Origin of the sequence: Williamsia sp. (genome assembly GCF_016462415.1) — a bacterium.
Classification (GTDB): domain Bacteria; phylum Actinomycetota; class Actinomycetes; order Mycobacteriales; family Mycobacteriaceae; genus Williamsia_A.
This window is the reverse complement of record NZ_JAEMTF010000002.1, coordinates 57,000-111,135: the sequence shown is the minus strand read 5'-3', so window position 1 is coordinate 111,135 and position 54,136 is coordinate 57,000. Positions and strand designations below refer to the sequence as shown.

Genomic DNA, 54,136 nt, shown 5'->3' with positions numbered 1-54,136 from the left:
GACGCGACCACCGAGGACGCGAAGCCGACCAGCTAGACGATCTGCGGCGGCGGACGAGCAATCGTTCCGCTGTCAGCGAATAGAGGCGGCGCCGCGACTGCGGCGGCGCCTCTATTCGTTAGGGTCGAGGACAGGAACATCGCACCGGGCCCTTCCAGGGGTCCTCGTAGAGAAGTCGAAGGTAGGAACTGTGACCGAGTCGAACATCCATACACCCGCGATGAGTTCGGGTGTCGCCGGGCTGAATCTGAGCGATTCGGTGTTCGAGCGGCTGCTCCGTGAGCGGATCATCTTCCTGGGCAGCCAGGTCGACGACGACATCGCCAACCGGCTCTGCGCGCAGATCCTGCTGCTGGCCGCCGAGGACAGCAGCAAGGACATCAGCCTCTACATCAACTCACCGGGTGGTTCGGTCACCGCGGGCATGGCCATCTTCGACACGATGCAGCTCGCGCCGTGCGACGTGGCCACCTACGCGATGGGCATGGCGGCCTCGATGGGCCAGTTCCTGCTCGCCGCGGGAGCGCCGGGCAAGCGCCACGCGCTGCCGCACGCGCGGATCATGATGCACCAGCCGTCGGCAGGCATCGGTGGCACCGCCGCCGACATCGCCATCCAGGCCGAGCAGTTCGCGCAGACCAAGAAAGAGATGAACCGGCTCAACGCCGAGTTCTCCGGCCAGCCGCTGGAGAAGATCGAGGCCGACGCCGATCGCGACAAGTGGTTCACGGCCGAGGAGGCCAAGGACTACGGCCTGGTCGACCACGTGATCGCCCGCGCCTGAGTCCTTCCGCCGATTCCCTCGATCCCATCCGCCGCACGGCGCACACTTTTCGGAGACATCACATGACGAACATGTTCGGATCCACCCCCGGCCCGTCCGGTCTGGCACCCGCCGGACCGCAGAGCCGCTACATCCTGCCGTCGTTCATCGAGCACACGCCCAACGGGATGCGCGAGTACAACCCGTACGCGAAGCTCTTCGAGGAGCGCATCGTCTTCCTCGGGACCCCGATCGACGAGACGGTCGCCAACGACATCATGGCGCAGCTGCTGGTGCTCGAGTCGCAGGATCCCGACCGCGACATCACCATCTACATCAACTCGCCCGGCGGCAGCGTCACCGCGATGCTGGCGATCTACGACACGATGCAGTACGTCCACTGCGACATCGCGACCATGTGCCCCGGTGAGGCCGCGTCGGCCGCCGCGATCCTGCTCGCCGGCGGTACCCCCGGCAAGCGTGGGGCCCTGCCGAACGCGTCGGTCCTGATCCACCAGCCCCGCACCGGTGGCGCCTACCAGGGTCAGGTCTCCGACCTCGAGATCCAGGCCGCCGAGATCGAGCGCATCCGGCGTCGTCTCGACGAGATCCTGTCGGTGCACACCGGTCAGGACCCGGAGAAGATCCGTCGCGACACCGATCGTGACAACATCCTCACCGCCGAGCAGGCGAAGGAATACGGGATCATCGACCAGGTCTTCGAGTACCGCAAGAAGTCGGCGCGCCGGAGCTGATCGGCAGCTCGCGACGGCCGTGATGCCGCGCGACACGCCGGGGTCGCGGAGATGATCGACGCGACGGTGCGCAGGGGTGATCCTGTAGCCCTGTGACCAGTGTGGGACGAGGGTTCCACGAGGTCTGACATTGCTTTTATCGGTCGAAGTTCGGCCTGCTCGCGGGTACGGTCAGTAATACTGGCGAGCAGGTCGGTCCGCCCGGTGTGAATCGTGAGTTCGCACAGGTGCACAAGGAAGAGGTACAGCACACGATGGCTCGAATCGGAGACGGCGGCGATCTGCTGAAGTGCTCTTTCTGCGGAAAGAGTCAGAAGCAGGTCAAGAAGCTCATCGCGGGCCCCGGCGTGTACATCTGCGACGAGTGCATCGACCTGTGCAACGAGATCATCGAGGAAGAACTCGCCGAATCGAGCGACGTCAAACTCGACGAGCTGCCCAAGCCGACCGAGATCCGGGACTTCCTGGAGAAGTACGTCATCGGTCAGGACACGGCCAAGCGCACCCTGGCCGTCGCCGTCTACAACCACTACAAGCGCATCCAGGCGGGCGACCGCAAGGACGCACGCGGTGGCGAGGTCGTCGAGTTGGCCAAGTCCAACATCCTCATGCTCGGCCCGACCGGCTGCGGCAAGACCTACCTCGCGCAGACCCTCGCCAAGATGCTGAACGTCCCGTTCGCCATCGCCGACGCGACTGCGCTGACCGAGGCCGGCTATGTCGGTGAGGACGTCGAGAACATCCTCCTCAAGCTCATCCAGGCCGCCGACTACGACGTCAAGCGCGCCGAGACCGGCATCATCTACATCGACGAGGTCGACAAGATCGCCCGCAAGAGCGAGAACCCGTCGATCACCCGCGACGTCAGCGGTGAAGGTGTGCAGCAGGCGCTGCTGAAGATCCTCGAGGGGACGCAGGCGTCGGTTCCCCCGCAGGGCGGACGCAAGCACCCACACCAGGAGTTCATCCAGATCGACACCACCAACGTGCTGTTCATCGTCGCGGGTGCGTTCGCCGGCCTGGAAAAGATCGTCTCCGACCGAATCGGTAAGCGCGGCATCGGTTTCGGCACCGAGGTCGCCAGCAAGAACGATGTCGACACCGTCGACCACTTCGCCGAGGTCATGCCCGAGGACCTCATCAAGTTCGGACTGATCCCGGAGTTCATCGGTCGCCTGCCGATGATCGCCTCGGTGACCAATCTGGACAAGGAGTCGCTGGTCTCCATCCTGTCGACCCCGAAGAACGCTCTGGTCAAGCAGTACATCCGCCTGTTCGACATGGACGGCGTCGAGTTGGAGTTCACCGAGGAAGCCCTCGAGGCGGTGGCCGATCAGGCCATCCACCGTGGCACGGGTGCCCGCGGTCTGCGCGCGATCATGGAGGAAGTGCTCCTCCCGGTGATGTACGACATCCCCAGCCGCGACGACGTCGCCAAGGTGGTCGTGACCGGAGAGACCGTGCGGGACAACGTCTTGCCGACGATCGTCCCGCGCAAGCCGCGTCGCGACGAACGACGCGACAAGACCGCGTAGTCTCGCGGCGTGACGCACGCCGAGAACACCGACTTCCACGACCTCGACCGCTACATCGCGACCTCTCGCGTCAGCGGGTTGGCAATGTCGCCGGACGGCAGCCGACTGGTCACCACGGTGGCCACGCTCGACGAGAAGTCCACCGGCCACACCACCGCGCTCTGGGAGATCGACCCGACCGGACAGCTCCCCGCCACCCGCCTCACCCAGGGACCCGACAGCGCGTCCGCGCCGACGTTCGACGGCACCGGCGCCCTGTGGTTCATCCGGAAGTCGACGCCCGGGCCCGACGAGGACCCGGCCGCCGCCGTTTGGCGTCTCCCGGACACCGGCGAGGCCGAGCGGATCGTCGCCCGCCCCGGCGGGGTGAACTCGCTCGCCGCCGCGCGGGCAGCCGACACCGTGCTCGCGCTCGCCGATGTGCTGGGCGGGTCGGCCGAGGCCGATCAGACGCTACGTGCGAAGCGGAAGACCGCGTCGGTCTCGGCGATCCTGCACGACCGTTATCCGGTGCGCCTGTGGGACACCGATCTCGGCCCCGGACACCCCTTCCTCTTCGATCTCGCGTCTTCGGGCGAATTGACCCCGCTGGTCGACAACCCCGGCCCGGCGTTGCGTGAGGCGGGTGTCGCGGTCGCGCCGGACGGTTCGTTCGCGGTCACGACGTGGCGCGTGGGTGCGCCGCAGGCCGCGACCCGCACGACGTTGGTGCGCATCGGATTCGACGACGCCGGTGGCGTGGGGGAGCGGGTCACCCTTCTGGCCGAACCCGACCACGACTTCTTCGCGCCCACCGTTTCGCCGGACGGGCGGCGGGTGGCCTTCCTGCGCGAGTCGGTGACCACTCCCACCGACGCCCCGGTGATCACCGCCCACACCTATGACCTCGCCGCCGGCACCGTCACCGACTGGGGGACCGGGTGGGACCGGTGGCCGATGTCCGTCGCATGGTCGGCAAGCGGTGCGGAGTTGATCGTCACCGCCGACGACGACGGCCGTGGACAGGTGTACGTGCTCGGTGACCCCACCGTCGGTGCGTCGACCGCCGTCCGGGCGGTGACCGCCACCGACCACTGCTACACCGACGTCGCGGTCCATCCGGACACCGAACACCTGCTCGCACTGCGCAGTTCGCCGGCCGAGCCCCCGCACGCCGTCCGGGTGGACCTGCGATCCGGTGAGGTCACCGTGTTGCGTGGACCGGTGGAGCTCCCGGAACTGCCGGGCACCCTGGAGGACCTGCGCACCGAGGCGATCGACGGCACGCCGTTGCGGGCGTGGTTGGCCCTGCCCCACGGTGCCTCCGACAGCGCGCCGGCACCGTTGCTGCTGTGGGTGCACGGAGGCCCGTTGGGGTCCTGGAACGCGTGGTCGTGGCGATGGAACCCGTGGATCGCGGTGGCGGCGGGATACGCCGTCCTGCTGCCCGATCCCGCGCTGTCGACCGGATACGGGCAGAACTTCATCCGACGGGGGTGGGGCAGCTGGGGTTTCGAGCCCTACACCGACCTGATGGCGGTGACCGACGCCGCCGAGGCGGACCGTCGCATCGAGTCCGGTCGCACCGCGATCATGGGCGGTTCGTTCGGCGGGTACATGGCCAACTGGATCGCCGGGCACACCGATCGGTTCCGAGCCGTGGTCACCCACGCGAGCCTGTGGGCCCTCGACCAGTTCGGCCCGACCACCGACGGCGCCGACTACTGGGCGCGAGAGATGTCGCCGGAGATGGCGGTGGAGAACTCACCACACCTCTACGTCGCCGACATCGTGACGCCGATGCTGGTCATCCACGGTGACAAGGACTATCGCGTGCCCATCGGCGAGGGACTGCGACTCTGGTACGAATTGCTCTCGGAGTCGGGACTGCCCGCGGCCGACGACGGGTCGACGGTGCACCGGTTCCTGTACTTCCCGGACGAGAACCACTGGGTCCTCAAACCGCAGAACGCGATCGTCTGGTATCGGGTTGTGCTCGCGTTCCTGTCGCAGCACGTGCTCGACCGACCGGCTGAGCTACCCGACATCCTCGGCGACGTGACGATCTCGGCCGCCGACGACTGACGGTTCCGCCGACCCGGTCGGGTGACCGACCACGCGTTGGGGGGCGGAGTAGATGTTCATCGACTCACCGCGTAGGAACCCGATGACAGTCAGTCCCGTCTCGTCGCCGAGCGAGGCGGCCAGCGACGAGGGCGCCGACACCGCCGCGAGGACGGGTATCCCGGCCATGACGGCCTTCTGGACGAGTTCGAACGACACCCGACTCGACACCATGAGGACGGTGTCGCGCAACGGGATCCGGTTCTCGCGGACCGCCCAGCCGATGACCTTGTCGACGGCGTTGTGTCGTCCGACGTCCTCGCGGACCACCAGCAGCGTGCCGTCGGTGGAGAACAACGCGGCACCGTGGGTGCCACCGGTGCCCGCGAATGTCTTCTGCTCGGCCCGCAGCCGGTCGGGGAGCGTGATGAGAACGTCGGTGGCCACCTGGGAGTGGTCCTCGCGCGGGTCGAACCGTGAGGTGGCACGCAACTCGTCGATCGACGACTTACCGCACACGCCGCACGCCGAGGTGGTGGTGAACGCCCGTGGCGGAGCGGTCAGGGTGACACCGGGCGCGGATGCCACGTCGAGGACGTTGTAGGTGTTCTGTCCGTCGGCGTCGACTCCGTCGCAGTAGCGGATGGTGTCGATGTCCTCGGCACCACCGATGAGCCCTTCGGACAACAGGAACCCGTGCACCAGGTCGATGTCGGCGCCGGGGGTGCGCATCGTCATCGTCAACGGCGCACCGGCGATGCGGATCTCGAGCGGCTCCTCCACCGCCAGGGTGTCCGGTCGCGTGGCATCGCCGTGGGTACGTATGCGTCGCACCGGGATCCGTGTGGTGACCCGTCCCATCAGGGCGTCGCGACCAATCGCACGGTGATCCCCTTCGACACCGGCGTGTTCGACTTCGTCGCCACGTGGTCGAGCGGGACGAGGGGATTGGTCTCCGGGTAGTAGGCCGCGGCGTTGCCGCGTGGGGTCGGATACGACACCACCCGGAAGCCGTCGACGCGGCGTTCCTCGAGCCCGCCGGCGCCCTCGAACTCCGAGACGATCGACACCGGCTGATCGTCGGTCAGGCCCAACTCGGTGAGATCGTCGGGGTTGACCATGATGATCCTGCGGTTGCCCTTGATGCCCCGGTAACGGTCGTCGTGCCCGTAGATCGTGGTGTTGTACTGGTCGTGGCTGCGCAGCGTCTGCAGGATCAGTCGCCCCTGCGGTGTCGGCAACCATTCGAGGTCGTTGACCGTCAGCACGGCTCTGCCGCTCTCGGTGGGGAACTCGCGGCTGTCGCGCGGCGGGTGCGGGAGCAGGAAGCCGTCGGGCTGACGCACCCGGTCGTTGAAGTTCTCGAATCCCGGCACGACGGCCGCGACGTGGTCGCGGATGCGGTCGTAGTCCGACGCGAGGCCCGACCAGTTCACGGCGTGGTCGGAGCCGAGCACCGTCTCGGCGAGCTCGCAGATGATGCCGACCTCACTGCGCATGCAGTCGCTCGACGGCGTCAGCGACCCACGGGACAGGTGCACCGAGCCCATCGAGTCCTCGACGGTGACGAGTTGCCGCTTGCCGTCCCGGATGTCGCGGTCGGTACGACCGAGGGTGGGCAGGATCAACGCCGTGCTGCCGGTCGCCAGATGCGACGCGTTGAGCTTGGTGCTGACCTGCACCGTCAGTCGGCACCTCGCGATGGCCGCCTTGGTGACCTCGGTGTCGGGAGTCGCCGAGACGAAATTGCCGCCCATCGACATGAAGATCCCGACCTTGCCGTCGCGCATCGCCCGCAGCGCGTCGACCACGTCGTAACCGACCTCCCGTGGGCTGGTGATGCCGAACTCGGAATCGATTGCGGCGAGGAAGGATTCGGGCATCTGCTCCCAGATGCCCATGGTGCGGTCACCCTGCACGTTGGAGTGTCCCCGCACGGGGCAGACGCCCGCGCCCGGCTTGCCGATCATGCCGCTGAGCAACAGGGTGTTGGTGACCTCCTCGATGGTGGCCACGGCGTGGCGGTGCTGCGTGAGTCCCATGGCCCAGCAGACGATGGTCTTGTCGGAGGAGATCCACAGCTGTGCCAACTTCTCGAGCTCGGCCAGGCGCAGACCGGTGGCCTCGCAGATCTCGTCCATGTCGGTGTCGGCGACCAGCGCGAGGTAGTCGTCGACACCCGAGCAGTAGGTCTCGAGGAACTCGTGATCGAACACGGTGCCGGGATTCGCGTTCTCGGCCCGCAACAGCAGCGCGGCGAGCCCCCGGAACAGGGCCATGTCACCGCCGAGCCGCACCTGGAGGAACTCGTCGGCCAGCGTCGTGCCCGCGCCGAGGATGTCGCCGGGACGCTGCGGATCGCGGAACCGCAGCAGCCCGGCCTCGGGCAGCGGGTTGATCGCGACGATCGTCGCGCCGTTGCGCTTCGCGTCGCCGAGGATCGAGAGCATGCGGGGATGGTTGGTCCCGGGGTTCTGGCCGGCGATCAGGATGAGGTCGGCGTTCTCCACGTCGAGGACGGACACCGAGCCCTTGCCGATGCCGATCGTGGTCGACAACGCGTGCCCGGACGACTCGTGGCACATGTTCGAACAGTCGGGCAGGTTGTTGGTGCCCAGGCTGCGCGCGAACAACTGGTAGACGAACGCGGCTTCGTTGCTGGTGCGGCCCGAGGTGTAGAACACCGCCTCGTCGGGTGAGTCGAGAGCGGCGAGTTCATCGGCGATCAGCCGGTAGGCGTCGGCCCAGTCCAGTGGCTCGTAGTGGGTCGCGCCGTCGCGCAACAGCATCGGATGGGTAATCCGGCCCTGCTGCGACAGCCAGTACTCCGACCGCTCGCGCAGCTCCGCCACGCTGTGCGTGGCGAAGAAGTCCGGGGTCACCCGTCGACGTGTCGCCTCCTCGGCGACCGCCTTCGCGCCGTTCTCGCAGAACTCCGCCGGCTTGCGGCCGCCGGGCTTCTCCGGCCAGGCGCACCCGGGGCAGTCGAAGCCGTGTCGCTGGTTGAGCTCGAGGAACGTCCTCGCGGTGCGCAGCGGACCCATCTGGGTGAAACCGCGCTTCATGGACACCGCGACCGCCGGGACTCCCGCCGCGTAGGTCTTGGGGTGGGAGGTGTCGGTCCGTGTCGGTTCGTCGACCGCGGTCTCGGACGCCTCGGGAGAACCGGCCCGCGAGGCGGACCGATCCGATTCGGTGGAAGTCATTCCTCCATAGTGGCCTCGCCGGAGCAGTCCGTCACGCGATACTGGCCCCATGACCGATGTGGTGGCGGATATGGCGTTGGCGGGCGTGGTTCTGGCGGGGGGCGCGTCGAGACGGATGGGCTCGGACAAAGCCGGACTGGACTGGAACGGTGAACCCATGCTGGCCCGCATCGTCGGGGTGGTGGGGCGGCGCTGCGACCCCGTCTCGGTGGTGGCGGCCGCGTCGTCGGCCGCCTATCGCACCCTGAAGGGCAGCGGCGGTCCGGAGGCCCACTGGGTCACCGACGAGAAGGCGGGCACCGGGCCGCTCGGGGCGCTCGCGGCGGGTCTGGCCGACGCGGCCGCAGCCGGTCGCGAGGTCGCCTTCGTCTGCGCCACCGACATGCCGTTGATCAGCACCGACCTCATCGACGAACTGCTGCTCGGACTCCGGGAGAACGACGACGCGGCCATCGCGGTCGACGCCAACCGCGCGCACCCGTTCGCGGCCCTGTACCGGACCGCCTGCGCGGGTCGGATCCGCGACCTCGCGGCCACCGGCGAGCGACGCATGTTGGCGGCCATCGACACCCTGGTGGTCAACCGCGTCTCGATCAGCAATGCCGACTGGCTGGTCAACGTCAACGCCCCCGAGGACCTGCATCGGCTCCGCATCACCGCCGGGGGCGTTCCCGGGCAACCCGGGGCGATCACCGTTCCCTAGAATCGAACGGTGACCGAACTCCCAGCACCTACCGTCTCGCTACCCAAGTCCTGGGAACCCGCCGCCCACGAATCCGCGATCTATCAGCGCTGGATCGACGGCGGGTACTTCACCGCCGACGCGGGCAGCGACAAGCCGCCGTTCTCCATCGTCATCCCGCCGCCCAACGTCAACGGTTCGTTGCACATGGGCCACGCGTTCGAGCACGTCCTGATGGACACGCTCTCCCGCCGCCGCCGGATGCAGGGCTACGAGGTGCTGTGGCTGCCCGGTATGGACCACGCCGCCATCGCGATGCAGGCAATGGTCGAGAAGCGCCTGGCCGCGCAGGGCATCTCCCGCGACTCGCTGGGCCGTGAGGCCTTCATCGACAAGGTGTGGGAGGCCAAGGCCGAGATCAGTGGCGACATCGGCGGCCAGATGCGCCGCCTCGGTGACAGCGTCGACTGGTCGCGCGAACGCTTCACGATGGACGAGGGTCTCTCGCGCGCCGTGCACACGGTGTTCAAGCGCATGTTCGACGACGGCCTGATCTACCGCGCCGAGCGGCTCGTCAACTGGTCGCCGACCCTGCAGACGGCGATCAGCGACATCGAGGTGTCCTACGACGACGTCGAGGGTGAGCTCGTCAGCTTCCGGTACGGGTCGATGGACGACGCCGAGCCCCATGTCGTCGTGGCCACCACGCGACTGGAGACGATGCTGGGTGACACCGCGATCGCGGTGCACCCCGACGACGAGCGCTACGCCCACCTGGTGGGCACCGAGCTCCCGCACCCCTTCCTCGACCGGTCGATCCCCGTTGTCGCCGACGACTATGTCGATCCCGAGTTCGGTACCGGCGCGGTCAAGATCACCCCGGCGCACGATCCCAACGACTTCGCCCTCGGTCAGCGTCACGGGTTGCCGATGCCCACGATCATGGACGCCGCGGCCCACATCTGCGACACCGGAACGCAGTTCGACGGACTCGACCGGTTCGCCGCCCGCGTCGCGGTGCGCGAGGCGCTCGCCGAGCAGGGCCGCATCGTCACGGAGGTCCGCCCGTACCTGCACAGCGTCGGGCACTCCGAGCGCAGCGGCGAGGCGATCGAGCCGCGGTTGAGCATGCAGTGGTGGGTGCGTGTCGAGACACTCGCGAAATCCGCCGGCGACGCGGTCCGCAACGGCGACACCGTGATCCACCCGGCGTCGATGGAGCCGCGCTGGTTCGGATGGGTCGACGACATGCACGACTGGTGCATCTCGCGGCAGCTGTGGTGGGGACACCGCATCCCGATCTGGTACGGCCCCGACGGCGATGTCGTCTGCGTCGGACCGGGGGAGGAGCCGCCCGCCGGGTACGAGCAGGACCCCGATGTCCTCGACACCTGGTTCTCGTCGGGACTGTGGCCGTTCTCGACGATGGGATGGCCGGACGAGACCGCCGATCTGGCGAAGTTCTATCCGACCAGCGTCCTCGTCACCGGCTACGACATCCTGTTCTTCTGGGTGGCCCGGATGATGATGTTCGGCACCTACGTGGGCGACACGATGGAGGGCGACAACGCCGTCCCGTTCCGGGATCTGTTCCTGCACGGACTGGTCCGCGACGAACACGGCCGCAAGATGTCGAAGTCCAAGGGCAACGGCATCGACCCGCTGGACTGGGTCGACCGGTTCGGGGCCGACGCGCTGCGGTTCACCCTGGCGCGCGGGGCCACCCCCGGCGGCGACCTGTCCGTCGGCGACGACCACGCCGAGGCGTCGCGCAACTTCGCCACCAAGATGTTCAACGCCACCAAGTTCGCGCTGATGAACGGTGCGCGTCTCGGCGAGCTGCCGGACCGCTCCGACCTGACCGACGCCGACCGGTGGATTCTCGGTCGTCTCGACGAAGTGCTCGCCGAGGCCGACGCCGGGTTCGAGTCCTACGAGTTCGCGAAGGCCTGTGAGGCGCTGTACCACTTCGCGCGTGACGAATTCTGTGACTGGTACGTCGAATTGGCGAAGGTGCAGGTCTACGCGGGTGCCGACGGCGTCGTCGACACCGACCGCGCCCAGGCCACGGCGATCGTGCTCGGTACCGTCCTGGACTCGATCCTGCGGATGCTGCATCCGGTGATGCCGTTCGTCACCGAGGTCCTGTGGACGACATTGACCGGTGTGGAGACCCTCGTCACCGCGTCGTGGCCCACGGCCATCGGCGGTACGGCCGATGCGCAGGCCGCCCAACGCATCTCCGACACCCAGCGACTCGTCACCGAGGTCCGCCGGTTCCGCGGCGATCAGGGGATCGCCGACAACAAGCGCGTCCCCACCCGCCTCGACGGGATCGACGCCGCCGGTCTGGGGTCGGTGCGGCCCTACGTCGACTCGTTGGCGAAGCTGACGGCCGCAGGCGACGACTTCTCCGCCACCGCGACCATCGATGTCCGGTTGAGCTCGGCGACCATCCGGGTCGAACTCGACACCTCCGAGTCCATCGACGTCGACGCCGAGAAGCGCCGTCTGGCCAAGGATCTCGCCGCGGCCGAGAAGGAGCTGGCGCAGACCACCGGCAAGCTCGGCAACGAACAGTTCCTGGCCAAGGCGCCGGAGCCGGTCGTGGAGAAGATCAGGAACCGTCAGCGCATCGCGACCGAGGAGGTCGAGCGCATCCGCGCCAAGCTCGACGAGCTGGGTGGGGCGTGAGCGCGCCGCAGGACGCCACCGGCATCCCGACCGCCGACGACCTCGCCGAGTTCGCGGAGGTCGAGGCCGAACTCGACGACCGCTGGCCGGAGACGAAGATCGAGCCGTCCCTGACCCGCATGGTCGCCCTGATGGACGTACTCGGATCACCGCAGAAGGGGTATGCGTCGATCCACATCGCCGGCACCAACGGCAAGACGTCGGTCACCCGGATGATCGACTCCCTGCTGACCGCACTGCACCGTCGGACCGGTCGGATCACCAGCCCGCACCTGCAGCTCGCGACCGAACGCATCTCGGTCGACGGTGCGCCGATCTCGCCGCGGCTCTACGTCGACACCTACCGCGAACTCGAACCGTTCATCACCATGGTCGACGACTCGTCGATCGCCCAGGGTGGGCCGCGGATGAGCAAGTTCGAGGTGCTCACCGCGATGGCGTACGCGGTGTTCGCCGAGGCGCCGGTCGACGTCGCCGTCGTCGAGACCGGTCTCGGCGGCACCTGGGATGCCACCAACGTCATCGAACCGTCGGTGGCGGTGATCACGCCGATCGCGATGGACCACGCCGACTATCTCGGGGACACCCTCACGGCCATCGCGGGGGAGAAGGCGGGGATCATCAAGCCCGCCAACGCCGACGACATCGTGCCGGTCGATCCCGTCACGATCCTCGCCGCCCAGGATCCCGAGGCCGCGAGCGTGCTGATGGCCCGCGTGGCCGAGGCCGAGACGCTCGTCGCCCGGCAGGACTCGGAGTTCCGGGTACTCGAGCGCCGTACCGCCGTCGGCGGTCAGATGCTCGAACTGCAGGGGCTCGGGGGCGTCTACTCCGAGATCTTCCTGCCGGTGCACGGCGGGCACCAGGCGAACAACGCGGTGCTCGCTCTCGCGGCGGTCGAGGCCTTCTTCGGTGCCGGCGCCGACCGACAACTCGACATCGACGCGGTACGTGCGGGATTCGCCGCCGTCACCACCCCCGGACGCCTTGAGCGCGTGCGCACGGCGCCGTCGGTCTTCCTCGACGCGGCCCACAATCCCCACGGTGCGGCGGCACTGGCCCGCAGCCTGGTCGAGGAGTTCGACTTCCGTCGCCTCATCGCGGTCGTCGGTGTCATGCGGGACAAGGACGCGGTCGGTCTGCTGACCGCGCTGGAACCGGTGGTGGACTCGGTGGTGCTCACCAACAACGGATCGCCGCGGGCGATGGACACCACCGACCTCGCCGACCTGGCGCTGCCGATCTTCGGCGAGGACCGCGTCGACGTGCGACCGTTCCTGCCCGAGGCGGTCGAGGCCGCGGTTGCCGCCGCCGAGGAGACCGGTGACGAGCTGGATCAGATGTCCGGCGCAGGCGTGGTGATCACCGGCTCGGTGGTCACCGCCGGTGCGGCCCGCACGTTGTTCGGAAAGGACCCCTCATGACACCCGGCACCGGGAGCGAAGCGAGCGGGCCGGGGGACACCCCGTCCGACGCGGTCGGGGGCCGGTTCACCCCACCGGTGAACGATCCGTGGAAGGGCCTGCGCGGGATCATGGCCGGAACGCTCATCCTCGAGTTCATCGTCGTCCTGCTGGCCCTGCCCATCGTGGCCAAGGTCGGCGGCGGTCTGACCTGGTTGTCGGGTGTCTACCTGGTCGTCCTCGCGCTGCTCATGGTCCTCGGCGCGGGAGTGCAGGGACGTCCTTGGGCCCTGCAGTTCGATCTCGCACTGCAGGTGCTGCTCATCATCGGCGTCATCTTCCACTGGTCGATCGCCGCGGTCGGCATCGTCTTCGGTCTGGTCTGGCTGTACATCGCCTACATCAAGCGCGACGTCCGACTACGGATGGAGCGGGGACTGTTGCCCGGTCAGGAGCCGATCGCGGACACCGGGGCCGATCCGGCCTGACCGGCGCACCGCCGGCCGTGTCCGATTCGTTATCGTCGCTGCCGCAATTCGGGATGACGTGAGCGCCACCGGCTGACACCATGCGAGGGTCGTCCGCGGGCGTCCGCCCGCGATCTCACCGTCGAAAGGCCCATCACCTCATGCGTCGTCTCAGCACCCGTTCCTCCGTGGCCGTGATCTCCTGCGCACTCGCGGCGGGTATCTCGACGATGGGCGTGGGTGCTGCCTCTGCGGTGGAACCCGACACGAGTGCGGTCGAGGTCCTGCCCGCAGGTGAGCCGGTGCCGGTGTCGCCGACGGAGTTCGGTTACACCGCCACACACGACCTCACCGTGCGTGCGTCGCGGATCGACCTCGCCCAGTTCGTCGCGTCGATCCCGGTGCCCGCGCAGTACCGTGCCGCGAATCTCGCGCTGGCCGCTCGGTTCGACGCGACCGTCGCCGAGGCTCTGAAGTCCCCGGGCGGATGTGTGCAGGTTGTCGTCGACCCCCGCGCCACCTCGGGGAACCTGTTCAACTACGGCTTCTTCGCCATCGAGGGCAAGTACTGCGACTGAGCCGTCCGCGGCTCGGCACGGGGGCATGGCTACTCTGTCGTCGTGACCGAACGCACCCTGATCCTGATCAAGCCCGACGGCGTAGCCCGGGCAGTGGTCGGCGAGATCATCAGCCGAATCGAACGCAAGGGCCTGTCCTTGGTGGCCCTCGAACTGCGGACCGTGAGCGACGACGTCGCACGTGGCCACTACGCCGAACACCAGGACAAGCCGTTCTTCGGGTCGCTGCTGGAGTTCATCACCTCCGGGCCACTGGTGGCCGCGGTCGTCGAGGGCCCACGGGCGATCGCCGCTTTCCGGCAACTCGCCGGCGGTACCGACCCGGTCGAGAAGGCGGTCCCCGGCACGATCCGCGGCGACCTCGCCCTGAACACGCAGAACAACCTGGTCCACGGATCCGACTCGCCCGAGTCGGCCGAGCGTGAGATCGCGCTCTGGTTCCCCGGCCTGTCCTGACCCACCTCGTCCATCAGCGCACCCGACCCCGGAAACGGCCGGTTCGCGCGCTCGGCGGCCCGTCCTGTGCGCTCGCGCACCGGGCGGGCCGCCGTCGTTGACGGCAACCGAACCGCGGGTGAACCGCAGTGGTGCGCCGTCGCGCGACACCCGTGTGGGATACTGCATGGGTCGTTGCCGACACCGTCGGTGATGACACCCGATGACCCACCGAATTCCCTCGGTCCCCGCTTGGCGTTGATCACAACAACGCGATGTGTCGATCACAACGACGCACGCGCGGTGTGGACCGCTCGGACTCCGGTGATGCCATCAGCCCAATGCGTTGCGCGGACACGGCACAACCGCTGTCCGCCGACGCGAGACCATACAAACTCGGACCGCTCGCGGTCCGACACACAGCACAGCCCTCGCGAGGCCGCGTCGAGACGATGCGCCCGGGGGCCGAGGAGAACACGTGGCCGACAATGGCTCGTCCGAAGACTTGAACAGCACCGACTCGAACGCCGACGCCACCCCGGCGCAGGAGTTCCCCCACAAGCTGAGGGTGCACGCGCTCGCCCGGATACTCGGTATCCCCAGCCGCGAGGTGCTCGTGCACCTCGCCGAGCTCGGCATCGTCGCCCGCAGCCCCCAGTCGAGCATCGACCGCAGCGCCGCGGTGCAGGTCCGCGACCGGCTGGCCGAGCCGGCCGCCGCTGACGTCGACACGGCGTCGAGCACCCCGGACACCCCTGCGCCGGTCGAGACCCCCGCACCCGAGGCGCCCGCCGAGTCGGCCCGCCCGACATCAGCACCGACCGACGTGGCCTCCGAGCCCACGACACCGTCGTTGTTCTCCGCGGTCGAGGCCGTCGAGCCCACCACGAAGGCGGACGCCGGCGATTCCTCACAGGGGCCGCTGTTCCTGCAGCCGCAGGCCCCGGAGCCGAGCACCCGTCGACGCACACAGCGTGCCGAGAAGCCCGCCGCGACCGTCGACGAGGCCACCCCGTCCGAGGACGCCACGGCGCCCCAGCCCGAGTCCTCGGCCACGAACACCGACGACTCGAACGACAACGACAACGACGGTGACGGATCCGCCTCGGGCTCGCGCCGCCGACGTCGCGGACGTCGTGGTCGCGGTCGTGGGCGCGGCGACCAGGTCGCCGGCGAGCAGAACTCCGACCTCGACGACTCCTCGGATGATGAGTCGGCCGGCTCGTCCGACGACTCCGGTACCGATGCCTCCACGTCCGACGACGCCGAGCAGTCCGACTCGACCACCACCGAACCGCGTTCGGGTCGCCGTGGCGGCGGACGTCGAGGGTCGGGCGCCAAGAACGCCGATGCCGACGCCGACAGCTCCGGTGGCGACGCGGCCGAGAAGCCCGACGAGCAGAAGTCCGGTCGGGACGCAGTGGCCGAGAAGTCGGACGGCGAGAAGTCCGACGGCGATCACTCGTCGACGAAGGACGCCGGGTCCGATGACGCCGATTCCCGCGATGACGACTCCGACGATTCCGGTGACGACGAATCGTCGGCGAACAACCGCCGCCGTCGCCGGCGTCGCCGCCGCAAGGGCGGCGCCGACGGGGACGACCAGCCGAGTGACGATCCGCCGAACACCGTCGTGCACGAGCGCGAGCCGCGGGCCAAGTCACGCTCGTCGTCGTCCTCCTCCTCGCGTGATCGCGACGAGGTGCAGGGCATCTCCGGGTCCACCCGTCTCGAGGCCAAGCGTCAACGTCGCCGGGACGGTCGCGACGCCGGTCGCCGTCGCCCGCCGATCCTCACCGAGTCCGAGTTCCTGGCCCGTCGCGAGGCGGTCGACCGGGTCATGGTGGTGCGGGAGCGTTCGGCCAACGTCGGTCTGTCCGACGACGCCGACGAGACGACCGCACCTACCGAGGACTACACGCAGGTCGCTGTCCTCGAGGACGGTGTCCTGGTCGAACACTTCGTCACCACGTCGACCTCGTCGTCGATGGTCGGCAACATCTTCCTCGGCCGGGTGCAGAACGTCCTGCCCGGCATGGAGGCGGCCTTCGTCGACATCGGTCGGGGACGCAACGGTGTGCTCTATGCAGGTGAGGTCAACTGGGACGCGGCCGGACTCGACGGCGGCAGCCGCAAGATCGAGCAGGCGCTGCGGCCCGGCGACCCGGTCGTCGTGCAGGTCAGCAAGGACCCCGTCGGACACAAGGGCGCGCGACTGACGACCCAGATCTCCCTCGCCGGCCGCTACCTGGTCTACGTGCCCGGCGGATCGTCGACCGGTATCAGCCGCAAGCTGCCCGACGTCGAACGCAAACGACTCAAGCAGATCCTGTCGAAGCTGGTCCCGCCCGAGGCCGGCGTGATCATCCGTACGGCGTCCGAGGGCGTCAGCGCCGAGGAACTGTCCGCCGACATCGACCGGCTCAAGGCCCAGTGGGCCCAGATCGAAGAGGCAACCGCGGGAGCGGGCAAGGCCAAGGGGGCGTCCCCGCAGGCGCTCTACGAAGAGCCGGATCTGCTCGTGAAGGTCGTCCGTGACCTGTTCAACGAGGACTTCAAGAAGCTCGTCGTCGACGGCGACTCGGCGTGGGAACACGTCCGCGGGTACGTCGAGTCGGTCGCACCCGACCTCGCCGACCGTCTCGTGAAGTTCACCAAGTCGCACGCGGACTCGCCCGATGCGTTCGTCGTGCACCGCATCGACGAGCAACTCGCCAAGGCCCTCGAGCGCAAGGTGTGGCTGCCGTCGGGCGGAACCCTGATCATCGAGCACACCGAGGCGATGACCGTCGTCGACGTCAACACCGGGAAGTTCACCGGCTCCGGTGGAAACCTCGAGGAGACGGTCACCCGTAACAACCTCGAGGCCGCCGAGGAGATCGTCCGTCAGATGCGTCTGCGCGACATCGGCGGGATGATCATCGTCGACTTCATCGACATGGTGCTCGAATCCAACCGCGACCTCGTGCTGCGACGTCTGACCGAGGCCCTGTCGCGGGACCGCACCCGGCACCAGGTGTCGGAGGTGACCTCCCTCGGGCTGGTCCAGATGACGCGCAAGCGACTGGGAACCGGCCTGCTGGAGGCGTTCTCGTCGACCTGCACCTGCTGCTCCGGTCGCGGGATCATCGTCCATGCCAATCCGGTCGAGGTGACCGGCGGAGGCGACGACGCACCGCGTCAGGAGAGTTCCAAGCGCTCCCGCCGTGGCGGCAAGAAGAAGGCGGACGCCCCGGCCGAGGCCAAGCCCGCCCACAACCCGTCCGAACACCCGATGTTCCGCGCGATGGCCTCGCACCCCGAGGGCGAGGAGCCGTCGGGGGACAACGACGGGGACTCGACGGCCGCCGACCCGACATCCCGCTCCGAGGGTGACCCCACCGCGCCCGACCGCGACAGCGATCCGGTGGAGGTCGCGACCGACGCGGTCGCCGCCGTCGTCCACACACCGGACGCCCCGTCCGAGGTCGTCGCCGATCCGACTCCCGAGGACTCGGTCAGCGAACCCGAAGCCGGTGGCGAGCCCGTCGTCGAGACCCCATCCGTCGAGACCCCGGCCGACGAGCCCGCACCGCCGCGCAAGCGTCGTCGCGCGGCCCGTCGCCCGGCTGCGGCGCCGGTGGCGGCCTCCGAACCCGTCTCGGGCACCGTCGGGTCACTGACCGTCGCCGCCGTCGCTCCCGCTGACACCGCACCGATCACCACGGTGGGTGCCGCGGCAGCGGTCGACGAACCGGTGGTGGCCGCCACGCGGCGACCTCGTCGGCGAGCGGCCGGACGACCGGCCGGTCCGCCCCAGGAGGACTGAGGCGCTCGACACCGCACCACGGCGCTGACCACGGTTTGACCCGGCGAGTGACACTCCCGTAACCTCGGTTAGTCGCCTTCAGGCGAGCAAGGTAGCGCTGTGTCCGAAACCAGCGCAGCGCGTCCCTCCACCGGAGACGACGCCCTCGTTCACCGCAGGCAGGTCGGACTCCCACGAGATCGACGTGAACACGACGTAAGACGGCCCCGCACACCCTGCGGGCGCACAGGACAACAGACAGTAAGAGGTAGTGCTCCGATGGCAACGTACGCGATCGTCAAGACCGGCGGTAAGCAGTACAAGGTCGCTGAAGGCGACCTGGTGAAGGTCGAGAAGATCGACGGACCGGTCGGCTCCACGGTGCCGCTGCCCGTCACCCTCGTCGTCGACGGCTCGACGCTGACCACCGACTCCGATGCGCTGGCCAAGGCCGCCGTCACCGGTGAGGTCGTCGAGCACGTCAAGGGCCCGAAGATCCGCATCCACAAGTTCAAGAACAAGACCGGGTACCACAAGCGCCAGGGCCACCGTCAGAAGCTGACGGTGCTCAAGGTCACCGGAATCAAGTAACGCGACGTCGAGAAGGAGTTAAGACATGGCACACAAGAAGGGTGCGTCCAGCTCGCGCAACGGTCGCGACTCGAACGCACAACGACTCGGCGTCAAGCGATTCGGTGGCCAGGTGGTCAGCGCAGGCGAGATCCTGGTCCGTCAGCGTGGAACCCACTTCCACCCGGGCGTGAATGTCGGACGCGGTGGCGATGACACCCTGTTCGCCCTGTCCGCAGGCGCGGTGGAGTTCGGCCAGAAGCGTGGACGCAAGACGATCAACATCGTCGTCGCCGACACCGCTGCGGTCTGACGCACGACGCCTCGATTTCTCGAGAGCTCCGCGAGGGGCGGGCCAGGGTCTTTCGACACCCGGCCCGCCCCTCGTCTCTTTTCGAACACTGTTCTCGTTTCACCCGTTCCACACCGCATCACCGGGCCGCCGCACCTGACGCGCCCATCACATCACCGAGAAAGGCTGGGAAATGTCGAGATTCGTCGACCGCGTGACCATTCACGCAACGGCGGGCAACGGCGGTCACGGCTGCTCGTCGGTGCATCGTGAGAAGTTCAAACCGCTCGGCGGACCCGATGGCGGCAACGGGGGCAACGGCGGCAGCGTCACCCTCGTGGTCGACCCGCAGGTGCACACGCTGCTCGATTTCCACTTCCGGCCGCACGCCAGCGCCCAGAACGGCCGACCGGGCGCGGGTTCCAACCGCGACGGCGCGGACGGCGACGATCTGATCCTCCCGGTGCCCGACGGCACGGTGGTGCTCGACGCCGACGGCAAGATCGTCGCCGACATGGTCGGGGCGGGAACGACATACGCCGCGGCGGCCGGTGGTCGCGGTGGGCTCGGCAACGCCTCGCTGGCGTCACGTGCCCGCAAGGCGCCCGGGTTCGCCCTCCTCGGCGAGGAAGGCGAGGTCAACGAGCTCGTCCTGGAACTGAAGTCGGTCGCCGACGTCGGTCTCGTGGGCTTTCCGTCGGCAGGCAAGTCCTCGCTGGTGTCGGTGCTCTCGGCGGCCAAGCCGAAGATCGCCGACTACCCGTTCACCACCCTGGTTCCCAACCTCGGTGTGGTGACCGCCGGTTCGGACATCTTCACCATCGCCGACGTGCCGGGCCTGATCCCGGGCGCGTCCGCGGGCAAGGGCCTCGGCCTCGAATTCCTGCGACACCTCGAGCGCTGTGCCGTCCTCGCGCACGTCGTCGACTGCGCGACGCTCGATCCCGGCCGGGATCCGTTGTCCGACATCGACGCACTCGAAGCCGAGCTGGCCGCCTACACGCCCGCGCTGTCGTCGGATCATGGTCTCACCGACCTGGCCGACCGGCCCCGTGTGGTCATCCTCAACAAGATCGACGTCCCCGACGCCGCCGATCTGGCCGAACTGGTGACCGCCGAGGTAGCAGAGCGCGGCTGGCCGGTGTTCGCCATCTCGGCGGTCAGCCACGCAGGGCTCACCGAACTCACCTACGCGCTGGCCGAGCTCGTACGACGTCACCGCACGGAGAACCCGCCGCCGGTCCCACGTCGCGCGGTCATCCGCCCGAAGGCGGTCGACGAGACCGGCTTCACGGTGGTGCGCGATCCGGCGACGCCGGGCGGATTCATCGTCCGCGGAACGCGTCCGGAACGGTGGATCAAGCAGACGCAGTTCGACAACGACGAGGCCGTCGGCTATCTGGCCGACCGGTTGAGCCGCCTGGGCGTCGAGGCCGAACTGACCAAGCAGGGCGCGGTCGCCGGTGCCCCCGTGACCATCGGCGACGTCAGCTTCGACTGGGACCCACAGGTGCCGAGCGGCGAGGACGTGCCCATCCAGGGTCGCGGCAGCGACGTCCGACTCGATCGGCCCGATCGCATCGGTGCCGCCGACCGCAAGGTCGCCCGCAAGGCGCGTCGCCACCATGCCGACGACTTCGGTTCCGCTCCGGTCGATCTCGGCGCGGAGGCCTTCGCCGGCACCGGGACGTCGGACGACGGGTTGAGCGACGACCTGCACGACGATGACCGCTGATCTCAGGTCCCCGGTACGTACCCAGATCGCGGGCGCACGCAGCATCGTGGTCAAGATCGGCTCGTCGGCGCTGGTGAAGTCGTCGCCGACCGACATCTCCGACGGTCTCGATCTCGACCGCCTCGATGCGTTGGCCGACGCGCTCGAGACCCGGATGGCGTCGGGGACCGACGTCATCGTCGTCTCGTCCGGGGCGATCGGCGCGGGCATCGGGCCGCTGGGACTGAAGAAGCGTCCCACCGACCTGGCCACCAAACAGGCCGCCGCGAGCGTGGGCCAGTTGTCGCTGGCACACGCCTGGGGAACCTCGTTCGCCAGGTACGGACGCACCGTCGGCCAGGTTCTCCTGACGGCGCACGACATCTCGATGCGCGCCCAGCACGCCAACGCCCAACGCACGCTCGACCGACTCCGCACGCTCGGCGCGGTGGCCGTGGTCAACGAGAACGACACCGTCGCCACCGACGAGATCCGATTCGGTGACAACGACCGGCTCGCCGCCCTCGTCGCGCACCTGGCCGGAGCCGACGCACTGGTCCTGCTGTCCGACGTCGCCGGTCTCTACGACGGCGACCCCCGCAAGGGTGATGCCCGGATGATCGCCGAGGTGGCCGGCGCCGCCGACCTCGACGGGGTGATCGCGGGATCCGGTGGGGCACTGGGCACCGGCGGGATGGCGTCGAAGCTGTCGGCGGCACGTCTGGCCGCCGACGCCGGTGTGCCGGTCCTGTTGGCCGCGGCATCCGACGCGGCGGCCGCACTGGGCGCCGCGGGCGTCGGGACGGCGTTCGCCGCCCGGGACGCCCGCATGTCGGCCCGCAACTTCTGGGTCCGCCACGCCGCCGAGACCCGGGGACGCATCGTCGTCGACGACGGCGCCGCGGCGGCGATCGCACGGCGCAAGTCCCTGCTACCGGCCGGTGTGGTCGGCGTCGAGGGCCGGTTCTCCGGGGGCGACGTCGTCGACGTCGTCGGCGCCGACGGATCCGTGCGGGCGCGCGGGGTCATCGCCTACGAGGCCGGCGAGGTGGCCGAGATGATCGGCCGGTCCACCTCTGACCTGCCGGTGGGCCTGCGTCGTCCGGTCGTCCACGCCGACGACCTGGTCCTGAGCACCTGACCCGACCGACGGCTCGCCGGCGGTCCTACCGCGGCTGCGACAGTCGGGTGAGGACCTCGGCGCAGCGGTGGTCGATCTTGAGATCTGCGATGTCGTCGCCGCGGGTGTGGCCCCGGTTCACCACCACGACGGTCTTGCCCGTCCGATGCGCGTGTCGGACGAACCGCAGCCCCGACATCACCGTCAGCGACGATCCGAGGACGAGGACCGCATCGGCGTCGTCGATCATCGAATAGCCCCGAGCCACCGTGGTTTTCGGAACACTCTCGCCGAAATAGACGATCGCCGGTTTGAGGACGCCGCCGCATTCGGGACAGTCGATCATCGCGAAGTCGCCGGTGTCGGACACGGCGACGTCGGCGTCGGGGGCGACCTCGATCGCGCCCCGACCACGGATACGTGCGGAGAAGTCCGCGTTGAGCGGTTCGAGGATGGTCGCGAGCCGGTGGCGGGAGATCTGCCATCCGCAGTCGACGCAGCAGACCCTGCCGTAGCAACCGTGCAGTTCGAGGACCGGTGCGTTGCCGGCCTTGATGTGCAGCATGTCGACGTTCTGGGTGATCACGCCGGAGACCATCCCCTGGCGCTGGAGTTCGGTGATGGCGAGGTGTCCGCGATTGGGCAGCGCGGCGTCCATGTGACGCCAGCCGAGGTGGTTCCGGGCCCAGTAGTGCCTGCGAAAGTCGGCCGAGGACAGGAACATGTCGATCGTCATCGGGGCGCGGGGGATGGCGTCGGGGCTGCGGTAGTCGGGGATCCCGGAATCGGTGGACATGCCTGCGCCGGTGATCGCCACGACGCGACGTCCGTTCAGCAGGGTGCGGGCCCGCTCGACCCGTTCATCGACGTCGTGGTCGACCTCGGTGGGTTCACCGGGAACCCAGGCCAACTGACTACGAGTGCGCACCACTCCAGGGTAGCGAGCCGACCGTGCGACGGGGACGAACCGACGCCGGACCGACCGGGGCGTGGATCGGGTCAACTCCGTGTGCGCAGCCCGTCGAGAACGACGCCGAGCAGGTGGCGGGCACGCGGCTCCCACTCCTCGTCGTCGAGCCGTGTCAGGTAGCCGATCAGCAGGATGACATCGCGAGCGTCCACGTCTGCACGGATGGTGCCCTCCGCGCGACCGGCAGCGAGCAGGGCCGACACCGCGTCCCCGATCGGTCCGATGCTGTGCGCCGACAGGGCACGCCACACGCCCGCCTCGACGGCTGCGAAGACCCCACGCTTGATCTGCGCGTAGTCGGCCACACGCTCGAACCACAGCGCCAGCGCCTCGACCGGCGGATTGTCGGCCAACAGCATCGGGGCGGCCGCGACGAGAACGTCGACGTCGCCGCGATAGACCTCGGCGAGCAGATCCTCACGAGTCGGGAAATGGCGGTACAGGGTGCCCTGCCCGACGCCGGCGTCCTTGGCGATCGCGTTGAGCTTCACCTCGTCCGACGCCGCGATCGCCGCGCGTGCCGCGGCGACGATCCGCTCGCGGTTCTCGAGGGCATCGGCCCGGCGCGGGGAGGCCATCAACCCGCCTGCACGGCCGGGGAGTGGCCGAGCGGACACGTGTCCGCTACGGTCGAGGGGTAAGCGGACATGTGTCCACTCTAGACCGGAGGTTACGAACAATGGCTGAAATCCTCGACAAGGTCGTGGCGATCACGGGTGCGAGCAGCGGAATCGGCGAGGCAACCGCGAGATTGCTCGCCGCGCGCGGCGCCGCGGTGGTGCTCGGTGCCCGTCGGACCGACCGTCTGGACCAGATCGCGCGCGACATCGTCGACGGCGGGGGACGGGCGGAGGTGTGCGCCACCGACGTGACACGGCGGGAGGATCTGGAGGGGTTGGTCCGTTTGGCCGTGCAGCGATTCGGTCGGCTCGACGTGCTGGTCAACAACGCCGGGATCGCGCGGCTCGGACCCGTCGACGATCTCGACGTCGAGGGGTGGTCGGCGATGATCGACGTGAACGTCGGTGGGGTGTTGAACGGGATCGCCGCGGCGGTACCGGTGTTCCGGTCCCAGGGGCACGGTCATCTCGTGACCACGTTGTCGACGTCGGGGTTGAAGATCACGCCGACACAGGCGATCTACGCGGGCACCAAGAACGCGGTTCGCACCCTCCTGGAGGGCCTACGGCAGGAGTCGACCGACGGCGTCCTGCGGACCACGTCCATCTCTCCGGGCATGGTCCGGACCGAGTTCTCCGACCTCGTCGCGCAATCGTGGAGCGATCGGGACGCCGCGAATGCGCTCACCGCGGCCGTCGCCGAACTCGGCATGGAACCCGACGCGGTGGCGAGAGCGATCGCGTTCGCCATCGAACAGCCCGACGACGTGGAGGTCGGCGACATCACCATCCGCCCGACACGGCAGGGCTGACGCCGCGTCGATCTCAGTAGGTGCTGCCGGGTGTGATCGTCGACAGCAGCGGCTGACCGGAGCGGAACCGACGCAGGTTCTCCGCGATCCACGGAGCGAGCGTGCGGGTGAGTCCGGACGACGGATTCGCCACGTGCGGGGTCACGATGATCCGCGGCTCGTCCCAGATCGGGTCGTCGGCGGCCGGGGGTTCAGGATCGGTGACATCGAGTGCGGCGCCGGCGATCTGACCGTCGCGGACGGCGGTGAGCAGGGCCTCCTGGTCGACGAGCGCGCCTCGGGCGACGTTGACGATCCAGGCGTGGTCGGGGAGCGCTTCCAGCACCGACGCGTCGATGAGGTGGCGCGTCGACGCCGTCGAGGGCGCGGCGACGACGACGTGATCGCAGCGCGACCACACCTCCTCGATGCGGTCGGCGGGCAAAGTCTCACGGGCACCGTCGACGGCACGGCCGGACCGGTTGACCGCGATGACGTCGGCGCCGCACGCGGACAGGCGCGGGATCAGTGATCGGGCGATACCGCCCGCACCGACGATCGCCACGGTCGAGCCGTGCAGTGAGCGGATGGACGTGTCGATGCCGTCCTTGTCCCACCGCGAGCGCACGGCTGCGGGGATCTGGCGCAGCCCGGAGAGCAGGAGGGCCAGCGCGTGCTCGGCGACGTTCTCGGCGTAGAAGCCGGACGCGTTGGTCCATGTCCGTCGGTCGTCGATCAGCCCGGCCGACATGAACTCCTCGATGCCGGCGAGTTTGAGTGCCACCCACTCGATCGAGTCGGGCAGCTCGGCGGGGAAGTCGTCGACCCCGCCCGCCCACACCAGCACGCGTGCGTCGGACAGAGCGACGAGCACCCCGCCCGCGGACTCGATCGCCGCGGTGAGGTGCTCGTCGTGTCCCGGCGTCAGGGCGACCGGTGTGCGTTCGTCCTGATCGGCCATGGGGGTGATCAGTCGTCGACGGTGACGAGGGGGTACACGCCGTTCTCGTCGTGCGTCTCGTTGCCGACCACCGGCGGGTTGAACACGCAGTACATGCGCAGTTCGGTTGTCGCGGTGACGGTGTGGCGCTCGTGGCCGTTGAGCAGGTACATGGTGTCGGGACCCAGCGGGTATTCCTGACCGGTCTCGCGGTCGAGGAGCGTGCCCTCACCGGAGATCAGCCACACGGCCTCGACGTGGTTCGCGTAGTGGAACTCGTTGACGGTGCCTGCCTTGATGACGGTCTCGTGCAGCGAGAACCCGACCTTGTCGCCGCCGAGGATGATGCGCTTGGAACGCCACTGTCCGTTCTCGGCGACGATGTCGCGATCGGTGTCGGTGATCTCGGTCGTGGTGCGGACGATCATGGTCGTTCCTCTCGTTGTGGTGTCGTCGTGAGGGTGCGGGGCGGCTGCGTGCCGGTCAGCTGACCTGTGCGGTCGCCGTCGCCAGGATGTCGAGGCCCTGCTCGAGCTCGTCGTGGGTGATGGTCAGCGGCGGGAGCAGCTTGACCACCTGATCGGACGGGCCCGCGGTCTCGGTGAGCAGGTGGTTGTCGAACGCGAGCTGGCAGACCTTGCCCGCCTTGCCCGGTGCCTCGAAGACCAGCCCCTGGGCCATACCGCGACCACGGGTGCTAACGCCCTCGTGCTTGTTCGACAACTCGGTGAACACCTCGTGGATGCGGTTGCCCTTGGCGATCGTCTCCTTCTCGAAGGTGTCGTCGGACCAGAAGTGGTCGACCGCGGCCTTCGCCGTGACGAACGACGGGTTGTTGCCGCGGAAGGTGCCGTTGTGCTCGGCCGGCTCCCAGATGTCGAGGTCACGCTTGAACAGGGTGAGTGCCATCGGCAGGCCGTAACCACCGATCGACTTCGACAGCGTGACGATGTCGGGGGTGATGCCGGCGATCTCGAACGAGAAGAACGGCCCGGTCCGGCCGCAGCCCATCTGCACGTCGTCGACGATCAGCAGGATGTCGTGTCGCTTGCACAGGTCGGCGAGCCCACGCAGCCACTCGGCGCGTGCGACGTTGACGCCACCCTCGCCCTGCACGGTCTCGACGATGACGCCGGCCGGCTTGTTGAAACCGCTGCCGGAGTCCTCGAGGACGCGCTCGAACCAGCCGAAGTCCTGCATCTCGCCGTCGAAGTAGTCGTCGTAGGGCATCGGGGTGGTGTGCACGAGCGGCACACCGGCACCCGCACGCTTGAACGCGTTGCCGGTGACCGAGAGGGCGCCGAGCGTCATCCCGTGGAACGCATTGGTGAAGTTGATGATCGCCTCGCGACCGGTCACCTTGCGTGCGAGCTTGAGCGCGGCCTCGACGGTGTTGGTGCCGGTGGGGCCGGGGAACATGACCTTGTAGTCGAGGTTCCGCGGCATCAGGATCGTGTCCTGGAACGTCTGCAGGAACTCGCCCTTGGCGATGGTCGACATGTCCAGACCATGGGTGATGCCGTCGCCGGCCATGTACTCGAGCAGTGCCTCTTTGAGCACGGGGTGGTTGTGGCCGTAGTTCAGGGCGCCTGCACCCGCGAAGAAGTCGAGGTACTTGTGGCCGTCACGGTCGGTGAGCCAGGAGCCGGAGGCGGTGGCGAACACAGCCGGCCAGCCGCGGCTGTAGCTGCGGACCTCGGACTCGCGTTCGGCGAAAATGCTGTCGGAAAAAGTCATGATGGATCCTCGGGTCGAGAGGCGGGGGAGCGTTGCGTGCTCGGCCCCGTGGGAGTGTGCGGCAGGTTCACGGCCAGCGACGGTGCTCGACGACGGCCACACACGGGCTGTGACGTTCCGGAGAGGTCAGGTCCGGGGTGCGATGGTGTACAGATCCTCGGGCTCGTGCGAGTCCGGGAAGACCTCGGGGGCGAAGTAGTCGCGACGGGTGATCGTCATGCCGCGACGCTCCGCGAACCGGGTGAACAGCGCCTGGGACGCATCGTTGTCCGGGCTGATCGTGGTCTGCATCCGTGTGATCGCGTCTCCCTCGACGCGATCCATGAGCGCGGTCAGCATGCGGCCGGCGAGACCGAGTCCGCGCTGGTCGGCGTCGACGGCGACCTGCCAGACCATCAGGGTGTCGGGCGCCTGGGGGCGGACGTACCCGGTGACGAAACCGACCACCTTCCCATCGACCTCGGCGACGACCGAGGTGCGCGAGTAGTCCTGGCACCACAGCACGTAGGAGTAGCTCGAATTGAGGTCCAGGACCTCCGAGTCACGGGCGATCTCCCACAGGCGGACGCCGTCGGAGACGTCGGGCGCACGGAAGGTCACCTCGGGTGAAGGGGTCAGGGTCGCACTCATCTGTGTGGGGGTCATGTCATCAATGAAGTTAACAACGGGTCACAGCGATGTCACCCAGGATCGGATATTTGCAGGTAAAAGCGCTACTAAGCGCCAGTACAGCACGTCTTTGTGAGTCCCGTCACCTTTGCGGTCCCGCGGGGTCGGCGATGGGCCCGTCGTCGGCGCATACGACAATCATCGGCGTGAGGATCATCGCGGGTCAGGCGGGCGGACGCGCCATCGCCGCACCACCGGCGGGTACCCGTCCGACCTCGGACCGCGTACGCGAGTCGCTGTTCGGGATCCTCGACTCCCGCGTCGGTCTGGACGGCCTGCGGGTCCTCGATCTGTACGCGGGGTCGGGGGCCCTCGGTCTGGAGGCCGTGTCCCGTGGCGCCGCACACGCAACCCTGGTGGAGTCCGACGCCAGGGCCGCGGCAACCATCGCCGCGAACGTGACCGCGACGGCGTTGCCCTCGGCGGCGTTCGCGATCCTGAGGCGTCGGGTCGAGGTGGTGGTGGGGTCGCGGGCGTCCGCCGGGTTCGACGTCGTCCTTCTCGACCCGCCGTATGCCCTCGACGACTCGGCGGTGTCGGCGAACCTGTCCGGCCTGATCGCCCACGGGTGGTTGTCGCCGGACGCGGTCGTCGTCGTCGAGCGCTCGGCGCGGTCGTCGCAGACCGACTGGCCGGCCGGACTCGAGTCCTATCTGACCCGGACCTACGGCGAGACCCGGGTCGACATCGCCACCGCCGCGTGGTGATGTCGAGAGGGCGGGTCGACGCCGCCGTCCTGCTAGCTTGACCCCATGCCTGGCGCCGTCTGCCCCGGATCGTTCGACCCGCTCACGCGCGGGCACCTCTTCGTGATCGAGCGGTGTGCAGCCCGCTTCTCCGAACTGGTCGTCACGGTGACGATCAACCCCGCGAAGAAGGGGATGTTCAGCATCGACGAGCGGGTGGCGTTGATCGAGGAATGCACCTCCCATCTGCCCACGGTCCGGGTGGATCGGTGGGAGGGTCTGCTGGTCGACTACCTGCGCGAGAACGACCTGGGCACGATCGTGAAGGGCCTGCGCAGCACGGTCGACTTCTCCTACGAGGTGCCGATGGCGCAGATGAACCGTGATCTGACCGACGTCGAGACGTTCTTCATGCTCACCGACCCGCAGTGGTCGCACGTGTCGAGTTCGTTGGTCAAGGAGGTCGCCACGCTCGGTGGCGACGTCGAACCGTTCCTGCCGCCTCCGGTGTTCGCCGCGCTGCGCGCCAAGCTCGATTCCTGACCCGAGGCCGACGCGCCGCACCCGCGGCCCGGGTGGCCCCCACCCCGACACGCCCGGTGAGTTGCGGCGTAAATCAAGTAACAGTGGGCACACTGGTCACAGAAACAACACCAATCACTCGAGTAGGGGTACAACCCCGAGCGGGAAACAGAGGTAGCTGTGTATCGAGTATTCGAAGCTCTGGACGAACTGGGTGCGATCGTGGAGGAGGCGCGCGGCGTCCCGATGACCGCCGGCTGCGTCGTCCCTCGCGGTGACGTGCTGGAACTCCTCGACGACGTGAAGGACTCGATCCCCGCGGAACTCGACGACGCCCAGGATGTCCTGGATCAGCGCGACAAGCTGGTCGGTGACGCCCGTGATCACGCCGAGAGCGCGATCACCGAGGCGACCTCGCAGGCCGATGCCATGGTCTCGCATGCGCGTGCCGAGGCCGACCGCATCCTGTCCGAGGCGAAGTCGCAGGCCGACCGCATGGTCGCCGAGGCGCAGGCCCACTCGACCGACGTGGTCTCCGAGGCCAACGCCGACGCGCAGCGCACCGCCGCCGGGGCCGCACGCGAGTTCGAGGCTGTCACCGGTCGCGCACGGGCCGAGGCCGCCCGGATGATCGAGTCCGGCAACAGCAGCTACGAGAAGTCCGTCGCCGACGGCATCGCCGAGCAGCAGCGTCTCGTCTCCGAGACCGAGGTCGTCGCGGCGGCCAAGTCCGAGGCCGACCGCATCATCGACGCGGCCCACGCCGAGTCCGATCGACTCCGCGGTGAGTGTGACGTCTACGTCGACAACAAGCTGGCCGACTTCGAGGAAGTCCTCACCGGGACGATGCGCTCGGTCAACCGTGGCCGCCAGCAGCTGCGTACCGGCGCGGGCGTACACGACTACAACGAGCACCCGCGCGCCGGCATGGAGTTCCCGACCGGCGTGGCGGTCTGATCGGCTCGGTTCGTCGATCGAGCACCACCGATCAGATGGGTTCGTTTGTCATGGCCCATCGGCGTATCGTGCTGATTCGTGTCCGATCAGCGTCTTCGTACCAATTCCGCGGTGACCCCCTTCGTGCTCGACATCCGGTCCCTGGGCCGGCGTGCCGGGTCGATGGCGCAGGTGCACCGGACCGTCTCGGTCGATCGGTCCATCGGGCTGGATCTGATCGCGATCCCGTCCGACAGTGACATCGACCTCGACCTGCGTCTCGAGGCGGTTGCCGAGGGTGTGCTGGTCACCGGGACGGTGAGCGGCGACACCGCCGGGCAGTGCGCACGGTGCCTCGAACCGCTCGGGGGCACGGTCAACGTGTTCCTGACCGAACTGTTCGCCTACCCCGACAGCGTCACCGATCAGACGACCGACGCCGACGACATCCACCGCATCTCCGACGACCAGGTCGATCTCGAGCAGGCGGTCATCGATGCCGTCGGTCTCGATCTGCCGATGGTGCCGCTGTGTCGCGACGACTGCCGCGGACTGTGCCCCGACTGCGGGGTGCGGCTCGACACCGCCGATCCCGATCACCACCACGAGAAGCTCGACCCGCGGTGGGCCGCCCTGCGTGACCTCGCCACCGACGGTGAATCGACGACCACCGACACCGGTCCGGACACGCCGCGATGACGGGACGGGTGGAGTGACGCGGAATGCTCCCGTGACCGCTGACGAACCACGCCCCGTGGACGAGCGGGCCGGCGCGGATCTGGCGCTTCCCGTACTCGTCGTCGATCCGGCCCCGCTCATCGAGGCGGTCGGGGTGTCGATACGTCGCGATCTGTTGGTGCTGGCGTTGACGCACCGTTCCTACGCCTACGAGAACGGCGGCCTGCCCACCAACGAGCGCCTCGAGTTCCTCGGCGACTCCGTGCTCGGCGTGGTCATCACCGAGGAGCTGTACCTCACCCACCCGGATCGTCCCGAGGGTGAACTGGCCAAGATCCGTGCCAGCGTCGTGAACATGTACGCCCTCGCCGACATCGCGCGGGGGTTGGGCGAGGGTGGCCTCGGACGCCACCTGCTGCTCGGCCGCGGTGAGGAACTCACCGGTGGCCGCGACAAGGCGAGCATCCTGGCCGACGGCATGGAGTCCATCCTGGGTGCGGTCTACCTCGACCACGGGTTCGAGACGGCGCGGCGCGTGGTCTCGTCGCTGTTCGCGGCGTCGATGCAGCGTGCGGCGATGATGGGCGCCGGTCTGGACTGGAAGACCTCCCTCCAGGAGCTCACCGCGGCCCGCGGGCTCGGCGTCCCGACCTACCAGATCACCTCGGTCGGTCCCGACCACAGCAAGGAGTTCACCGCCACCGCACTCGTCGCCGGCGACGCCCTGGGCGTGGGCGTGGGGCGGACGAAGAAGGAGGCCGAGCAGAAGGCGGCCGCCACCTCCTGGCAGGCGATCACCGAGTCGGGTTCCTGAACCTGGTGGTCGTCACACACTCCCGCTCCACCGCAGGCGGACATGCCTGAGCTCCCCGAGGTCGAGGTCGTACGTCGCGGCCTCGAGTCCCACGCCGTCGGACGGACCATCGACTCGGTCACCGTGCTCCACCCGCGCGCGGTGCGGCGACACCTGCCCGGGGCCGACGACCTGTCGGGTGTGCTGGCCGGCGCCACGATTCGCGCTGCGCGCCGCCGAGGCAAGTACCTGTGGCTCGACCTGCACCGACCGGATGTGGCCCAGGGAGCCTCTGTCCCCGTCGACTCCGTGGTCCCCGACCCACCTGCCGACTCCTCCGACGTGGCGCTGGTGATCCACCTCGGCATGAGCGGTCAGATGTTGGTGACCGCGCCGGACACCCCGGACCCCGTGCACCTGCGGGTGCGGGCGCAGCTCGGCGACGGGATGGAACTGCGCTTCGTCGACCAACGGACGTTCGGTGGGTGGTTCCTCGACGCCTACTCCGACGACTCCGATCCGGCGCTCGCCGACATCCCGACCACCATCGCCCACATCGGTGCCGACCCGTTCGACCCGTCGTTCGACCCCGACGCGGTGGTGTCCGCATGGCGGAGAAAGCACACCGAGATCAAGCGAGCCCTCCTGGACCAGACCCTGGTCAGCGGCGTCGGGAACATCTACGCCGATGAGGCGTTGTGGCGCAGTCGGATCCACGGTGCACGGCTGACCGACGAGCTCGGACCGCGCAAGCTGCGCTCGCTCCTCGACGCAGCGCGCGAGGTGATGTCGGAGGCACTGGAGTCGGGCGGGACCTCGTTCGACGCGCTCTACGTCAATGTCAACGGGCAGTCGGGCTACTTCGAGCGGTCGCTGAACGCCTACGGGCGCGAGGGGCAGCCCTGCCGGCGGTGCGGGCGGTTGATGCGTCGCGAGCAGTTCATGAACCGCAGCTCGTTCAGCTGCCCGAGGTGCCAGGTGCGTCCCCGCGGTCACTGAGCCGCCACCCGACAATCAATTCGCGTGGCGAACGATAGTCGATCATCCGCTTTCGCGGCGCATGAATGCCGTTAAGACCGCAGGTGAGAGCGTCGAGACTGCGTTAATGCCGCCGTAGCGGACTGATTCCTGGGCCACGATCGCAGTCGCAGGTCGGACCATCGAAGTGTCCGACTCTCGAACCGGTAGGAGATCGCGTGACGGACCTGATATTCGTGCTCACCATCATGGGGCTTTTCCTGGCCTGCGCCCTGGTGTTGCGCGCTGTGTCGAGCAGGATGTCGCGATGACCGCGTCGGGGACCGTCAACGTCATCCTGCTCGTGATCGCGGCGGCGGTCGCGATCTACCTCCTCTCGGCCCTCGTCTTCCCGGAGAGGTTCTGACACAGTGAATCCCGCTCTCGCCGCCACACTCCAGATCGGTGTGGTGGTCATCATCCTTGCGCTGGCCTACGTCCCGCTCGGCGACTACATGGCCCGGGTCTTCTCCGGCGCCCGCGATCTGGCTCCCGAGCGGTGGTTCTACCGCATCGTGCGGGTCGATTCGACCCGCCAACAGACATGGGTCGGCTACGCCGCCGCGCTGCTGGGTTTCTCATTCGTCAGCGTGCTCTTCCTGTACGTGCTGCAACGTGTGCAGGAGCACCTGCCGATGTCCGGTGGACGGTCGGCGGTGCCGGGGGCGATGGCGTTCAACACCGCGGTCTCGTTCGTGACCAACACCAACTGGCAGTCGTATTCACCGGAAGCCGTGATGGGGAACCTGACCCAGGCCGGCGGTCTCGCGGTGCAGAACTTCCTCTCCGCTGCGGTCGGACTCGCCGTGGCGATCGCACTCATCCGCGGCATCATCTCGCGGGTGTCCACCGGTGAGCTGGGCAACTTCTGGGTCGACCTGGTGCGCGGGACCATCCGAATCCTGTTGCCGCTCAGCATCGTGTTCGCGATCATCTTCCTGACCCAGGGAGTCGTCCAGTCGTTCCGATCGGGTTTCGACTTCACCGGACTCGACGGGACGACCGGCCACGGCGTGCTCGGTCCCTTCGCCTCCCAGGAGGCCATCAAGGAACTCGGCACGAACGGCGGTGGCTCGCTGGCCACCAACTCCGCGCACCCGTTCGAGAACCCCACCCCGCTGAGCAACATCGCCCAGATCATCGCGATCCTGCTCATCCCGGTCTGCCTCACCCGCACCTACGCGACCATGGTCGGCGACCGTCGCCAGGGTTTCACCATCCTCGGTGTGATGACCGCACTCTTCGCGATCATCCTGTCCATCACCTGGGCCTTCGAGGAACGCACCAACGGACTGGCCGCCAGGGCCGCCGGCGGGATGATGGAGGGCAAGGAGCAGCGGTTCGGGATCCCGGCGTCGGTGCTGTTCGCCACCGCGACCACCGGGACGTCCACCGGCGCGGTCAACGCCCAACACGACAGCTTCTCGGCAGCCGGCGGCGGTGCCCTGATCTGGAACATGCTCCTGGGAGAGGTGGCCCCCGGCGGCGTCGGTACCGGGCTCTACGGCATGCTCGTGCTCGCCATCATCGCGGTGTTCGTCGGCGGACTTCTCGTCGGCCGGACCCCGGAGTTCCTGGGCAAGAAGATCGGTCAGCGGGAGATCACCATGGCTGCGCTGTCGATCCTGGTGATGCCCGCCCTGGTGCTCATCGGCACGGCGATCACCGCGATCCTGCCCTCGACCACGACATTTCAGGGCAACAGCGGTGATCCGGGTTCCCCCGGGTCGATCCACGGCTACTCCGAGGTGCTCTACGCATTCGCCTCGGCGGCGAACAACAACGGCAGCGCGTTCGGCGGTTTGACGGTGACCAGTGACTGGTTCCAGGTCTCGCTCGGCGTCGCCATGCTCTTCGGCCGGTTCCTGCCGATCATCTTCACCCTCGCCCTGGCCGGTCTGCTGGCCAAGCAGAAGACGAAACCGGTGTCGAGCGCGACTCTGCCCACCCACGGCCCGCTGTACGCGGGTCTCCTGACCGGCACCGTGTTGCTGGTCGCCGGATTGACGTTTTTCCCCGCGCTCGCGCTGGGACCGATCGCGGAGGCGCTCGCATGACCATCACCGACTCACCGACCCCGGACGTCAGTGAACCGACCACCGCCTCCGACGACATGGCGGGCAGCGGCGCGTTCTCGCCGTCGCAGCTGATCAAGTCACTGCCGGAAGCCGTACGCAAGCTGACCCCGCGGGATCAGGCCCGCAACCCGGTGATGTTCGTCGTCTACCTGGGTGCGATCGTGACCACTGCCCTCGCGATCTACCAGCCGTCATGGTTCTCGTGGGCGATCGCGTTCTGGCTGTGGTTCACGTCCCTGTTCGCGAACCTGGCCGAGGCCGTTGCCGAGGGACGTGGCAAGGCGCAGGCCGCCAGCCTGCGAAAGGTCAAGCGCGACACGATGGCCCGACGGCTGGGCGCCGAGGGTGAGATCACCGAGGTGCCCGGTGGTGACCTGGTGATCGGCGACCGCATCGTCGTCGAGGCAGGCGAGGTGATCGCCGGCGACGGCGACGTCGTCGAGGGCATCGCCACCGTCGACGAATCGGCGATCACCGGTGAATCCGCGCCGGTGATCCGCGAATCCGGCGGTGACCGCTCGGCGGTGACCGGTGGAACCGTGGTGCTCTCGGACAAGATCGTCGTGAAGATCACCACCTCGCCGGGGGAATCCTTCGTCGACCGGATGATCGCGCTCGTCGAGGGCGCCTCGCGTAAGAAGACGCCCAACGAGATCGCTCTGGACATCCTGCTGGCGAGCCTCACCATCATCTTCTTGCTGGCTGTGGTCGCGGTGGGCCCGATGCAGCAGTACGCCGGTTCGACTCCCGATCCGGTGAAACTGATCGCGCTGCTCGTCTGCCTCATCCCCACCACGATCGGTGCACTGCTGTCGTCGATCGGCATCGCGGGCATGGACCGGCTGGTGCAACGCAACGTGCTCGCCATGTCCGGCCGCGCGGTCGAGGCCGCCGGCGACATCGACACCCTGCTGATGGACAAGACCGGAACGATCACGTTCGGTAACCGGCGGGCGACCGCTCTGGTGCCCGCTCCGGGTGTCAGCACCGACGACATCGCCCGTGCCGCCTGTCGTTCCAGCCTCGGCGACGACACCCCGGAGGGGCGCAGCATCATCGACCTCTGCCGCGAGCGCTACGGCATCGACGTCGATGAGCTCCGACCCGCACCCGGCTCGGCGACCATCGTGCCATTCACCGCTCAGACCCGGATGAGTGGGCTCGATCTCCCCGAGGAGGGCGATCTCGCCATCCGCAAGGGCGCGGCCGACGCGGCGATCCGCTGGGCACGGGAGGGTGGCACGCAGGTCGACGGGGCCGTGACCCGTGCGGTCGACGAGATCGCCGCGGGCGGCGGCACCCCGTTGGTGGTCGCGGATCGCGCCGGCGCGGCACCGGTACGGATCCTCGGCGTCATCGCGCTGTCCGACGTCGTGAAACCCGGTATCGCCGAACGGTTCGCACAACTGCGCGCGATGGGGATCCGCACGGTGATGGTCACCGGTGACAACCCGCGCACCGCGGCCGCGATCGCCGCCGAGGCCGGCGTCGACGACTTCATCTCCGAAGCCACCCCGGAGGACAAGCTCGCGCTCATCAAGACCGAGCAGTCCGGGGGACGGCTGGTCGCGATGACCGGCGACGGCACCAACGATGCTCCTGCGCTCGCACAGGCCGACGTGGGCCTGGCGATGAACACCGGCACGTCGGCGGCGAAGGAGGCGGGCAACATGGTCGATCTCGACTCCGACCCGACGAAGCTGATCGACGTCGTCGCGATCGGCAAACAGTTGTTGATCACCCGCGGCGCGCTGACCACGTTCTCGCTGGCCAACGACCTGGCCAAGTACTTCGCGATCCTGCCTGCACTGTTCAGTGGCATCTATCCACAACTCGACGACCTGAACGTGATGCGGCTGCACTCGGCGGAATCCGCGATCACCTCTGCGGTCATCTTCAACGCGCTGATCATCGTTGCGCTGATCCCGCTGTCGCTGAAGGGGGTTCGCTACCGGCCGAGTTCGGCGTCGAAGCTGCTCGGCCGCAACCTGCTCATCTATGGGGTCGGTGGAGTGGTCTCGCCGTTCATCGGCATCTGGCTGATCGACCTCGTCGTACGTTTTCTCCCGGGAATGGGGTAGTCAGCCGTGTTGATCATCAAACAGGTTCTCCGTCAGGCCGTGGTCGGCCTGGCCGTGCTCATCGGTCTCACCGTCGTCCTCGGAGCGGCGTATCCGGCCGCGGTGTGGGGTATCTCGCGGATCAGCAGTACGTCGGCCGAGGGCTCGAAGGTCACCGACGCCAAGGGATGTCCGGTCGGCTCGTCGCTGCTGGGCATCGACCTGAAGGCGCCGGAAGGATCGCCGGATCCGTACCTCCACTCGCGTGTGGTCGGTTCGGCCGATGATCCGTTCGCTCCCGGCGATCCGTCGGGGTCGGCAGCGAGCCAGCAGGGCCCCAACAGCGAACTGCTCGCCGAGAACATCACGGCACGGCGCGCCGCGATCGCCACGCGCGAGGGCGTCGCACCCTCGTCGGTCCCGGTCGACGCGGTGACGGGCTCGGGCTCCGGCCTCGACCCCGACATCAGTGAGGCCTATGCGGCGCTGCAGATCCCGCGTCTCGCGCGGGTCAACGGGAAGTCGATCGCCGATGTGCGGGCGATCATCGACAAGCACACGTCGGGACGTCAGCTCGGGTTCCTGGGGCAGGCACGTGTCAATGTGCTCGAGGTCAACATCGACCTCGGCCTCACGGCACCGGGGTGCGGGTAGCGAACGGTCGTGGAGCAGGAGAAGGATCGGGATGTGGCCACCACCCGACCCCCTGAACCGTCGGAGCACGCTGCGCGCGGGACCGAACCGGCCGACCGGCGCGGAACGCTGCAGATCTTCCTCGGATGCGCCCCCGGTGTGGGTAAGACCTATGAGATGTTGGCGCAGGCCAAGACCCTCGCGGCCGAGGGCGCCGACGTCGTTGCGGCGATCGTCGAGACCCACGGCCGCACGGCCACGGCGTGGATGCTCGAGGGCATCGAGACCATCCCGACCACCGCGGTGGAGTACCGCGGCACGGTGCTCGACGAACTCGATCTGACGGCGGTGCTTGAGCGCGCGCCCGACGTGGTGCTGGTCGACGAACTCGCCCACAGCAATGCACCCGGCGGTGCCAACGCCAAACGGTGGGAGGACATCCGCGACATCCTCGACGCCGGGATCAGCGTGCTCTCCACCGTCAACATCCAGCACCTCGAGAGCCTGAACGATGTCGTCGCGCAGATCACCGGGGTGACGCAGCGCGAGACGGTCCCCGATGACGTGGTGCGGGCGGCCGATCAGATCGAGCTGGTCGACATCGCCCCGGAAGCACTGCGCCGGCGTCTCTCCGCGGGCAAGGTCTATCCGGGCGAGCGGATCCAGGGCGCGCTCGTCAACTACTTCCGGCAGGGCAATCTCACCGCCCTGCGTGAGTTGGCGCTGCTGTGGCTCGCCGACCGGGTGGACGACTCGCTGGCGGACTACCGCGCCGAGCACGCCATCACCGACACCTGGGAGACCCGCGAACGGGTTGTCGTGGCCGTCACCGGTGGGCCGGAGTCGGCGACCCTGCTGCGCCGGGCCAGCCGCATCGCATCGCGATCGAGCGCCGAGTTGATCGCGGTGCACGTGGTACGCGGCGACGGCCTGCTCGACCGGCTCTCCGGCGAGATGCCGTCGCTCTCGGACCTGGCCGCCGGTTTCAACGCCAGGATCCACACCGCCGTCGGCGATTCGATCCCGGAGACGCTGCTCGACTTCGCCCGCGGGGTCAACGCGACCCAACTGGTGATGGGGACGTCACGACGGACCCGATGGCAGCGACTGTTCTCCGAGGGAACCGGCGCCAGCGTGGTGCGGATGTCGGGAAAGATCGACGTGCACATGGTCACCCACGACCAGGAGCGACATCGCAACCCGCTCGACATCCGCGAGACCCGCCTCCATCGTCCTCTGAGCTGGGTGTTGGCCGTGGTGGTGCCCTGCGCGGCCGCGGCGGCGCTGTTCGGCCTCGACCGGTGGCTCGGTTTCGCCAGCGAGACCGCCGTGTTCTTCGTCGTCGTGCTCGCGATCTCCATGCTCGGTGGTGTCGGCCCGGCTGCGCTGACGGCGATCACGTCGGGGCTATTGCTGAATTTCTTCTTCACCGATCCGCGCTACACGTTCACGATCGACAGCGTCGAGAACCTTTCCACCATCGTGGTGATGCTGCTGATCGCCATCGCGGTCGCCGCGCTGGTCGACTCGGCGACGGTGCGCCGTCGTGAGGCGACCCGTGCGGCGGGGGAGGCCGAACTCCTGGCCACCTTCGCGGGTGCGGTGCTCAGCGGTCAGAGCCTCGACTCCCTGCTCGAGCTGGTGCGGACCACGTTCGATCAGCGGGCGGTGTCGGTTGTCCGGATCGACGACGGCACCTCGGTGCCCGTGGTGGAGAACGCCGTGGGGACCGACCCGCCCACGAACCCCGGTGCGGCCGACACCGTGTGCACCGTCCCGTCCGGACCGTTCGTGCTCCTGCTCCGTGGTCCGTCGGTCGGGGGTCGCGACCGACGGGTCCTGTCCGCGGTCGCCGCGCAGGCTGCCGGCGTCGTCGAACGGCGGCGGCTGGCCGAGGAGGCATCGAATGCGAAGGCGCTTGCCGAGACCGACCGGTTGCGCCGCGCTCTGCTGTCGGCGGTGAGTCACGACCTGCGGACCCCGCTCGCCGCGGTCAAGGCGGCCGCCTCGAGCCTGCGCAGCACCGATGTCTCGTTCTCCGCCGAGGACACCGCCGAGCTGTTGGCCACCATCGAGGAGTCGACCGACCACCTCTCGGCATTGGTCGGCAACCTGCTGGACTCCTCACGCCTGGCCGCCGGGGTGGTGCGTCCGCAGATGCGGACGGTCTACCTCGCCGAGGTCGTCGGTCGCGTCCTCGTCGGCATGTCGACCTACGACATCCGCCAGGTCAACCGCGTCGAGATCGGCGTCCGCGACATCGCCGTGCACGCCGATTCCGTTCTGCTCGAACGCGTCCTGGCCAATCTCATCGACAACGGCCTGCGGCATGGCGGCGACGGGCCGGTGCAGGTGACCGCCGAGGTCACCGCCACCGACCCCCGGCGGGTGCTGATCGGGGTCGTCGACCACGGCGAGGGGATCCGACCGCACGACCGAGAGCAGATCTTCGCGGCGTTCCACCGGCTCGGCGACCAGAACGCGAGTTCCGGTGTCGGTCTGGGACTATCGGTGGCGCAGGGGTTCACCGAGGCCATGGGGGGATCCCTCGACGCACACGACACCCCCGGCGGCGGGCTGACCCTCGTGGTCGACCTGCCCGCCGATCCCGATCCCACCGAAGGAGCCGACGGTGTCGCAACCACAGACCGATGAGCACGTGCGGGTCCTCGTCGTCGACGACGAACCGCAGATCCTGCGTGCCCTGCGGATCAACCTCAAGGCCCGCGGTTTCGAGGTGACCACCGCCTCGACCGGCGCGGGCGCGTTGCGTGCCGCCGCGCAGACCAATCCGCAGGTCGTCGTCCTCGACCTCGGGTTGCCCGACATCGACGGTTTCGAGGTGCTCTCCGGTCTGCGCGGGTGGACCACCGTTCCGGTGATCGTCCTGTCGGCCCGCACCGATGCGGCCGACAAGGTGCAGGCCCTCGACGCCGGCGCCGACGACTACGTCACCAAACCCTTTGGCATGGAGGAACTCCTGGCGCGGTTGCGAGCCGCGGTCCGTCGCGCGAGTGCGCCGACGCCGGGCCTGGAGGAACCGGTCGTCGACGCGGGGACGTTCGTCGTCGACCTTCGGGCCAAGCTCGTCCGGCGCGACGGCACCGACGTCCACCTCACCCCGACCGAGTGGGGCGTGCTGGAGATGTTGGTCCGCAACGAGGGCAAACTCGTCGGACAGCGCGAGCTGCTGCACGAGGTGTGGGGCCCGTCGTACGGGTCGCAGACCCATTATCTGCGTGTGTATCTCGCCGGCCTGCGCCGCAAACTGGAGTCCGATCCCGCCCATCCGACGCATCTGCTCACCGAGGCGGGCATGGGGTACCGCTTCGTCCGCTGACCCGTACGGCGGAATGCGTTCCCCGGTGGCGGTGTTCAATCGTCCTATGACGACCAGCGCAGACAGCACCGACCAGACAGCTCCGGACGCGTCCGGGGCGACGCGACTGTGGGTCGAGCGCACCGGGACCCGCCGCTACACGGGGCGGAGCTCCCGCGGAGCGGAGGTGCTCGTGGGTTCCGAGGACGTCGAGGGCGTGTTCACCCCCGGCGAACTGCTCAAGATCGCCCTCGGCGCGTGCACCGGCATGAGCTCGGACGCGCCGCTGTCGCGCCGCCTCGGTGACGACTACGACGCGACGGTGCGGGTCAGCGGTGCCGCGGACCGGGACAACGAGGTCTATCCCCGCCTCGACGAGGTCCTCGAACTCGACCTGTCCGCCCTCGACGCGGACACCGCGAAGCGACTGCTCGTGGTGGTCGAACGCGCGGTCGACGCGGCCTGCACGGTGGGTCGCACCCTGAAGGCCGGCACCGAGGTCGGTTTGTCGATCGAGTCCCGGTGAGCGGGCCACCGGTCCCTCTCACTCGCTTGACCGCGTGGGTGCACGGCCACGTCCAGGGTGTCGGCTTCCGATGGTGGACGCGGTCGCGGGCGCTCGAACTCGGCCTCGTCGGTTACGCCGCCAACCAGGCCGACGGACGCGTCCTGGTCGTCGCCGAGGGGACCGAGACGAACGTGCGCCGCCTGCTCGAACTGCTGCGCGGCGGCACCACACCGGGCTCGGTCGACCTCGTCGTCGAGGAGTTCGGCGCACCCGTGGGCGACCTGACGGGGTTCGCGGAACGCTGAGCGACACCGCGGTGAACACCGTCGGAACACCCGCGCTGACCACGAGTGGTGATGACCGTCGCACCGCATGGGTAATCTCTACCGTCGTGCACCTCAAGAGCCTGACGCTGAAGGGATTCAAGTCCTTCGCGTCGGCCACCACCCTGAAGTTCGAACCGGGGATCACCTGTGTCGTCGGACCGAACGGCTCCGGCAAGTCCAACGTGGTGGACGCGCTGAGCTGGGTGATGGGTGAGCAGGGCGCCAAGGCGCTGCGCGGCGGGAAGATGGATGACGTCATCTTCGCCGGAACCTCCGGTCGGCCCCCGCTGGGTCGGGCCGAGGTCACGCTGACCATCGACAACGCCGACGGTGCGCTCCCGATCGACTACTCCGAGGTCTCGGTCACCCGCCGCATGTTCCGCGACGGCGCCGGCGAATACGAGATCAACGGCAGCTCGTGTCGTCTGATGGACGTCCAGGAGCTGCTCAGCGACTCCGGCATCGGCCGTGAGATGCACGTCATCGTCGGACAGGGACGTCTCTCGGCCATCCTCGAGTCCCGTCCCGAGGACCGCCGCGCGTTCATCGAGGAGGCCGCGGGCGTCCTCAAACACCGCAAACGCAAAGAAAAAGCGGTCCGCAAGCTCGAGTCGATGCAGGCCAACCTCGCACGTCTCGGTGACCTCACCGACGAACTGCGCCGCCAGCTCAAGCCGCTCGGGCGACAGGCCGAGGTCGCCCGCCGGGCGCAGACGGTCCAGGCCGATCTCCGCGACGCCCGACTGCGTCTGGCCGCCGACGACCTCGTGACGTTGCGCGGCGCCATGGCCGATCAGAGCGCCGTCGAGGCCGCCATCCGTGAGCAGTCCGACCTCGTCGCCGCCGAACTCGACACCGCGACCGCGGAGATGAACCGACACGAGGCCGACGTCGCCGCGATCGTGCCCGCGGCCCAGTCCGCCGCCGCGTCCTGGTTCCGGTTGTCGGCGTTGGCCGAACGGGTCGACGCCACCCGCCGGGTCGCCGCCGAACGCACCCGCCACCTGTCCCAGCCGGTCGTCTCGGAGAACGGTCGCGACCCCGACGAGCTCGAGATGCAGGCCGAGGCGGCCGCCGAACAGGAGGCCATGCTCGACGAGGCCGTCGTCACCGCCGACGCGGCCCTCGAGGCCACCCGCGGTGCGCTCTCGGGAGCGGAATCCGCCGCCGCCGCGGCGGAGAAGGCGCACATGGACGCCGTACGCGCGGTGGCCGACCGGCGGGAAGGGCTCGTTCGCCTCGAGGGCCAGGTCACCAACCTCACGACACGCGCCGAATCGACCGACGCCGAGGCTGCTCGTCTGTCCTCCGCGATCGCTGACGCCACCCTTCGGGCCGAGGAGGCCCAGGCGGAGTTCGACGCCGTCTCGGCCACCGTCGCCGACCTCGACGCCGGCGAACTCGGTCTCGACGAGCACCACGAGCGCAGTGTCGTCGCGCTCAACCACGCCAACGAGCGGGTCGCCGAACTGCAGACCGCCGAACGCACCGGTGAGCAGAGGGTCGCGTCGCTGACCGCACGTATCGAGGCGCTGACGACGGGTCTGCACCGCAAGGACGGCGGCGCCTGGCTGCTGTCCAACGGGGTCGACGGACTGCTGGGCTCGCTGGTCGATCTGCTCGATGTCGACGCCGGGTTCGAGGCCGCCATCGCCGCCGCACTGGGCCCGGCGGTCGACGCGGTCGCCGCCGCGGACCTCTCGGCCGCGCGAACGGCGTTGTCGGCGTTGAAGTCCGCCGACGGTGGGCGCGCCGCACTGATGATCGGTGGACTGTCCGCCCCCGCGCACGCCGAACGGGGCGCGCTGCCCCACGGTGCACGGTGGGCGTCGCAGGTCGTCTCGGCGCCCGACGACCTTCGCGGCGCGGTGTCGTTGCTGCTCGCCGAGACCGTGATCGCCGACGACGACACCATCGCCGAGACCGTAGCCCGCGACGCGCGCGAGCGGGGACACCGCCTCGACGTCGTCACCCTCGACGGCGACGTCCTGGGACCGGGCTGGATCAGCGGCGGCTCCGACCGTCGTCCGTCGACCCTCGAGGTACAGGCCGACATCGACTCGGCCAAGGCTGATCTGGTGATCGAGCAACACAAGCGCGAGCAGGTCAGCGCCGCGTTGTCCGGGGCGCTGGCCGAGCAGGAGAGCCGACGTCAGTCGGCTGACGACGCCCTGGCCGCCCTGCACGAGTCCGACGCCGCCGTCGGGGCGGTCTACGAACAGCTGGCCCGCCTGGGGCAGACCGCCCGCGCCGCGCGCGACGAGGCGAATCGTCTGACCGCACAGCGCGCCGGTGTCGAGTCCGGGCGTGCGGCGACCCTCGCCGAACTGGCGGAGATGGAGGACCGGCTCCGCGCCGCACGCGCCCGGCCCGACGACTCCGACGACGGCGACGAGGGTGCCGACACCGAGCGCGTCGCGGCGGTCGCCGCGGTGTCGATGGCCCGCGCGGCCGAGACCGACGCGCGGTTGACCCTGCGCACCGCCGAGGAACGACTCGCGTCGGTCCGGGGCCGTGCCGACTCGCTGCGCCGCGCCGCGGCGTCCGAGCGGGATTCCCGGGCTCGGGCCGAACGACAGAACCGGGCGCGCGCCCACGCCGCCGAGGTCGCCCACGCGGTGGTCGCCGCGGCCGACGAGATCTCCGAACGACTCGTCGACGCCGTCGCGCAGGCGCAGACCGCCCGCGACGAACTCGAGACGGCACGGACCGAACGGTCGGCCCAGCTCGACGCCGTCCGCCGACGCGTCGGCGAGCTGACGACGACGATGACCCGCCTGCGCGACGAGCTGCACCGCGACGAGGTGGCGGGTGCGCAGGCGGCGTTGCGGGTCGAGCAGCTCGAGGAACAGATCTCGTCGACCTACGCGATCGGGCTGGAGGACCTCGTCACCGAGTACGGTCCGGATGTCGAGATGCCTCCCAGCGAGCTGGAGATGGCCGAATACCACCAGGCGGTCGAGCGCGGGGAGATCGTCGTCGCCCCCACGCCACTGCGCTACAACCGCGCGACCCAGGAGGCGCGCGCGAAGCGCGCCCAACGCGACCTGAACACGCTGGGCAAGGTGAACCCGCTGGCCCTCGAGGAGTTCGCCGCCCTCGAAGAGCGCTACACCTTCCTGTCCACGCAGCTCGAGGACGTCCGCAGCGCCCGGCGGGACCTGCTCGAGGTCGTGGAGGACGTCGACGCGAAGATCCTGCAGGTGTTCAGCGAGGCCTATGCCGACGTCGAACGCGAGTTCGCCGAGGTCTTCACGACCCTGTTCCCCGGTGGCGAGGGACGGCTCTTCCTGACCGATCCGGCGAACATGCTGACCACCGGCATCGAGGTCGAGGCCAGGCCGCCGGGTAAGAAGGTCAAACGGCTGTCCCTGCTCTCCGGTGGCGAGAAGTCGCTGACCGCGGTGGCCATGCTGGTCGCGATCTTCCGCGCGCGGCCCTCGCCGTTCTACGTGATGGACGAGGTCGAGGCCGCGCTCGACGACACCAACCTGCGTCGCCTGATCCGGCTGTTCGAACAGCTGCGTGAGCGCTCACAGCTCATCGTCATCACCCACCAGAAGCCCACCATGGAGATCGCCGATGCGCTCTACGGCGTGAGCATGCAGGGTGACGGCATCACCACGGTGATCTCACAACGGCTGCGCGGGGTGGACGTCTCCGCCTGAGCGACAGGTCGTCGTCGCCGTGGGGTCGCGGTCCGAGGGGACCGACCACACCCGCCTGACACAATGGCGATCGTGGAACCGGAAATCATCATCGGCATCGTCGTGGCCGTCGTCGTGGTCGCGTTGCTCGTACTCGTCGTCGGTCTCGTCCGTGCCCGCCGGAGGCGGATCTCGCTGCGTGACACCGCAGGCGATCCCGCGCAGGCCGGCCCCCGCGAGGTCGACCGGTCCGGCGGGTACACCGCCGGTGGTGGCTTCAACTTCAGCCAGGGTGGGGGAGTCGCGGCGACGCCGACGGCACCCGCCCCGGGCGAGAAGCCCACGGCCTCCGACCGTGGCGAGTGGGCGGATCTGCCCGAGCGCACCGAGACCGACGGTCAACCCGGTGTCGGTGACGACGCCGCGATCCCGCGGGATTCTGCGCAACGCTCGATGAAAGACCTGTCGCTGCCCGATCCCGACCTCTACGACCCACCTGCGACCCCGCAGGATCCCGACACCGACGCCGAGGTCGACGAGGCCGGGACCGCCGTGCCCGATGATCTCTCCGGCCTCACCGAGGCGCCGGCACCGGTCCGGATCGACGAGATCGCCCCGGTCGACGGCCGCCTGCACCGGCTGCGGGGACGTCTCGCCCGGTCACAGGGTGTGTTCGGCAAGGGCGTGCTCGGTCTGCTCGGTGGCGGCGACCTCGACGAGGACTCGTGGGAGGAGGTCGAGGACACCCTGCTCACCGCCGACCTCGGCAGTGCCACCACGACCGCCGTCGTCGACCGACTGCGGGCCGAACTGGCCACCGCCGACGTCCGCAGCGCCGCGGAGGTCCGCGAACTGTTGCGCTCGGTGCTCATCGCCGCGTTGCTGCCCGACCTCGACCGGTCGGTGCACGCCCTGCCGCACGCCGACACCCCCGCGGTGTTGCTCGTCGTGGGCGTCAACGGCACCGGCAAGACCACCACGGTCGGCAAGCTCGCCCGTGTGTTGGTCGCCGACGGCCGCCGTGTCGTCCTCGGTGCGGCGGACACGTTCCGCGCCGCCGCCGCCGATCAGCTGCAGACCTGGGGTGAACGCGTCGGCGCGACCGTCGTCCGCGGTCGTGAGGGTGCCGACCCGGCCTCGGTGGCGTTCGACGCCGTTGCTGCAGGCGTCGCCGACGGCGTCGATGTCGTCGTCATCGACACCGCAGGGCGCCTGCACACCAAGACCGGTCTGATGGACGAACTGGGCAAGGTCAAGCGCGTCATCGAGAAGAAGACGAAGGTCGACGAGGTGTTGCTCGTCCTCGACGCCACGACCGGGCAGAACGGCATGGCACAGGCGAAGGTGTTCGCCGACGTCGTCGACATCACCGGGGTGGTGCTCACCAAGCTCGACGGCACCGCGAAGGGCGGCATCGTCTTCCATGTCCAACACGAGCTCGGCGTCCCGGTGAAGCTCGTCGGACTGGGGGAGGGCGCCGACGACCTCGCACCGTTCGAACCCGGCGCCTTCGTCGACGCACTGCTGGGCTGAACCGGCTGTCCGATTCGCCGGGTTCACGGTGATTTGCCTTGCGTAGGGGTTTTCTGACCTGGGGCGATACCTGGACGAAATATATGAGGCCGATCCGTTCACGCTCGCGAAACATGTAATCGCCATCGCTGAAACATCCGGATAGGAACCTTCTCGCAGATCGGAGCCGCGGCGCCTCGTCGCGGTGCACAAATCGAGGAGGATTTAGGGTGGCTTACCCCGTAATGGGTGTCCCGGATACCGGTGACACCGCCTGGATGCTCGCGAGCGCTGCGCTCGTGTTGCTGATGACCCCGGGACTGGCGTTCTTCTACGGCGGCATGGTCCGCGCGAAGAACGTCCTCAACATGATCATGATGAGCGTCACCGCCATGGGCATCGTGACCGTGCTCTGGGCGCTGTACGGCTTCTCGTTCGCCTTCGGCGACGACAAGGGTGGCGTCATCGGTGATCCCGGGCAGTATCTGGGGCTCAAGGGCGTGATCGGCGGGAACGGCGCCGCGGCCGTGGCTGCGGATGCGGCGAGTGGGACCGAGGCGTCGGATGCCATCAACATCCCGCTGTTCGGCACCCTGCCTCTCTCGGTCTTCGTGGTGTTCCAGCTCATGTTCGCGATCATCACCGTGGCCCTCGTGTCCGGTGCGGTCGCCGACCGCATGAAGTTCAGTGCCTGGGCGGCCTTCACGGTCCTGTGGTCGACCATCGTCTACTTCCCGGTCGCGCACTGGGTCTTCGCCTTCGACGGTTACACCGGCGAGCACGGCGGCTGGATCGCCAACAAGCTCAAGGCGATCGACTTCGCGGGTGGTACCGCGGTCCACATCAACGCCGGTGTCGCCGGCCTGGTGCTCGCGATCATCCTCGGCAAGCGTCGCGGGTGGCCCAAGACGGCGATGCGACCGCACAACCTCCCGTTCGTGATGCTGGGCGCGGGTCTCCTGTGGTTCGGCTGGTACGGATTCAACGCGGGTTCGGCGACGTCGTCCAACGGCACCGCGGGCACGACCTTCCTGACCACGACGGTGGCCACGGCCGCCGCGATGCTCGCCTGGTTGGTCGTCGAGGTCATCCGTGACGGCCACGCCACCTCACTCGGCGGTGCCTCCGGTGTCGTCGCCGGCCTGGTCGCGATCACCCCGTCGTGTTCCTCGGTCAACGTGCTCGGCGCCCTGGTCATCGGTGTCGTCGCCGGTGCGATCTGTGCCCTCGCGGTCGGCCTCAAGTTCAAGCTCGGTTTCGACGACTCGCTCGACGTCGTCGGCGTCCACCTCGTCGGTGGTCTCATCGGCACGTTGATGGTCGGACTCGTTGCGACACACCAGGCCCCGGCAGCGGTCGACGGCCTGTTCTACGGCGGCGGAGTCGACCAACTGTGGCGTCAGGCAGTCGGTGCGTTCGCCGTGCTCGGCTACTCCGCGGTGGCTACTGCCATAATTGCTCTGATCATCAAATACACCATCGGTCTCCGTATCGACCCCGAGGGTGAGGCCGAAGGTGCAGACGAGTCGCAACACGCCGAATCCGCTTACGACTTCGCTGCTCTGGGTGGAAGCTCCGGAAGTAGCGCATTGAGCCAGAGCACCGTTGCTGTTGGCAAGGAGGGATGAGCAAGTGAAGCTGATCACAGCAATCGTCAAACCGTTCACGCTGGAGGACGTCAAGGCCGGGCTCGAGCAGGCCGGTGTCCTCGGTATGACGGTCAGCGAGGTCCAGGGCTACGGCCGCCAGAAGGGCCACACCGAGGTCTACCGCGGTGCGGAGTACTCGGTCGACTTCGTACCCAAAGTGCGTGTCGAGGTCGTCGTCGACGACGGCGCCGTGGACAAGGTCGTCGACGTGATCGTCGAGGCCGCACGCACCGGCAAGATCGGTGACGGCAAGGTCTGGGTGTCGCCGGTGGACTCGGTCGTCCGTGTCCGCACCGGCGAGCGCGGCTCGGACGCGCTGTAGAGACGAAAGCACCTGTGCCTTTCGTCACCAGCGGGAACGATTCATCCGGTGAATCTCGCAGGGGAGGCCCCGCGTCCGACGACACGTCGAGCGCGGGGCCTCCGCCGTCCCGAACAACTCCCACCGCCGCAACCGATCTCGTCGCGGCACGTAAACAACTCCTGCGCCGTACCGACGGCGCCAAGCGCACCGACGCACCGGCCCTGCGTCAGGTCATGGTCGATCTGCACGACTTCTGGCTGACCACCAAGGGCGCCGAGCTCGGCGTGCGGCCCGACAGCGGCTTCGCCATCGTCGCGGTCGGTGGCCTGGGCAGGCAGGAGTTGTTGCCGCACTCCGACCTCGACCTGATCCTGCTGCACGACGACATGGATCCGGCGGTGGTCTCCGAGGTCGCCGACGGTCTCTGGTATCCGCTGTGGGACGCCCACATCAAGCTCGATCACAGCGTGCGCACCGTCCCGCAGGCGCTGCAGGTCGCGGCGACCGACATGAGTGCGGCCCTCGGCCTGCTCGAGGCGCGGCACATCGCGGGCGACGAGTCGCTCACCGAGCTGCTGATCACCGGCGTCCGCAGGCAATGGCGGGCCGACATCCGCAACCGGTTCGTCGAACTGGTCGACCAGGCGGGTGACCGGTGGCGCCGCAGCGGCGACATCGCGCACCGGGCCGAGCCCGACCTGAAGAACGGTCGAGGCGGACTCCGCGACGTGCAGATGCTCGGTGCGCTGGCCATCGCCCAGCTCACCGACGGCATGGCCAACCTGCGTCCGGACTCACCGGGTGCCGGTCTGCAGGTCGCCTACACGCGGCTGCTCGACATCCGCACCGAGCTGCACCGGATCGCCGGGCGACCGCGCGAACAGCTGCGGGCGCAGGACGCCGACGAGATCGGCGCCGCCCTGCGCATCGGGGACCGCTTCGACCTGGCGCGCGTCATCAGCGACAGCGCCCGCACCATCAGCTATTCCGTCGACGTCGGTCTGCGCACCGCGGGCAACGCGCTGCCCCGACGGGGCCTGGCCAAGCTGCGCCGTCCGCCCGTGCGGCGTCCCCTCGACGAGGGGGTCGTCGAGCACTCCGGCGAGGTGGTGTTGGCGCGCAACGCGATCCCGAGCAAGGACCCCGGGCTGATCCTGCGGGTGGCCTCGGCCTCGGCGCGCACCGGACTGCCGATCAGCGCCTCGACCCTCAGTCGCCTCGCCGACTACGCCCCCGAACTGCGGGAGCCGTGGCCGTCGGAGGCCCTCAGTGACCTGCTGGTGCTGCTGGGTACCGGCCGACACATGGTCGCCCCGATCGAGGCCCTCGACCGCACCGGTCTGTGGGGCCGACTGCTGCCCGAATGGGGAGCCGTCCGCGACCTGCCGCCACGCGACGCGATCCACACCTGGACCGTCGACCGTCACCTCGTCGAGACCGCGGCCAACGCCTCCCGCATGACCACGCGGGTGTCGCGGCCGGACCTGCTCGTGCTCGGCGCCCTGGTCCACGACCTGGGCAAGGGACGCGGGGCCGACCACAGCGTGGTCGGTGCGGAGCTGGCCACACAGATCGGCAACCGGTTCGGACTGTGGCCCGACGATGTCGCGACCCTGTCGGCGATGGTTCGTCACCACCTGTTGCTCCCGGCGACCGCGACCCGCCGCGACCTCGACGACCCGGCGACCACCCGCGACGTCGTCGACGCCCTCGGCGGCGACCGGCTGCTGTTGGAGTTGCTGGCCGCGCTGGCCGAGGCCGATTCCCTGGCCACCGGGCCAGGTGTGTGGGGGGACTGGAAGGCGTCGTTGATCGGCGAACTCGTCCGTCGTTGCCTACGGGTGATGGACGGCGAGGAGCTGCCGGCGCCCGAGCCGCTCACCGACGAGCAGCGGGCGCGGGCCGAGGCCGGCGGGGTGTTCGTCGACATCGCACCCACCGAGAACGCGCACACCCACCTGGTCACGATGATCGCCCCCGACTCCGACGGCGCCCTGTCGAAGATGGCGGGTGTGTTGGCGCTCAACGGATTGCGCTGCCACAGCGCGACCGCGCAGTCGCACGCGGGCAGCGTCGTCGACACGTTCATGGTCATCCCCGCATTCGGCGATCCGCCCGACGCCGGTCTGCTGCGTCAGCAGTTGCTGCAGGCCACCGCGGGCACCATCGACGTCCTCGCCCGGATCGACGCCCGGGAACGGGAGTCGCCCATCCCCACCGCGCCGCCGCCGGTCAACGACCCCGACGGTGCACCCGTCGCGGTCCCCGCACTGTTCGCCCTCGCCCCGCCGCGCGTGCTGTGGATCGATTCGGCGGCCTCAGACGGCGACGGTGCACCGCGCACCATCCTGGAACTGCGTGCGGCGGACCGCTCGGGTCTGCTCAGCCGGGTGTCGGCGGTCATCGAGTCCTACGGTGTGGCGATCGAGTGGGCCACGGTCGCGACCATGGGCGGGACGGTCATCGACACCTTCGGTCTGCGGCTGAGCGAGGACTCCGCCGATCTGCGATCGCGGCTGGCCGACGCCGTCATCGGGGTCGTGCCCCCGCCGGAGCCCCCACGGGAGACCGACGACGAGCAGGGATCCTCCGGCGTGCCGATAGGGTAGGGCCCATGTTCGATTCGCTGTCCGACCGGTTGACCGGGGCACTCAAAGACCTACGCGGCAAGGGCAAGCTGTCCGACGCCGACATCGACCGCACCTGCCGGGAGATCCGGCTCGCTCTGCTCGACGCCGACGTGTCGCTGCCGGTGGTGCGTGGCTTCATCGCCCGGATCAAGGAGCGCGCGAAGGGCTCGGAGGTGTCGGGGGCACTCAACCCGGCGCAGCAGATCGTCAAGATCGTCAACGAGGAGCTCATCGGCATCCTCGGTGGCGAGACGCGACGCATCAACTTCGCCAAGACCCCGCCGACGGTCATCATGCTCGCGGGTCTGCAGGGTGCCGGTAAGACGACCCTTGCGGGCAAGCTGTCGGCCTGGTTGAAGAAGCAGGGACACACACCACTGCTGGTGGCCTGCGACCTCCAGCGACCCGGCGCGGTCAGCCAGCTGCAGATCGTCGGTGAACGCGCCAACACCCCGGTGTTCGCGCCGCACCCGGGAACATCCATCGGGGGCGAGGGAGAACTCGGCGTCAGCGCGGCCGATCCCGTCGAGGTCGCCCGCGCCGGTATCGCCGAGGCGCGATCGAAGCAACACGACATCGTCATCGTCGACACCGCAGGCCGCCTCGGCATCGACACCGAGCTGATGGCGCAGGCCGCGGGTATCCGCGACGCCGTGCAACCCGACGAGATCCTGTTCGTCGTCGACGCGATGATCGGTCAGGACGCGGTGACCACCGCCGAGGCGTTCGCCGAGGGGGTCGGGTTCACCGGCGTCGTGCTGACCAAGCTCGACGGTGACGCCCGTGGTGGCGCCGCGCTGTCGGTCCGTGAGGTGACCGGCCGACCCATCATGTTCGCGTCGTCGGGCGAGAAGCTCGACGAGTTCGACACCTTCCACCCCGACCGTATGGCCAGCCGGATCCTCGGCATGGGCGATGTGCTCTCGCTGATCGAGCAGGCCGAGGAGCACTGGGACGTCGCACAGGCCGAGGCGACCGCGGCCAAGATCACCCAGGGCGAGCTGACGCTGGAGGACTTCCTCGAGCAGATGCTGATGATCCGCAAGATGGGTCCGATCGGGAACCTGCTGGGCATGCTGCCCGGAGCGGGCCAGATGAAGGACGCCCTGAGCCAGGTCGACGACAAACAACTCGACCGGGTCCAGGCGATCATCCGCGGTATGACCCCCGCGGAGCGCGACAACCCGAAGATCATCAACGCCTCACGTCGGCTGCGGATCGCCAACGGTTCCGGCGTGGCGGTCAGCGAGGTCAACCAACTCGTCGACCGGTTCTACGACGCACGCAAGATGATGTCGCAGATGTCGGGCCGCATGGGGATGCCCGGCGGAAACCGGAACAACCGCAAGAAGGGCAAGAAGGGGAAGAAGGGCGGCCGCGGACCCACGCCACCCAAGAACCGCACCGGCATGCCCGGCATGCCCGCGGGGTTCCCCGACCTGTCGAACATGCCCGCCGGACTCGATCAGATCCCGCCCGGACTCGAGGGGATCGACATCTCGCAGTTCCAGCCGCCGAAGAAGCGCGGCTGAGTCGAGATGCGGCACCGATGACCTCGGGTGCGCTGCACGTCCGGGGACGCGTCCCCGGTGTCGACGGGGCCTCCGATGATCGTGACGTCGAGCTGTGGGCCGTCGGCGGCCGCATCGTCGACGGACCCGTTGCCGATGCGCAGACCGTCGCCGACACCGGGTGGATCGTCCCGGGGCTCGTCGACGCCCACAATCACGTCGGCATCGCGCCCGGCCTCGGCGTCACCATCGAACGTGCGCGCGGCTTCGCCAGTGCCGACGCGAAAGCGGGAGCGCTGCTGATCCGCGAGGTCGGGTCACCGCTGGACACCCACCCCCTCGACGCCGATCCGCGCAGCCCACAGTTCATCCGGGCGGGACGACACATCGCCCGACCCAAGCGTTATCTCCGCGGCTACGGGGTCGACCTCGACGACCCCGACCACCTGCCCGACGAGGTACGCAGGCAGGCCCGCGACGGTGACGGTTGGGTCAAGATCGTGGGGGACTGGATCGACCGAGAGGTCGGCGACCTCGCCCCGTTGTGGACCGACCGCCAACTCGCCGACGCCGTGGCCGCCGCGCACGACGAGGGTGCCCGGGTGACCGCGCACGTCTTCGGCACCGACGCCCTGCCCGGGCTGCTCGACGCCGGGGTCGACTGCATCGAACACGGCACCGGTCTCACCGACGACCTCATCGCGATCATGGCGGCGCGTGGGGTCGGCCTGGTGCCGACGTTGATCCAGGTGGACAACTTCCCGGGTATCGCCGACGGTGCCGACCGGTTCCCGACCTACCAGGCCCACATGCGTGCGCTGTACGACGGCGCCCGCGACGTGTTCTCCGCGGCCCGCGAGGCGGGGGTCGCGATCTTCGCCGGCACCGATGCGGGCGGTTTCGTCGAACACGGCCGGATCGTCGACGAGGTGGTCGCGTTGCAGGGGATCGGATTCGACGCCGCCGGGGCGCTGGCCGCGGCCACCGACCGGCCGCGGGCGTGGCTCGGGGCCGGCGCGCTGGCCGTGGGCGACCGCGCCGACTTCCTGGTGCTGCGCGAGGATCCCCGGATCGACCTGGAGACCCTCCGCGATCCGGTCGTCGTCTGCGGCGGCATCGTCCTGTAGAAGGATTTCGTCTCCGGGTGCGCCGTCTGGCAGAATGTGCTGCTGGTTCGTCGGACGCGGTCACGGCCGCCCGACGGTCACACCATCGACATCGCAAAACCGGGCCCACCACACCGGGTGGGTCGCTGAATTGCATCGTGACCACTGGAAAGAGAAGACATGTCTGTCAAGATCAAGCTCACCCGCCTCGGCAAGATCCGCAACCCGCAGTACCGCATCGTCGTCGCCGATGCCCGCACCCGTCGCAACGGTCGTGCGATCGAGACCATCGGCAAGTACCACCCCAAGGAAGAGCCCAGCCTCATCGAGGTCGACTCCGAGCGCGCGCAGTACTGGCTGGGTGTCGGCGCACAGCCGACCGAGCCGGTCGAGGCCATCCTGAAGATCACCGGCGACTGGCAGAAGCACAAGGGCCTGCCGGGCACCGAG

General features: G+C 68.8%; 46 protein-coding genes (1 of these 46 running past the window's edge). 38 read left to right on the top strand and 8 right to left on the bottom strand.

Annotation, left to right across the window (positions count from 1 at the left end; translation table 11 throughout):
- Positions 1-190 precede the first annotated feature (190 nt).
- The 4 genes from JHC79_RS01165 (at position 191) to JHC79_RS01150 (ending at position 5,117) form a co-directional block, all read left to right on the top strand.
- Positions 191-784 carry an ATP-dependent Clp protease proteolytic subunit gene (locus JHC79_RS01165; protein WP_296388031.1) on the top strand — a complete coding sequence of 198 codons (594 nt, stop codon included), beginning with the start codon at positions 191-193 and terminating at the stop codon, positions 782-784.
- 71 nt (positions 785-855) lie between these two features.
- Positions 856-1,518: an ATP-dependent Clp protease proteolytic subunit gene (locus JHC79_RS01160; protein ID WP_296388044.1), complete on the top strand. Its 663-nt coding sequence runs from the start codon at positions 856-858 to the stop codon at positions 1,516-1,518.
- 254 nt (positions 1,519-1,772) lie between these two features.
- The gene (gene clpX / locus JHC79_RS01155; protein ID WP_253663515.1) at positions 1,773-3,053 is read left to right on the top strand and encodes an ATP-dependent Clp protease ATP-binding subunit ClpX; all 1,281 of its coding nucleotides are present in this window, start codon (positions 1,773-1,775) and stop codon (positions 3,051-3,053) included.
- An 84-nt stretch (positions 3,054-3,137) separates the two neighbouring features.
- Positions 3,138-5,117, top strand: coding sequence for an alpha/beta fold hydrolase (locus JHC79_RS01150; RefSeq protein ID WP_296388043.1), 1,980 nt, complete (start codon positions 3,138-3,140; stop codon positions 5,115-5,117).
- Here the strand turns inward: JHC79_RS01150 and fdhD are convergent.
- Both fdhD and JHC79_RS01140 read right to left on the bottom strand, forming a co-directional pair.
- On the bottom strand, positions 5,070-5,957 hold the full coding sequence (fdhD, locus tag JHC79_RS01145) for a formate dehydrogenase accessory sulfurtransferase FdhD (protein WP_296388030.1): 888 nt from the start codon (positions 5,955-5,957) through the stop codon (positions 5,070-5,072). The two genes, JHC79_RS01150 and fdhD, sit on opposite strands and share 48 nt — an antisense overlap.
- The gene (locus JHC79_RS01140) at positions 5,957-8,302 is read right to left on the bottom strand and encodes an FdhF/YdeP family oxidoreductase (RefSeq protein ID WP_296388029.1); all 2,346 of its coding nucleotides are present in this window, start codon (positions 8,300-8,302) and stop codon (positions 5,957-5,959) included. The genes fdhD and JHC79_RS01140 overlap by 1 nt, the downstream gene beginning before the upstream one ends.
- A 49-nt stretch (positions 8,303-8,351) precedes the next feature.
- Between JHC79_RS01140 and JHC79_RS01135 the strand changes: the two genes are divergently transcribed.
- The 11 genes from JHC79_RS01135 (at position 8,352) to proB (ending at position 22,065) form a co-directional block, all read left to right on the top strand.
- Positions 8,352-9,005 carry a molybdenum cofactor guanylyltransferase gene (locus JHC79_RS01135; RefSeq protein ID WP_296388028.1) on the top strand — a complete coding sequence of 218 codons (654 nt, stop codon included), beginning with the start codon at positions 8,352-8,354 and terminating at the stop codon, positions 9,003-9,005.
- Between the two features lie 9 nt (positions 9,006-9,014).
- The gene (locus JHC79_RS01130; RefSeq protein ID WP_296388027.1) at positions 9,015-11,678 is read left to right on the top strand and encodes a valine--tRNA ligase; all 2,664 of its coding nucleotides are present in this window, start codon (positions 9,015-9,017) and stop codon (positions 11,676-11,678) included.
- Complete coding sequence (locus JHC79_RS01125; protein ID WP_296388026.1) at positions 11,675-13,102, top strand: folylpolyglutamate synthase/dihydrofolate synthase family protein; 1,428 nt, start codon at positions 11,675-11,677, stop codon at positions 13,100-13,102. The genes JHC79_RS01130 and JHC79_RS01125 overlap by 4 nt, the downstream gene beginning before the upstream one ends.
- 110 nt (positions 13,103-13,212) lie before the next feature.
- Positions 13,213-13,569: a DUF4233 domain-containing protein gene (locus JHC79_RS01120; protein ID WP_296388042.1), complete on the top strand. Its 357-nt coding sequence runs from the start codon at positions 13,213-13,215 to the stop codon at positions 13,567-13,569.
- Between the two features lie 140 nt (positions 13,570-13,709).
- Complete coding sequence (locus tag JHC79_RS01115; RefSeq protein WP_296388025.1) at positions 13,710-14,126, top strand: hypothetical protein; 417 nt, start codon at positions 13,710-13,712, stop codon at positions 14,124-14,126.
- A gap of 42 nt (positions 14,127-14,168) precedes the next feature.
- Positions 14,169-14,582, top strand: coding sequence for a nucleoside-diphosphate kinase (gene ndk, locus JHC79_RS01110; protein WP_296388024.1), 414 nt, complete (start codon positions 14,169-14,171; stop codon positions 14,580-14,582).
- Positions 14,583-15,039: 457 nt separating this feature from the next.
- The gene (locus JHC79_RS01105) at positions 15,040-18,369 is read left to right on the top strand and encodes a translation initiation factor IF-2 N-terminal domain-containing protein (protein WP_296388023.1); all 3,330 of its coding nucleotides are present in this window, start codon (positions 15,040-15,042) and stop codon (positions 18,367-18,369) included.
- A gap of 258 nt (positions 18,370-18,627) precedes the next feature.
- A complete protein-coding gene (gene rplU, locus JHC79_RS01100; protein ID WP_188492070.1) occupies positions 18,628-18,939 on the top strand; it encodes a 50S ribosomal protein L21 in 312 nt (103 codons plus the stop codon).
- Positions 18,940-18,964: 25 nt separating this feature from the next.
- Entirely contained in the window at positions 18,965-19,231 is a 267-nt protein-coding gene (rpmA, locus tag JHC79_RS01095) for a 50S ribosomal protein L27 (RefSeq protein ID WP_296388022.1), read from the top strand.
- Positions 19,232-19,403: 172 nt separating this feature from the next.
- Positions 19,404-20,945 carry a GTPase ObgE gene (obgE, locus tag JHC79_RS01090; protein WP_296388021.1) on the top strand — a complete coding sequence of 514 codons (1,542 nt, stop codon included), beginning with the start codon at positions 19,404-19,406 and terminating at the stop codon, positions 20,943-20,945.
- A complete protein-coding gene (proB, locus tag JHC79_RS01085; protein ID WP_296388020.1) occupies positions 20,935-22,065 on the top strand; it encodes a glutamate 5-kinase in 1,131 nt (376 codons plus the stop codon). Before obgE ends, proB begins: the two co-directional genes overlap by 11 nt.
- A gap of 25 nt (positions 22,066-22,090) precedes the next feature.
- Here the strand turns inward: proB and JHC79_RS01080 are convergent, their stop codons facing one another.
- Together JHC79_RS01080 and JHC79_RS01075 are read right to left on the bottom strand one after the other, a co-directional pair.
- A complete protein-coding gene (locus JHC79_RS01080) occupies positions 22,091-22,972 on the bottom strand; it encodes a Sir2 family NAD-dependent protein deacetylase (protein WP_296388019.1) in 882 nt (293 codons plus the stop codon).
- Between the two features lie 71 nt (positions 22,973-23,043).
- The gene (locus JHC79_RS01075; RefSeq protein WP_296388018.1) at positions 23,044-23,592 is read right to left on the bottom strand and encodes a TetR/AcrR family transcriptional regulator; all 549 of its coding nucleotides are present in this window, start codon (positions 23,590-23,592) and stop codon (positions 23,044-23,046) included.
- A gap of 101 nt (positions 23,593-23,693) precedes the next feature.
- Between JHC79_RS01075 and JHC79_RS01070 the strand changes: the two genes are divergently transcribed.
- Positions 23,694-24,446 (top strand): SDR family oxidoreductase, encoded by a 753-nt coding sequence (locus JHC79_RS01070; protein WP_296388017.1) that lies wholly within the window; start codon positions 23,694-23,696, stop codon positions 24,444-24,446.
- A gap of 13 nt (positions 24,447-24,459) precedes the next feature.
- On the opposite strand, the gene JHC79_RS01065 is transcribed toward JHC79_RS01070, so the two are convergent.
- The 4 genes from JHC79_RS01065 to ectA form a co-directional block, all read right to left on the bottom strand.
- Positions 24,460-25,386, bottom strand: coding sequence for a D-isomer specific 2-hydroxyacid dehydrogenase family protein (locus tag JHC79_RS01065; protein ID WP_296388016.1), 927 nt, complete (start codon positions 25,384-25,386; stop codon positions 24,460-24,462).
- An 8-nt stretch (positions 25,387-25,394) separates the two neighbouring features.
- Positions 25,395-25,793, bottom strand: coding sequence for an ectoine synthase (locus JHC79_RS01060; protein WP_296388015.1), 399 nt, complete (start codon positions 25,791-25,793; stop codon positions 25,395-25,397).
- A gap of 55 nt (positions 25,794-25,848) precedes the next feature.
- Positions 25,849-27,102, bottom strand: coding sequence for a diaminobutyrate--2-oxoglutarate transaminase (gene ectB / locus JHC79_RS01055; protein WP_296388014.1), 1,254 nt, complete (start codon positions 27,100-27,102; stop codon positions 25,849-25,851).
- Positions 27,103-27,228: 126 nt separating this feature from the next.
- Positions 27,229-27,747, bottom strand: coding sequence for a diaminobutyrate acetyltransferase (ectA, locus tag JHC79_RS01050; protein WP_296388013.1), 519 nt, complete (start codon positions 27,745-27,747; stop codon positions 27,229-27,231).
- A 170-nt stretch (positions 27,748-27,917) separates the two neighbouring features.
- Here ectA and rsmD point away from each other — a divergent pair, with 170 nt between their 5' ends.
- From rsmD to rpsP, 22 genes are all read left to right on the top strand, one after another.
- Positions 27,918-28,478 carry a 16S rRNA (guanine(966)-N(2))-methyltransferase RsmD gene (gene rsmD, locus JHC79_RS01045; RefSeq protein ID WP_296388012.1) on the top strand — a complete coding sequence of 187 codons (561 nt, stop codon included), beginning with the start codon at positions 27,918-27,920 and terminating at the stop codon, positions 28,476-28,478.
- 45 nt (positions 28,479-28,523) lie between these two features.
- Positions 28,524-29,000 carry a pantetheine-phosphate adenylyltransferase gene (coaD, locus tag JHC79_RS01040; protein WP_296388011.1) on the top strand — a complete coding sequence of 159 codons (477 nt, stop codon included), beginning with the start codon at positions 28,524-28,526 and terminating at the stop codon, positions 28,998-29,000.
- Between the two features lie 159 nt (positions 29,001-29,159).
- The gene (locus JHC79_RS01035; RefSeq protein ID WP_188492096.1) at positions 29,160-29,936 is read left to right on the top strand and encodes a DivIVA domain-containing protein; all 777 of its coding nucleotides are present in this window, start codon (positions 29,160-29,162) and stop codon (positions 29,934-29,936) included.
- A 78-nt stretch (positions 29,937-30,014) separates the two neighbouring features.
- Positions 30,015-30,614, top strand: coding sequence for a DUF177 domain-containing protein (locus JHC79_RS01030; protein WP_296388010.1), 600 nt, complete (start codon positions 30,015-30,017; stop codon positions 30,612-30,614).
- A 79-nt stretch (positions 30,615-30,693) separates the two neighbouring features.
- Entirely contained in the window at positions 30,694-31,407 is a 714-nt protein-coding gene (gene rnc / locus JHC79_RS01025) for a ribonuclease III (RefSeq protein WP_296388041.1), read from the top strand.
- A 42-nt stretch (positions 31,408-31,449) separates the two neighbouring features.
- The gene (gene mutM, locus JHC79_RS01020; RefSeq protein ID WP_296388009.1) at positions 31,450-32,385 is read left to right on the top strand and encodes a bifunctional DNA-formamidopyrimidine glycosylase/DNA-(apurinic or apyrimidinic site) lyase; all 936 of its coding nucleotides are present in this window, start codon (positions 31,450-31,452) and stop codon (positions 32,383-32,385) included.
- A 286-nt stretch (positions 32,386-32,671) separates the two neighbouring features.
- Complete coding sequence (locus JHC79_RS01015) at positions 32,672-32,770, top strand: potassium-transporting ATPase subunit F (RefSeq protein ID WP_296388008.1); 99 nt, start codon at positions 32,672-32,674, stop codon at positions 32,768-32,770.
- A 4-nt stretch (positions 32,771-32,774) separates the two neighbouring features.
- Entirely contained in the window at positions 32,775-34,460 is a 1,686-nt protein-coding gene (kdpA, locus tag JHC79_RS01010; protein WP_296388007.1) for a potassium-transporting ATPase subunit KdpA, read from the top strand.
- Positions 34,461-34,516: 56 nt separating this feature from the next.
- Positions 34,517-36,562 (top strand): potassium-transporting ATPase subunit KdpB, encoded by a 2,046-nt coding sequence (gene kdpB, locus JHC79_RS01005; RefSeq protein ID WP_296388040.1) that lies wholly within the window; start codon positions 34,517-34,519, stop codon positions 36,560-36,562.
- A 6-nt stretch (positions 36,563-36,568) separates the two neighbouring features.
- Positions 36,569-37,195 (top strand): potassium-transporting ATPase subunit C, encoded by a 627-nt coding sequence (locus JHC79_RS01000; protein ID WP_296388006.1) that lies wholly within the window; start codon positions 36,569-36,571, stop codon positions 37,193-37,195.
- Between the two features lie 108 nt (positions 37,196-37,303).
- On the top strand, positions 37,304-39,829 hold the full coding sequence (locus JHC79_RS00995) for a sensor histidine kinase KdpD (protein ID WP_296388039.1): 2,526 nt from the start codon (positions 37,304-37,306) through the stop codon (positions 39,827-39,829).
- Positions 39,807-40,514: a response regulator gene (locus tag JHC79_RS00990; protein WP_296388005.1), complete on the top strand. Its 708-nt coding sequence runs from the start codon at positions 39,807-39,809 to the stop codon at positions 40,512-40,514. The genes JHC79_RS00995 and JHC79_RS00990 overlap by 23 nt, the downstream gene beginning before the upstream one ends.
- 46 nt (positions 40,515-40,560) lie before the next feature.
- Positions 40,561-41,019, top strand: a complete 459-nt coding sequence (locus tag JHC79_RS00985) for an OsmC family protein (protein WP_296388004.1) — start codon at positions 40,561-40,563, stop codon at positions 41,017-41,019.
- A gap of 26 nt (positions 41,020-41,045) precedes the next feature.
- On the top strand, positions 41,046-41,306 hold the full coding sequence (locus JHC79_RS00980) for an acylphosphatase (protein ID WP_296388003.1): 261 nt from the start codon (positions 41,046-41,048) through the stop codon (positions 41,304-41,306).
- An 86-nt stretch (positions 41,307-41,392) separates the two neighbouring features.
- On the top strand, positions 41,393-44,995 hold the full coding sequence (smc, locus tag JHC79_RS00975) for a chromosome segregation protein SMC (protein WP_296388002.1): 3,603 nt from the start codon (positions 41,393-41,395) through the stop codon (positions 44,993-44,995).
- Positions 44,996-45,067: 72 nt separating this feature from the next.
- The gene (gene ftsY / locus JHC79_RS00970) at positions 45,068-46,507 is read left to right on the top strand and encodes a signal recognition particle-docking protein FtsY (RefSeq protein ID WP_296388001.1); all 1,440 of its coding nucleotides are present in this window, start codon (positions 45,068-45,070) and stop codon (positions 46,505-46,507) included.
- 224 nt (positions 46,508-46,731) lie between these two features.
- A complete protein-coding gene (locus JHC79_RS00965; RefSeq protein ID WP_296388038.1) occupies positions 46,732-48,114 on the top strand; it encodes an ammonium transporter in 1,383 nt (460 codons plus the stop codon).
- 4 nt (positions 48,115-48,118) lie between these two features.
- On the top strand, positions 48,119-48,457 hold the full coding sequence (locus JHC79_RS00960; RefSeq protein WP_188492116.1) for a P-II family nitrogen regulator: 339 nt from the start codon (positions 48,119-48,121) through the stop codon (positions 48,455-48,457).
- Positions 48,458-48,471: 14 nt separating this feature from the next.
- Positions 48,472-51,048 carry a [protein-PII] uridylyltransferase gene (locus JHC79_RS00955; protein WP_296388000.1) on the top strand — a complete coding sequence of 859 codons (2,577 nt, stop codon included), beginning with the start codon at positions 48,472-48,474 and terminating at the stop codon, positions 51,046-51,048.
- A gap of 5 nt (positions 51,049-51,053) precedes the next feature.
- On the top strand, positions 51,054-52,601 hold the full coding sequence (ffh, locus tag JHC79_RS00950) for a signal recognition particle protein (protein ID WP_296387999.1): 1,548 nt from the start codon (positions 51,054-51,056) through the stop codon (positions 52,599-52,601).
- Between the two features lie 17 nt (positions 52,602-52,618).
- Positions 52,619-53,707, top strand: a complete 1,089-nt coding sequence (locus tag JHC79_RS00945) for an amidohydrolase family protein (protein ID WP_296387998.1) — start codon at positions 52,619-52,621, stop codon at positions 53,705-53,707.
- 159 nt (positions 53,708-53,866) lie between these two features.
- Positions 53,867-54,136, top strand: partial view of a 30S ribosomal protein S16 gene (gene rpsP / locus JHC79_RS00940; protein WP_296387997.1) — the 5' portion only. It continues 210 nt past the right edge of the window; the window shows 270 of its 480 coding nt (coding positions 1-270); its start codon is at positions 53,867-53,869; its stop codon lies beyond the right edge, outside the window.

Excerpts from the sequence above, each read along its gene's own strand:
- JHC79_RS01060 (WP_296388015.1), bottom strand. The coding sequence starts at position 25,793 with ATGATCGTCCGCACCACGACCGAGATCACCGACACCGATCGCGACATC.
- kdpB (WP_296388040.1), top strand. The coding sequence starts at position 34,517 with ATGGCGGGCAGCGGCGCGTTCTCGCCGTCGCAGCTGATCAAGTCACTG.
- mutM (WP_296388009.1), top strand. The coding sequence starts at position 31,450 with ATGCCTGAGCTCCCCGAGGTCGAGGTCGTACGTCGCGGCCTCGAGTCC.
- coaD (WP_296388011.1), top strand. The coding sequence starts at position 28,524 with ATGCCTGGCGCCGTCTGCCCCGGATCGTTCGACCCGCTCACGCGCGGG.
- fdhD (WP_296388030.1), bottom strand. The coding sequence starts at position 5,957 with ATGGGACGGGTCACCACACGGATCCCGGTGCGACGCATACGTACCCAC.
- JHC79_RS00965 (WP_296388038.1), top strand. The coding sequence starts at position 46,732 with ATGGGTGTCCCGGATACCGGTGACACCGCCTGGATGCTCGCGAGCGCT.
- JHC79_RS00985 (WP_296388004.1), top strand. The coding sequence starts at position 40,561 with ATGACGACCAGCGCAGACAGCACCGACCAGACAGCTCCGGACGCGTCC.
- JHC79_RS01135 (WP_296388028.1), top strand. The coding sequence starts at position 8,352 with ATGACCGATGTGGTGGCGGATATGGCGTTGGCGGGCGTGGTTCTGGCG.
- JHC79_RS01150 (WP_296388043.1), top strand. The coding sequence starts at position 3,138 with ATGTCGCCGGACGGCAGCCGACTGGTCACCACGGTGGCCACGCTCGAC.
- JHC79_RS01160 (WP_296388044.1), top strand. The coding sequence starts at position 856 with ATGTTCGGATCCACCCCCGGCCCGTCCGGTCTGGCACCCGCCGGACCG.
- rplU (WP_188492070.1), top strand. The coding sequence starts at position 18,628 with ATGGCAACGTACGCGATCGTCAAGACCGGCGGTAAGCAGTACAAGGTC.
- obgE (WP_296388021.1), top strand. The coding sequence starts at position 19,404 with ATGTCGAGATTCGTCGACCGCGTGACCATTCACGCAACGGCGGGCAAC.
- JHC79_RS01140 (WP_296388029.1), bottom strand. The coding sequence starts at position 8,302 with ATGACTTCCACCGAATCGGATCGGTCCGCCTCGCGGGCCGGTTCTCCC.
- proB (WP_296388020.1), top strand. The coding sequence starts at position 20,935 with ATGACCGCTGATCTCAGGTCCCCGGTACGTACCCAGATCGCGGGCGCA.
- JHC79_RS00945 (WP_296387998.1), top strand. The coding sequence starts at position 52,619 with ATGACCTCGGGTGCGCTGCACGTCCGGGGACGCGTCCCCGGTGTCGAC.
- JHC79_RS01070 (WP_296388017.1), top strand. The coding sequence starts at position 23,694 with ATGGCTGAAATCCTCGACAAGGTCGTGGCGATCACGGGTGCGAGCAGC.
- JHC79_RS01075 (WP_296388018.1), bottom strand. The coding sequence starts at position 23,592 with ATGGCCTCCCCGCGCCGGGCCGATGCCCTCGAGAACCGCGAGCGGATC.
- JHC79_RS01065 (WP_296388016.1), bottom strand. The coding sequence starts at position 25,386 with ATGGCCGATCAGGACGAACGCACACCGGTCGCCCTGACGCCGGGACAC.
- rpmA (WP_296388022.1), top strand. The coding sequence starts at position 18,965 with ATGGCACACAAGAAGGGTGCGTCCAGCTCGCGCAACGGTCGCGACTCG.
- JHC79_RS01120 (WP_296388042.1), top strand. The coding sequence starts at position 13,213 with ATGGCCGGAACGCTCATCCTCGAGTTCATCGTCGTCCTGCTGGCCCTG.
- JHC79_RS01115 (WP_296388025.1), top strand. The coding sequence starts at position 13,710 with ATGCGTCGTCTCAGCACCCGTTCCTCCGTGGCCGTGATCTCCTGCGCA.
- clpX (WP_253663515.1), top strand. The coding sequence starts at position 1,773 with ATGGCTCGAATCGGAGACGGCGGCGATCTGCTGAAGTGCTCTTTCTGC.
- ectB (WP_296388014.1), bottom strand. The coding sequence starts at position 27,102 with ATGACTTTTTCCGACAGCATTTTCGCCGAACGCGAGTCCGAGGTCCGC.
- ffh (WP_296387999.1), top strand. The coding sequence starts at position 51,054 with ATGTTCGATTCGCTGTCCGACCGGTTGACCGGGGCACTCAAAGACCTA.
- ectA (WP_296388013.1), bottom strand. The coding sequence starts at position 27,747 with ATGACCCCCACACAGATGAGTGCGACCCTGACCCCTTCACCCGAGGTG.
- JHC79_RS01015 (WP_296388008.1), top strand. The coding sequence starts at position 32,672 with ATGACCGCGTCGGGGACCGTCAACGTCATCCTGCTCGTGATCGCGGCG.